50 protein-coding genes (1 of these 50 cut by a window edge) are annotated in these 57,671 nt (G+C 48.7%); 32 read left to right on the forward strand and 18 right to left on the reverse strand.

Features of this window, described 5'->3' with window-relative positions:
- From QNM19_RS09970 to sixA, 4 genes are all read right to left on the reverse strand, one after another.
- Positions 1 to 443, reverse strand: the 5' portion of a protein-coding gene (locus tag QNM19_RS09970; RefSeq protein WP_049866083.1) for an HAD family hydrolase. 220 nt of this gene lie to the left of the window's left edge; the window shows 443 of its 663 coding nt (coding positions 1-443); its start codon is at positions 441 to 443; its stop codon lies off the left edge, out of view.
- A 30-nt stretch (positions 444 to 473) separates the two neighbouring features.
- Complete coding sequence (locus QNM19_RS09975) at positions 474 to 767, reverse strand: hypothetical protein (protein ID WP_010382584.1); 294 nt, start codon at positions 765 to 767, stop codon at positions 474 to 476.
- A 132-nt stretch (positions 768 to 899) separates the two neighbouring features.
- On the reverse strand, positions 900 to 3,203 hold the full coding sequence (locus tag QNM19_RS09980) for a TonB-dependent receptor (RefSeq protein WP_049866084.1): 2,304 nt from the start codon (positions 3,201 to 3,203) through the stop codon (positions 900 to 902).
- A gap of 639 nt (positions 3,204 to 3,842) precedes the next feature.
- Complete coding sequence (gene sixA / locus QNM19_RS09985) at positions 3,843 to 4,310, reverse strand: phosphohistidine phosphatase SixA (protein WP_049866085.1); 468 nt, start codon at positions 4,308 to 4,310, stop codon at positions 3,843 to 3,845.
- Between the two features lie 211 nt (positions 4,311 to 4,521).
- On the opposite strand from sixA, the gene QNM19_RS09990 reads away from it, so the two are divergent.
- Both QNM19_RS09990 and QNM19_RS09995 read left to right on the forward strand, forming a co-directional pair.
- Positions 4,522 to 7,209 carry an insulinase family protein gene (locus QNM19_RS09990; protein ID WP_049866086.1) on the forward strand — a complete coding sequence of 896 codons (2,688 nt, stop codon included), beginning with the start codon at positions 4,522 to 4,524 and terminating at the stop codon, positions 7,207 to 7,209.
- 238 nt (positions 7,210 to 7,447) lie between these two features.
- The gene (locus QNM19_RS09995; RefSeq protein ID WP_284026647.1) at positions 7,448 to 9,688 is read left to right on the forward strand and encodes a sensor domain-containing protein; all 2,241 of its coding nucleotides are present in this window, start codon (positions 7,448 to 7,450) and stop codon (positions 9,686 to 9,688) included.
- Between the two features lie 181 nt (positions 9,689 to 9,869).
- On the opposite strand, the gene QNM19_RS10000 is transcribed toward QNM19_RS09995, so the two are convergent.
- Positions 9,870 to 10,070 carry a hypothetical protein gene (locus tag QNM19_RS10000; protein ID WP_284026648.1) on the reverse strand — a complete coding sequence of 67 codons (201 nt, stop codon included), beginning with the start codon at positions 10,068 to 10,070 and terminating at the stop codon, positions 9,870 to 9,872.
- A 788-nt stretch (positions 10,071 to 10,858) separates the two neighbouring features.
- Here QNM19_RS10000 and QNM19_RS10005 point away from each other — a divergent pair.
- The 3 genes from QNM19_RS10005 (at position 10,859) to QNM19_RS10015 (ending at position 14,320) form a co-directional block, all read left to right on the forward strand.
- Positions 10,859 to 11,251 carry an MmcQ/YjbR family DNA-binding protein gene (locus QNM19_RS10005; RefSeq protein WP_049865405.1) on the forward strand — a complete coding sequence of 131 codons (393 nt, stop codon included), beginning with the start codon at positions 10,859 to 10,861 and terminating at the stop codon, positions 11,249 to 11,251.
- Between the two features lie 142 nt (positions 11,252 to 11,393).
- Positions 11,394 to 13,229: a choice-of-anchor I family protein gene (locus QNM19_RS10010; RefSeq protein ID WP_049865404.1), complete on the forward strand. Its 1,836-nt coding sequence runs from the start codon at positions 11,394 to 11,396 to the stop codon at positions 13,227 to 13,229.
- A gap of 80 nt (positions 13,230 to 13,309) precedes the next feature.
- Complete coding sequence (locus tag QNM19_RS10015; RefSeq protein WP_049865403.1) at positions 13,310 to 14,320, forward strand: ATP-dependent 6-phosphofructokinase; 1,011 nt, start codon at positions 13,310 to 13,312, stop codon at positions 14,318 to 14,320.
- Here the strand turns inward: QNM19_RS10015 and nhaD are convergent.
- Positions 14,300 to 15,697, reverse strand: coding sequence for a sodium:proton antiporter NhaD (gene nhaD / locus QNM19_RS10020; RefSeq protein WP_156202362.1), 1,398 nt, complete (start codon positions 15,695 to 15,697; stop codon positions 14,300 to 14,302). The two genes, QNM19_RS10015 and nhaD, sit on opposite strands and share 21 nt — an antisense overlap.
- 282 nt (positions 15,698 to 15,979) lie before the next feature.
- Positions 15,980 to 16,933 carry a polyprenyl-phosphate transporter gene (locus tag QNM19_RS10025; protein WP_284026692.1) on the reverse strand — a complete coding sequence of 318 codons (954 nt, stop codon included), beginning with the start codon at positions 16,931 to 16,933 and terminating at the stop codon, positions 15,980 to 15,982.
- 122 nt (positions 16,934 to 17,055) lie between these two features.
- On the opposite strand from QNM19_RS10025, the gene QNM19_RS10030 reads away from it, so the two are divergent.
- On the forward strand, positions 17,056 to 17,916 hold the full coding sequence (locus QNM19_RS10030) for a DUF3530 family protein (protein WP_049865401.1): 861 nt from the start codon (positions 17,056 to 17,058) through the stop codon (positions 17,914 to 17,916).
- Between the two features lie 18 nt (positions 17,917 to 17,934).
- On the opposite strand, the gene djlA is transcribed toward QNM19_RS10030, so the two are convergent.
- The 3 genes from djlA to QNM19_RS10045 are packed head-to-tail and all read right to left on the reverse strand — an operon-like array spanning position 17,935 to position 20,508.
- Positions 17,935 to 18,813, reverse strand: a complete 879-nt coding sequence (djlA, locus tag QNM19_RS10035) for a co-chaperone DjlA (RefSeq protein WP_049865400.1) — start codon at positions 18,811 to 18,813, stop codon at positions 17,935 to 17,937.
- Positions 18,803 to 19,480 (reverse strand): N-acetylmuramate alpha-1-phosphate uridylyltransferase MurU, encoded by a 678-nt coding sequence (murU, locus tag QNM19_RS10040; protein WP_049865399.1) that lies wholly within the window; start codon positions 19,478 to 19,480, stop codon positions 18,803 to 18,805. The genes djlA and murU overlap by 11 nt, the downstream gene beginning before the upstream one ends.
- Positions 19,477 to 20,508, reverse strand: a complete 1,032-nt coding sequence (locus QNM19_RS10045; protein WP_284026649.1) for an aminoglycoside phosphotransferase family protein — start codon at positions 20,506 to 20,508, stop codon at positions 19,477 to 19,479. The genes murU and QNM19_RS10045 overlap by 4 nt, the downstream gene beginning before the upstream one ends.
- A 97-nt stretch (positions 20,509 to 20,605) precedes the next feature.
- Between QNM19_RS10045 and lptD the strand changes: the two genes are divergently transcribed.
- From lptD to QNM19_RS10090, 9 genes are all read left to right on the forward strand, one after another.
- Positions 20,606 to 22,888: an LPS assembly protein LptD gene (gene lptD / locus QNM19_RS10050; protein ID WP_284026650.1), complete on the forward strand. Its 2,283-nt coding sequence runs from the start codon at positions 20,606 to 20,608 to the stop codon at positions 22,886 to 22,888.
- Between the two features lie 14 nt (positions 22,889 to 22,902).
- Complete coding sequence (surA, locus tag QNM19_RS10055) at positions 22,903 to 24,189, forward strand: peptidylprolyl isomerase SurA (RefSeq protein ID WP_049865396.1); 1,287 nt, start codon at positions 22,903 to 22,905, stop codon at positions 24,187 to 24,189.
- Positions 24,190 to 24,202: 13 nt separating this feature from the next.
- Entirely contained in the window at positions 24,203 to 25,195 is a 993-nt protein-coding gene (gene pdxA / locus QNM19_RS10060) for a 4-hydroxythreonine-4-phosphate dehydrogenase PdxA (RefSeq protein WP_049865395.1), read from the forward strand.
- Positions 25,192 to 25,998 carry a 16S rRNA (adenine(1518)-N(6)/adenine(1519)-N(6))-dimethyltransferase RsmA gene (rsmA, locus tag QNM19_RS10065; protein ID WP_049865394.1) on the forward strand — a complete coding sequence of 269 codons (807 nt, stop codon included), beginning with the start codon at positions 25,192 to 25,194 and terminating at the stop codon, positions 25,996 to 25,998. The genes pdxA and rsmA overlap by 4 nt, the downstream gene beginning before the upstream one ends.
- Positions 25,982 to 26,371, forward strand: coding sequence for a Co2+/Mg2+ efflux protein ApaG (apaG, locus tag QNM19_RS10070; protein WP_010382612.1), 390 nt, complete (start codon positions 25,982 to 25,984; stop codon positions 26,369 to 26,371). The genes rsmA and apaG overlap by 17 nt, the downstream gene beginning before the upstream one ends.
- Positions 26,371 to 27,168 (forward strand): symmetrical bis(5'-nucleosyl)-tetraphosphatase, encoded by a 798-nt coding sequence (locus tag QNM19_RS10075; RefSeq protein WP_284026651.1) that lies wholly within the window; start codon positions 26,371 to 26,373, stop codon positions 27,166 to 27,168. The genes apaG and QNM19_RS10075 overlap by 1 nt, the downstream gene beginning before the upstream one ends.
- Before the next feature lie 113 nt (positions 27,169 to 27,281).
- Positions 27,282 to 29,297: a methyl-accepting chemotaxis protein gene (locus QNM19_RS10080; protein ID WP_284026652.1), complete on the forward strand. Its 2,016-nt coding sequence runs from the start codon at positions 27,282 to 27,284 to the stop codon at positions 29,295 to 29,297.
- Positions 29,298 to 29,649: 352 nt separating this feature from the next.
- The gene (locus tag QNM19_RS10085) at positions 29,650 to 30,402 is read left to right on the forward strand and encodes a hypothetical protein (protein ID WP_284026653.1); all 753 of its coding nucleotides are present in this window, start codon (positions 29,650 to 29,652) and stop codon (positions 30,400 to 30,402) included.
- A gap of 9 nt (positions 30,403 to 30,411) precedes the next feature.
- Complete coding sequence (locus QNM19_RS10090) at positions 30,412 to 31,191, forward strand: hypothetical protein (RefSeq protein ID WP_049864975.1); 780 nt, start codon at positions 30,412 to 30,414, stop codon at positions 31,189 to 31,191.
- Positions 31,192 to 31,251: 60 nt separating this feature from the next.
- On the opposite strand, the gene tkt is transcribed toward QNM19_RS10090, so the two are convergent.
- Positions 31,252 to 33,246, reverse strand: a complete 1,995-nt coding sequence (tkt, locus tag QNM19_RS10095; RefSeq protein ID WP_049864976.1) for a transketolase — start codon at positions 33,244 to 33,246, stop codon at positions 31,252 to 31,254.
- Between the two features lie 361 nt (positions 33,247 to 33,607).
- On the opposite strand from tkt, the gene metK reads away from it, so the two are divergent.
- Positions 33,608 to 34,759: a methionine adenosyltransferase gene (gene metK / locus QNM19_RS10100; protein ID WP_010382626.1), complete on the forward strand. Its 1,152-nt coding sequence runs from the start codon at positions 33,608 to 33,610 to the stop codon at positions 34,757 to 34,759.
- Between the two features lie 63 nt (positions 34,760 to 34,822).
- Here the strand turns inward: metK and QNM19_RS10105 are convergent, their stop codons facing one another.
- From QNM19_RS10105 to QNM19_RS10115, 3 genes are read right to left on the reverse strand one after another with little or no spacing between them, the layout of a single operon-like run.
- Positions 34,823 to 35,674: an HDOD domain-containing protein gene (locus QNM19_RS10105; protein WP_284026654.1), complete on the reverse strand. Its 852-nt coding sequence runs from the start codon at positions 35,672 to 35,674 to the stop codon at positions 34,823 to 34,825.
- A 56-nt stretch (positions 35,675 to 35,730) separates the two neighbouring features.
- Positions 35,731 to 36,417, reverse strand: coding sequence for an START domain-containing protein (locus QNM19_RS10110; protein WP_284026655.1), 687 nt, complete (start codon positions 36,415 to 36,417; stop codon positions 35,731 to 35,733).
- On the reverse strand, positions 36,401 to 37,918 hold the full coding sequence (locus QNM19_RS10115; protein ID WP_284026656.1) for a CYTH and CHAD domain-containing protein: 1,518 nt from the start codon (positions 37,916 to 37,918) through the stop codon (positions 36,401 to 36,403). The genes QNM19_RS10110 and QNM19_RS10115 overlap by 17 nt, the downstream gene beginning before the upstream one ends.
- Positions 37,919 to 38,204: 286 nt before the next feature.
- On the opposite strand from QNM19_RS10115, the gene QNM19_RS10120 reads away from it, so the two are divergent.
- Positions 38,205 to 38,828: a TIGR04211 family SH3 domain-containing protein gene (locus tag QNM19_RS10120; RefSeq protein ID WP_049864979.1), complete on the forward strand. Its 624-nt coding sequence runs from the start codon at positions 38,205 to 38,207 to the stop codon at positions 38,826 to 38,828.
- A gap of 42 nt (positions 38,829 to 38,870) precedes the next feature.
- Here the strand turns inward: QNM19_RS10120 and QNM19_RS10125 are convergent, their stop codons facing one another.
- Genes QNM19_RS10125 through QNM19_RS10140 form a run of 4 tightly spaced genes read right to left on the reverse strand, consistent with a single transcriptional unit; the run spans position 38,871 to position 42,714 of the window.
- A complete protein-coding gene (locus QNM19_RS10125) occupies positions 38,871 to 39,230 on the reverse strand; it encodes a type 1 glutamine amidotransferase family protein (RefSeq protein WP_049864980.1) in 360 nt (119 codons plus the stop codon).
- Between the two features lie 45 nt (positions 39,231 to 39,275).
- The gene (locus QNM19_RS10130) at positions 39,276 to 39,755 is read right to left on the reverse strand and encodes an FKBP-type peptidyl-prolyl cis-trans isomerase (RefSeq protein ID WP_049864981.1); all 480 of its coding nucleotides are present in this window, start codon (positions 39,753 to 39,755) and stop codon (positions 39,276 to 39,278) included.
- 14 nt (positions 39,756 to 39,769) lie between these two features.
- On the reverse strand, positions 39,770 to 42,202 hold the full coding sequence (locus tag QNM19_RS10135) for a Lon protease family protein (RefSeq protein ID WP_049864982.1): 2,433 nt from the start codon (positions 42,200 to 42,202) through the stop codon (positions 39,770 to 39,772).
- Positions 42,203 to 42,255: 53 nt separating this feature from the next.
- Positions 42,256 to 42,714, reverse strand: coding sequence for a zinc ribbon-containing protein (locus QNM19_RS10140; RefSeq protein WP_010382634.1), 459 nt, complete (start codon positions 42,712 to 42,714; stop codon positions 42,256 to 42,258).
- A gap of 209 nt (positions 42,715 to 42,923) precedes the next feature.
- Here QNM19_RS10140 and leuS point away from each other — a divergent pair, with 209 nt between their 5' ends.
- From leuS to QNM19_RS10215, 15 genes are all read left to right on the forward strand, one after another.
- The gene (gene leuS, locus QNM19_RS10145; protein ID WP_284026657.1) at positions 42,924 to 45,512 is read left to right on the forward strand and encodes a leucine--tRNA ligase; all 2,589 of its coding nucleotides are present in this window, start codon (positions 42,924 to 42,926) and stop codon (positions 45,510 to 45,512) included.
- On the forward strand, positions 45,512 to 46,045 hold the full coding sequence (locus tag QNM19_RS10150; protein WP_417712110.1) for an LPS-assembly lipoprotein LptE: 534 nt from the start codon (positions 45,512 to 45,514) through the stop codon (positions 46,043 to 46,045). Before leuS ends, QNM19_RS10150 begins: the two co-directional genes overlap by 1 nt.
- On the forward strand, positions 46,045 to 47,082 hold the full coding sequence (gene holA, locus QNM19_RS10155; protein WP_049864983.1) for a DNA polymerase III subunit delta: 1,038 nt from the start codon (positions 46,045 to 46,047) through the stop codon (positions 47,080 to 47,082). The genes QNM19_RS10150 and holA overlap by 1 nt, the downstream gene beginning before the upstream one ends.
- A complete protein-coding gene (nadD, locus tag QNM19_RS10160; protein ID WP_049864984.1) occupies positions 47,079 to 47,723 on the forward strand; it encodes a nicotinate-nucleotide adenylyltransferase in 645 nt (214 codons plus the stop codon). The genes holA and nadD overlap by 4 nt, the downstream gene beginning before the upstream one ends.
- 99 nt (positions 47,724 to 47,822) lie before the next feature.
- Positions 47,823 to 48,140: a ribosome silencing factor gene (gene rsfS, locus QNM19_RS10165; RefSeq protein ID WP_010382639.1), complete on the forward strand. Its 318-nt coding sequence runs from the start codon at positions 47,823 to 47,825 to the stop codon at positions 48,138 to 48,140.
- A 1-nt stretch (position 48,141) separates the two neighbouring features.
- Positions 48,142 to 48,612: a 23S rRNA (pseudouridine(1915)-N(3))-methyltransferase RlmH gene (gene rlmH / locus QNM19_RS10170; protein ID WP_049864985.1), complete on the forward strand. Its 471-nt coding sequence runs from the start codon at positions 48,142 to 48,144 to the stop codon at positions 48,610 to 48,612.
- A gap of 8 nt (positions 48,613 to 48,620) precedes the next feature.
- On the forward strand, positions 48,621 to 50,492 hold the full coding sequence (gene mrdA / locus QNM19_RS10175; RefSeq protein ID WP_284026658.1) for a penicillin-binding protein 2: 1,872 nt from the start codon (positions 48,621 to 48,623) through the stop codon (positions 50,490 to 50,492).
- On the forward strand, positions 50,489 to 51,595 hold the full coding sequence (gene rodA, locus QNM19_RS10180; RefSeq protein WP_049865199.1) for a rod shape-determining protein RodA: 1,107 nt from the start codon (positions 50,489 to 50,491) through the stop codon (positions 51,593 to 51,595). The genes mrdA and rodA overlap by 4 nt, the downstream gene beginning before the upstream one ends.
- Positions 51,595 to 52,356, forward strand: a complete 762-nt coding sequence (locus QNM19_RS10185) for a septal ring lytic transglycosylase RlpA family protein (protein WP_049865200.1) — start codon at positions 51,595 to 51,597, stop codon at positions 52,354 to 52,356. The genes rodA and QNM19_RS10185 overlap by 1 nt, the downstream gene beginning before the upstream one ends.
- Positions 52,357 to 52,409: 53 nt before the next feature.
- Positions 52,410 to 53,573, forward strand: a complete 1,164-nt coding sequence (locus tag QNM19_RS10190; RefSeq protein WP_040644641.1) for a serine hydrolase — start codon at positions 52,410 to 52,412, stop codon at positions 53,571 to 53,573.
- 140 nt (positions 53,574 to 53,713) lie between these two features.
- The gene (gene ybeD, locus QNM19_RS10195) at positions 53,714 to 53,992 is read left to right on the forward strand and encodes a DUF493 family protein YbeD (RefSeq protein ID WP_040644649.1); all 279 of its coding nucleotides are present in this window, start codon (positions 53,714 to 53,716) and stop codon (positions 53,990 to 53,992) included.
- A 14-nt stretch (positions 53,993 to 54,006) separates the two neighbouring features.
- Positions 54,007 to 54,660 (forward strand): lipoyl(octanoyl) transferase LipB, encoded by a 654-nt coding sequence (gene lipB, locus QNM19_RS10200; protein ID WP_049865198.1) that lies wholly within the window; start codon positions 54,007 to 54,009, stop codon positions 54,658 to 54,660.
- Positions 54,657 to 55,622, forward strand: coding sequence for a lipoyl synthase (gene lipA / locus QNM19_RS10205; RefSeq protein WP_010382649.1), 966 nt, complete (start codon positions 54,657 to 54,659; stop codon positions 55,620 to 55,622). Before lipB ends, lipA begins: the two co-directional genes overlap by 4 nt.
- Before the next feature lie 122 nt (positions 55,623 to 55,744).
- Positions 55,745 to 56,185 carry a hypothetical protein gene (locus QNM19_RS10210; RefSeq protein ID WP_049865197.1) on the forward strand — a complete coding sequence of 147 codons (441 nt, stop codon included), beginning with the start codon at positions 55,745 to 55,747 and terminating at the stop codon, positions 56,183 to 56,185.
- A gap of 337 nt (positions 56,186 to 56,522) precedes the next feature.
- Positions 56,523 to 57,371, forward strand: a complete 849-nt coding sequence (locus tag QNM19_RS10215) for a TolB-like translocation protein (protein WP_049865196.1) — start codon at positions 56,523 to 56,525, stop codon at positions 57,369 to 57,371.
- Positions 57,372 to 57,671 lie beyond the last annotated feature (300 nt).

Here is a 57,671-nt window from a genome sequence, read left to right on the forward strand (position 1 = left end):
GGTTCAGGATGGGGTTTTGGCTGAGTCACGTCATCTTTAGTGACAATACAATCGAAAAAATGCTGCAACCCGTAGTGATTCAACACCGGGATCGCTTCGGCGCGGGTGCTCCCCGTCACCAGTGCTAACTTACAGTGCGCTGACGCATAATTTAAGATCTCACGTGCATAAGGCATAAGCTTTGGCTGCATCGTCGCTGCGGTGTCAACAAAAAACCGGTTTTTATCGTCGCATAACGCCTGCGCTGTGCTGGACAGTTTATGACGTTCTAGGAGTATCTCAGCAGTTTTTAGCGTGGGTACGCCAGAAAATTCATCACAAAAAGCCAGCTCGCTATACTCAACACCAAACGGTGCCAGCACACGCAGCCAGCTGTGATAATGGAGCGCTTCAGAATCCACCAGCGTCCCATCAAAATCAAACAAGATTGCCTTTAAACTCATCATCGCTCCTTCTTTATAAGTAAAATGTTATCAGGCTTTGGCAGGTGGCTCTGCGTGTGCAGGTTCACCGCTGTCTTTTTCTACCAGCTCATAACCACGCGGTTTACGTACCACTTTCAAAACAGGCTTATCAAATGCCGTCTGCAAACGGGTAAAATCGGCTTTAAGATCATCAATGCTCTGACCATAAGGTGACTCACCCGTTTCAGACCAGTTGACTGCTTTGCCATTCTCATTGTACTCAACCGCATGTACCTGATACTGCTCTGGCGCATCTTTATTTGCTTCACAATAGATAACGCGATAATTCCAAAATGCGGACATAGTTTCTTCCTCTAAAATTCTGTATTTACCCGGGTACTTTACCAGTACTGGGGTCTGCTTGCATGACAGTATTAATAAAAAAACCCGTGGATGGTAACCATCCACGGGTTTTTACTTTAATTTAAGGTGAAATTAAAAGAATTTCACTTTGAACTCAGCACCCACAAAGCGCTCTTCGTTCAACATACCTGTGTTGTTGTTGAAGTCTACACCACCGATAACCACCTGTTCATCAAACAGGTTACGTACGAAGGCAGAAACTTCATAGTCGTTGTCGCCTGAGTTCCACGCGTAACCCGCACGCACACCAGCTTCAAACAGTGCTTCACCAGTGAACTCTACTGACTCATACAGGAAGAAGTCGATTTCACTGCGGTATGACAAGTCGGTGTATACAAAGAACTCACCATTTTCCAGTTCTGTGGTGTAACGCAATGTCGCGTTAGAGATCCACTCTGGCGCGTGCGGCAGGCTATTGCCATCCAAAATTGCGCGCGCTTCAGGACCATTTGGCCCGTCAACCATGTAGGTTGGATCAGTCACGGTACATTGCGCACACACTGCAACAGCAAGCGTATCGTCGTCTAGCTCGGTTTTGTTATAACTCAGGTTAAACGTCGCATTCAACTCATCCGTCAGTACCCACTCAGTATCTAACTCAAAGCCATAGCCAGTTGTTTTATCAGCGTTGATAAGACGGTTAAAGTTAGAGCCACCACCTACAGCAGTCAGCTGTTGGTCATCCATTTGGAAGTAAAACACGGTTGCGTTAACACGACCCTGGCCATCCAGAACGTCTGACTTAACACCGAATTCAATCGAGTTCGTGGTTTCTGACTCAGCAACTGTCACAACGTCACCGAACAAAATACGACCCTGAACACTCGGTGCACGGAAACCATTTGCCAAACGACCAAACAGGTTAACGTCATCAGTCAGTTTATAAGTTGCACTCAGGTCCCAGCTCACGTGGCTGTCACTTGGATTCGCACGACCTTCCAGGAAGTCAGGAGAGCCGTTCCAAGGTGTTGGGTTGTCCGTTCTTTTTGCGTAAAAATCTTTTTCGTCATCTGAGTAACGTAAGCCCAGAGTCACGTCCAGCTGCTCAGACACACTGTAATCGAAAGAACCGAACACAGCCCATGCAGATGTCTCTTGTTCCTGCACAGCGTAACCATTTTGCAGGCCATAGCTACCAGCTGCTTCATCGTAAACACCAGTGTCAAAACTGAAACTCTCGATGGTCAAATCTTCTTCAAACAGGAACAAACCAACCTGATAGTTGAAGTCACCAGAGAAGTTGCTTGAAAGGCGAAGCTCTTGCGTGTACTGGTCATGCTCTGGAATGGCGTCAGCCGTTTCAGAAGAGAATGGAATGAAGCCAGGACCCATGGTCGGTGCAAAGTTATTACCGTATCCACCATCAACGTCGGCACGCGAGTAAATCTCAGCGCTTTCCCAACCGGTGATTGAAGTAATGGTGTGCTCTTTAAGGTCCCATTCCAGCTTCAGGCTCAGACCCTGTGTGTCTACTTGTTGAGTAGCACGAGATGCAGCATCCTGATAAACCACATCGTTATCGTACAATGGGTTAATGTTGTTCGAACCTTTTTCAATCAGGTTCGCACGGAACGGGATCGGACGACCTTCCAAATCACGTACGTGGTAATTCAGCAAACCGGTGAAGTCATCACCTTCATATAAAAACTGTACACGTGCCGCTTTTTCATTGTAGCCACCCAGAGAATCTTCTTTCTCGAATCCTGGTGCTTTTACATCAATGTAGTCCGGCTTATCTTGTACCAGTAAAGATACACGTGTAGAAATTTTGTCCGTTAAACCTGTACCGGCCGCACCTTCAAAGTCAATTGAGCTGTTGCTACCGTAAGAAACCGCGGCATACCCGTCGAATTCCTGGCTTGGCTTAACGCTGTCGAACTTAACCAGACCCGCTGGCGTGTTACGACCGAACAGGGTTCCCTGAGGACCACGCAATACTTCGATGCGCTCGATATCAAATACAGGGAAGCCTTTAAGAATAGGGTTTTCCTGAACAACTTCGTCAACAACCAGAGACACCGGCTGAGACGCGTTCAGATCGAAGTCTGTGTTACCCAGACCACGAACATAAAAGCGTGGGAATGTACGTCCGAATGAAGATTCTACCGAAAGGCTCGGGATCTTCGCATTCATAAAGCGGATATCCATACCAGCTGAGCTGTATGCGTCCAAGTTATCGCCTTGCAAAGCAGACACAGAAACTGGCACTTCTTGTGCGTTTTCAACACGCTTACGCGCGGTGATTTGGATCACTTCCAGTTGATTACTTTTGGCTTGCGCTTCTTCTGCAAGCGTAGTGAATGAAGTACCTGCTACAGCAGAGAACAACGTCGCATTGATTAAAGTTGCTAACGTAGATCTTTTCATTGCTTTCATGTTTGGATTTAACCTTTTGTATGCACTCTTAAGTTCAACGGTTTTGATTTGGGCGCCGTATCACAATGGCTGGTTCGCTCAATTTTACGCGCAAATGACAAGCAGCGCGGACCTCACTAGCGAGAGTGCAAAACGACTATATGAGGCTGAACGAGACGGCCGTAATTATAGCAGCAAATTTTCAAATTGCTGCAATTATGCATATAAATTTTCCACATTTTTGTAAATATCGTGAAAGTTAGCTAAGAGTTAACAACTTTTCGCAACAAAAAGCCTCAATATAAGGACAATTGTCCTTACCAAACTCTTGCCTATATGATGGCAGGAAAAGGATTTACCGAATTGAAATACAGGTGTCATTATCTCGCTCTTATCAACAGCCTGTTCTTCACACAGCTAATCGATACACTTTAATCACGAGATCTGCACACAAGCACATTGTTTTTGGAGTGCATAGCAAAACCAACCAGCCACATGCAGTGCCGTGCATTTTATGACAAACATAAGGTAGCACCGAAAACCATCCGCCCATTGATGGTAACCGGTGTCATGAAAGCGATGCTATTGTATTAAAGCATCGTAGTGAAAAGGAGGACATTAGACCGCACCGGGCCAACTAATCCTAAAATCGTTCTCAATTCAGGTCGCTGGTGTGGCGAGCTTGACCAGTTCGCTTTTCAGCGTTTCGGGGTCATACTGGATCACCGCAACGGCAGCCGTTGCAAATATCGGCATTTCACCCGGCACCAATTGGTCAACTAAATAACTGACTATCGGCATATGCGCAACAACCAGCCAGGTGTCTAAGCTGTCATGCATACTGATTAAGGTTTCAAGGTAATCGATAGCGACAGCAGCATTACCACTGGGCACAATATCCTGGCATGTCTCTTCAAATGATACAGGGTTGCTTTGCAGGACCGCCTGAGCAGTCTGTTGCGCTCTGATATAGGGACTCACTAGTACAGCCTGTGGCGGATAATGTTCAGCTAACCATTGACCCATTTCAGCAGCCTGAGCGTGCCCGCGTGAAGTCAGTATTCTGGCCGCATCGTTGGCCTGCATAGGACCCGCTTCGCCATGGCGCATGATCAGAATTGTTTTCATAGCACTCCGAAAGTTGGCAAGAAAATTAGGAGCAAGCAGTAGCTATTGCCCCAAATTGTCCGCTATATTAAAACAAAAGCACCTAAACCTTAAGTTTAAATACAGGCTAATTCAGAGGTGACCGGCTATCACAACCGTCCTGATGGACGCTTGCCAGCAGTAGCCCGGAAACAGCAGCCACGTCTCTAACTAATATATCGGCGGCACACAATTGAAACTGAGCAATAATGATAAAAGAAATTATCGTCACCTGACACTGGACAATGGTCTAAAAGTGCTTCTTGTCGAAGATACATCAAGTAATAAGGCAGCAGCCTCGCTCGCAATTAACGTCGGCCATTTTGACGATCCGCAAAGCCGTCAGGGCATGGCACACTTTGTTGAACATATGCTGTTTCTCGGTACTCAGGGCTTTCCTGTGCGCGGTGAATTTTCTCAGTTTGTCAGTCACGCCGGTGGACAAAGTAATGCCTGGACAGGCACCGAACACAGTTGCTACTTTTTTGATTGCCGTGCAGCACTGTTTGCTGAGGCTTTGCAACGATTCAGTGAGTTCTTTTACGCGCCGCTGTTTAGTGAAGAGGCATTACAGGACGAACGTAACGCCATTGACTCAGAATTTAATCTGAAGGTCAAAGATGATAACCGCAGAATCATTCAGGTACACAAAGAAACCGTTAATCCGGCCCACCCTTTTGCCAAATTTTCAGTCGGAAATCACAACACCCTGGCCGATCACAGCGGGGATTTTAAACAAGAAATTGAAGCCTTTTTTGCCACCCATTATCAGGCACAATGGATGACACTCGTGCTGGCCGGGCCGCACCCTTTAGATGAGCTGGCTGAGCTGGCACGTCGCAACTTTGCGCCAGTAACCGGTCACAATATTCCCAAACCGGCTATTCAGGTTCCTTTATATCGTCAGCAGGACCTGGGGTTGTTGCTCCACATTGAACCACGCAAGCACATGCAAAAGCTGATTGTCAGCTTTGCTATGCCCGATGTAGAGCGACTTTATAAGTTCAAAAGCCTGAGCTTTCTGGCACACCTGTTGGGCTATGAAGGCGACGGCTCGCTCTATGCAATCTTAAAGAAAAATGGTTGGATCAACGCCCTGTCCGCAGGCGGTGGCGCAGACGGCAGTAATTTTAAAGACTTTAATATCAGTTTCGCGCTGACTGACGAGGGCATTGAATACTACGAGGATATCGTAGAAATGCTGTTCGAGTACATCAGTCTCATCCGTGAACAAATTGCTGCTTTACCTGCACTCTATGAAGACAAAAAGCGCCTGCTTGAACTGGCATTCGAAAATCAGGAACCCAGCAAACTACTCGACTGGGTTAGCGCGCTGAGCATCAATATGCACCATTACGACGACGAAGACACACTCTATGGTGACTATTGCATGAGTGCCTTCAATCATGCGCTGCATGAAGAACTTATGGAGCTGTTATCGCCGCACAACATGCGCCTGATCCTGATCCACCCCGATATTACTTGCGAGAGCGATGCCACCCGCAAGGTAGCGCAATGGTACAATACCCCCTACCAGGTAGAGCGTATCAATACGGAGTGGTTACAAACGCTCGAACACATAACAACGCCCCTGCCCGAAATGCGCTTACCTGCTGCGAACCCTTACCTGGCGTTCGAAAACCGCCTGTATGACATAGAGCCTGGGCGTAAAACGCCCACCCTGCTCACAGACAGACCTGGATTTGCCTTTTGGTTCAAACAGGATACCCGCTTTCGGGTTACCAAAGGTCACTTTTACTTAGAGATAGACTCTCTTTGTTCGGTCGAAAACCATAAGAGTATGGCCATGACCCGGCTGTTCGCTGATTTGTTTATGGACAGCGTTGCTGAGCAATTTTACGCAGCGGAGCTGGCCGGATTGAGCTATCACCTCAGCTCCCATCAGGGTGGTTTGACCTTACAAACCGCAGGTCTGTCTGCCAGCCAGCTCAAACTGGTGCTGCAACTGGTCGAAGCGCTGCTTAAACAACCGATCAGCGCCACCCGCTTTGCGGAATATAAAAAACAACTGATCCGGCACTGGAAAAACCACAACAAGAGTAAGCCGGTTAGCGAGTTGTTCAGTTTATTAGGGGCCCACTTAATGCCCTGGAACCCAACACCAGAACAACTGGCCAAAGCGCTCAAAAATATTAGCTTCAATGAGTTTTGCCTGTTTCGGGATAACTTTTTCAAGGAAATCCACATTAAGGCCTTTATGCACGGTAACTGGCAGCTGGATCATGCGCTCGATATGCAAAAACAACTGCATGCCTTATTTGCCTACAGCGAAATTCTGGACGACCTGAAAAAGCCACTCAACCTTGTCACGTCAAATCAGCACGTGCAAATCGAAAAATCCGGTGCGGAACATGCGTTCGTTGAATACATTCAAGCACCGACAAGCAGCGTGGATGACAAAGTCAAAGTCATGGCCTTTAACCAGTTAATCAGTCAGGATTACTTTGAGTCTTTGCGCACACAACAACAGCTTGGTTATCTGGTTGGTGCCGGTTATGCACCCTTTAATACCCGCGCCGGTATCGCGTTTTATGTACAGTCGTCCGGTTATGACAGCGCCACTTTGCTGCAACGCCATCACCAATACCTGGCAGATTTAATTGTCCAGCTGGATAGCTATGAGGCCACCCAATGGACACAAGTAAAAGCTGCATTGCACGCCCAAATTGCGGAAAAGGACAAGAACCTGAGGTTGCGCTCTCAACGTTTGTGGATAGCCATTGGCACTGACGATCACGCCTTTTCGATGCAGGAAAAACTCATTGCAGCACTTGAGGCGCTCACGTTTGATGACCTGAAACAGTATATCGTTAAGCTGATTTCTGAAGACTTTGCGAAAATTACGCTCAGGTGTAATTAACCCCCCCGATATATCAGTGGCGCATCTTTGCCAATGCGCACCACTGAATAAGACTTTCGCAGCTGTGTAATGATCCCCCGTCAATCTTACATTTTCATGTAACAATTGCGGCCTCAATGCGCAAAATACGTGCAGATGCACGTATCAGGTCCGAAATTAGGGATTTTTTCTGACTTTCTTTTTGACTCTGCCTGGGGCATAGATTAGATTAGCAAATGTAATTGAATCTTTAAGCCTTATGACGAAAACAACAATTATAAAAACAATTACATCTGTTTTGTTGCTTCTGGCCTGGCCGACAATAAGTGCGCCCCTGCCAGCAGGCATTATGCAAAATCATTCTTCGACACTGCTCGTTTTGGTGGGCTTTGTCACAGCCGCCACTTTGCTCTACCTGGTCATCTTAAATCGCCGAACCAAACACTCACTGAGGGCCCTCAGGCATTCAGAGCAACGCCTCAAAAGCACCGTAGAAGGCAGTGGGGACACACTTTGGGACTGGAATATCCGCAGTGGTGAGATCACTCGTATTAACGATAAGTTTATGTTGGATACAACACCTGGCACTCACCTGATCCCCAACGCCAGCCAGATACACCCCCAGGATCTTCCCCTGGTAGAAAAACAACTGAAACTCCACTTTGCAGAGAAAACCGCTTTTTTTGAAGCCACTTATCGGGTCAAAAACAGCCTGGAACAGTATCACTGGGTGCTGGACAAAGGCAAAATAATAGAAAAAGATGACAATCTCAATCCACTGAGGATGACAGGCACTATTCGCGATATTAACCACCTAAAGAGTACCGAAGAGCGCCTGAACCTGTTTGCTAAATGTGTCGAGTCTCTGACCGATGCCATTGCTATCTACGATCATACCTTCCGTCTGGTTGACCTGAATCCGAGCTATATTCGAATCTTTGGTGGTGTGCGTGAACAGTATATCAATACCGAGTTTAAGCTCCCCGGATATGATGGCCAGTTCATCAATCAAATCAAAGCCGCTTTAAGAAAAAGTGAACACTGGCAGGAAGAGCTGAAACTCTATGATCAGACTGGCACTATGCTGCCAATCGAAATTTCTATTGATGAGATTAAAAATAACCATGGCCATATTACCAATTACGTAGTGGTATTCTCCGATCTGACCGAACGCAAAAAAGCAGAATCACAACTGCACAACTTGTCAAATCGAGACCGCACTACGGGCCTGCCCAATCGAAATCTCTTCTTTACCAATCTGAAAAAGCTCGTCGATCAAAAACGCGATCACGCTTTGCTGGTCTTTGACCTCGATAACTTTAAGAAAATTAATGACTCTCTTGGCCACCAGCTGGGAGACAGCCTGCTTGCTAAGCTCGCCATGCGCCTCAATAAACTGTGTCGTCAGCAAGATACATTTTACCGTCTGGGTGGCGATGAGTTTGCTCTGGTGATGTCGGGTACAAACGACATTCACACCATTAGTAAAGCCGCGAAACAGTTTCTGGCAGTTATTGCGACGCCCTTTAAAATGGCCAACCACGAACTGGTGATCACCTCATCCGTAGGCATTGTGCTATTCCCGGAAGATGGCAGCACACCGGAGATTTTGCTGAAAAATGCAGACACGGCCATGTATCATGCTAAGCAAAAAGGCAACCACTACCTGTTCTTCAATGACTCGATGAATGAACAAGCGGTTAAGCGTCTGCAAATTGAAAACCTGATGCGGTTTGGCTTAAAAGAAGATCACTTTGTCGTTTATTATCAACCCAAAATGGACATCGCCAGTGGCGCATTGGTTGGTATGGAAGCCCTTGTCCGCTTCATCACACCGAAAAAAGGCGTGATCAGCCCGGGCTTGTTTATTCCCATCGCAGAAGAGACAGGTCAGATTGTCGAAATCGGTGAAGTGGTGCTGGACAAGGCCTGTAAAGACGTTAAACGCTGGGTTGATATGGGACTATTTAACGGCCGGGTTGCCGTTAACCTGTCTGCCCGACAGTTTAGCTTACCCGACCTCACCGCACGCATAGATCTCATCTTGCAAAAGAATCAACTTCCTTCTTATTTTCTCGAACTGGAAATTACAGAAGGCACTGTTATGGATGATCCACAAGAAGCAATTTCAATTATGCGCTCTTTAAGTTCTCGCGGGATCCACCTGGCCATGGATGATTTTGGGACCGGCTACTCCTCGCTCGCTTACCTGAAACAGTTTCCACTAAATACCCTCAAGGTAGACAAAGCATTTGTGGACGATATGAATACAGAGCGTGGCTGTAATATGGTGGACTCCATTGTCACGATCGCACATAACCTGGGTCTGCACGTTGTCGCTGAAGGCGTTGAGCAGGAGCAACAGCTGCATCAGTTACAGCGCCTGAACTGCCAGACCATTCAGGGCTATTACTACGCTAAACCGCTCTCGGCTGAAGAGTTCGAGCAATTCCTGCGTGCACAGCAGTCTGACAAGCCCACACTGCAGCTGGTAAACTAACAGCCTTAACGACCCTAAACAGCAAAACATGCCTATCTGGGCCCATTGAACCTCTCCTGACCTACTAACACGTTTTTCTTCCAAACTGATGGTTTGAGAGGCGAGCAGCTATTTTGCCCTTACATCACGTACTTTGCGCTTCCAGAGCAGGCTAAGGACATAGCGCATAGAAGCGGTTTATTTACGCACGCAAGACACAATACGGCTGCCCCACCTGTTTGAGCCAGGCAAGCCGGTAGTGCGCACGAAACAGGATCCACACCACAGGTCCAGCAAACGCAGCCAACAACACCCAGGAGCGTCGTGTGACGCCCGTACAGCGCAATTCATTAAGCATCAGCAATCCACCCAGGCACATTAAAACAGCATACAACACCAACACATCGCCTCCGTATTCGAGATCCAAACGTGAACGCAAGGTCAGACTGGGCGACACGTTAAGTAAATGGGTAACTTTTTTCCCGCGCAGTGTACATTAAGTCTAAAAAGCACGCAAAAACACTTAAATTGTTGCAAAATATTGCATTATTTAATTTAATACGTCCCCAGAAACGATTGGTTTCTCACTCAGGTACCCGTGACATCGGGCACCTGAAATCGCAAATAACTACTAACTTATTATTTTAACTAGGTATTATTTGCACTGACTTAGAAATAAGCGCAGCAAAGTGCACCGTCAGATCATGGGCCGGTCTGAACACAACTCACTTTCGCTGGCGATCCTGTTTGATTTTCCTACACTTAGGTTAAGCCGAACGGGATTGAAAGCTTATGCGTGCCAATTTGATTGCACTTTCACCGCATCTGGCGAGGTTCCTGTCTCACCCAGAAGCACGTGAATGTTTAATGAAGTGGGCATTTGTCATTTGGTCATGGTGTGGTTAGCAGTCAAAGAGCGGGAGGAGACTCCTCCTTGAGCAGATTTGAAATTGGAACTGTAAAGATAAATGGACTGGTTAACCTCTGTGCGTTTTATTACGTATTTTTCTCAGTAGGGTGAAATATACTTATATTGTTGCGCAGCTTAGATAAGGTTATTCAGTTATATTCTTATTTGGTCTTAACTGACTGATAATTTTTACTTATTCCCAATTACAGAATTCTCACAAAAGCTGCTAAAATCAGCCCCATGTTGTTTTAATTTAATTTGTTATTTCAAGGACACGGGCGATGGATCAGAAATTCGTACATGAGTATTTACAGGCTAAGCCTGGGACCTTTATCACAAAACCGTTTGCACAGGACGTGGACGTTTACAAGGTGCAGCACAAGATGTTTGCCACCTTATATGAAGGGAAAGAGGGTCAATTGGGTGAAAATGGTGAGCCGGTTTGGTGGCTTAACCTAAAATGTGATCCAGATGAAGCACTTTTGTTACGCGACAAGTACGCTGCAATTGTGCCTGGTTACCACATGAATAAACGATTATGGAACACCATCGTACTTGATGGCAGCATCCCGGAAGAAGAAATCAAACGCATGATTGATGATTCGTATCAGATTGTGGTTGATAACTTACCCAGCGCGCAACGCGCAGAGCTTGATCGCCTCACTCAGTCATAGAGTGACCGTCATCATTGGCTTCCCTCGCACCAAGTGCGAGGGCCATTTTATTTTTCCTTTTCTCAAAACCCCTCCTTTGTCATTCTGATGTCAATTATCCCTGTTTTAATGACAGCGATTTTCTCAACTTAGAATAAAGACAATGAAAAAAACACTGATCTCTTTAACGCTACTGGGCTTACTCAGTGGCTGCAGCCTGGATGGCGACGATGGACAAGCTGGTGAGCAAGGCCTGCAAGGTGAAACGGGCCAGGCGGGCACAGCGGGTGAAAAAGGCGATAAAGGAGACGCTGGCGCACAAGGTGAAACAGGCGCACAAGGCGAAACAGGCGCTCGCATGACGGGTGATCTGTCTGCACAACTAGTAGGCCGTGCCGTATTAAACGTAGCAAGCCCGGAAGGCGCTGCTGAAATCGTCGCTTATCACGCGACCAGTCAGCGTATTTTTGCACTGGACAGCTCCGGAGACAGACCGCAAATCGCCGTGATTTCAGCCGCACAACTTGATGCCGATAAGCTCAACAAAGACAACCAGGGTGTGATCACTAACACCAACCTCACTGTTACCGAAACGATTGCGGTCAGCGATGTGGTTGCCGCTGATGCAAACAGCCTGGCGATTCATGGCGACCTGCTCGCCGTTGCAATGGCGCGCGAAACTGGTGAAACCGGATTTGTGCTGGTCTATGATATTGCCGCGCAAACGCCTCAACTGCTGAAATCAGTCGAAGTAGGTTACTTGCCTGATATGGTGACATTTAACCAAGATGGCAGCAAAATTTTGGTAGCCAATGAAGGTGAACCAGCGGGCGACTATAGCGTTGACCCGCAAGGCAGTATTGCCATTATAGAGGTCAATAACGGTCAGGTTGCCGATCAGGCTACTCTGTTAGGATTTGAAGCCTTTAATGATCAACAAGCCGAGTTACAGGCCCAGGGCGTCGTGTTCGCCAACCCGACCGGGCGCACCATCAAGGGGCAAGCCATCAATACCAGTGTTGCGATGGATCTTGAACCTGAATACGTTACTGTCAGTAAAGATAATCGCTATGCCTATGTCTCATTACAAGAGAACAATGCATTGGCCATCGTTGATTTAAGTGATAACTCACTAACAATAAAGGGCCTGGGTTATAAAGACTGGGGAATGTGGACTTTGGATGCATCCGACAAAGATGGTGGCATCAATCTGCGTAGCTATCCGGGCTTGTATGGCATGTACCAACCAGACACCATCGCCAGCTATCAGTGGCAAGGCGCGAACTTCATCGTCACAGCTAACGAAGGAGACGGTCGGGAATATTTCTTCCCAGCTGCCGACGAAGCAGAGTGTACCGCGAATGGCGGACTAGACTTCGATGAGGACGATGGCTGTCTGGCATATACTGACGAGATCCGAGCTAAAGACCTGACTCTGGCAGATAACTTTGCCTATATCAACAATGACAACGACGACTTGGGTCGCCTGAAAGTGTCCACTGTAATGGGCGATCAGGACAATGATGGCCAGTATGAAAAACTCTACACTTATGGTGCACGCTCATTCTCGATCTGGGATCAACGTGGTGCCCGGGTGTTTGACTCTGGAGACGAGATCGTACGTATCACCACCGCGCTACACGGTGAACAGTTTAATAACGATGAAGACACCAACGAAGGCGATACCCGCTCAGACGCCAAAGGCGCGGAGCCTGAAGCACTCACCTTGGGCCAGATAGGTGAACGTACCTACGCCTTTGTCGGACTGGAGCGCATGGGCAGTATTTTAATCTATGATGTCACCAACCCATTCAATGTCACCTTTACCACTTACCTCATCAACCGTGGTCTGGAAGAAGGGGCTGACATTTCGGGAGATCTGGCACCTGAAGGGATGACCTTTGTAAGTGCTGAGCATAGCCCAACCAACACTCCATTGTTGATTGTTGGCAATGAAATTTCCGGCAGCATTGCCGTCTGGTCGCTGACTCAGAAGTAATACGCCCTGTCTTGTACTGTGGCTGCTCTGTGCTGTACATTAATCTAGGTGTATAGCTCAGCCACAGTACAGGGAATTGAATGACCAAAATTGCAATACTCACCAGCGGGGGCGATGCGCCCGGGATGAATGCCGCTATCCGTGCAATCGTGCACAGCGCTCAGCACAACCAGTATGATTGCATCGGTTTTTTCCATGGCTATAACGGCCTGTTAAACGATGAGTGGCAAACCCTGACACATCGGGATGTAGCCAATGTGCTGCAATTTGGCGGGACTATTTTAAAAAGTGCCCGTTGCCGCGCAATGTGCGAACCGCAAGGCCCAAAACAAGCCGTCAATACACTCAGAAAGCACCAGATTGACGCTTTGATTGTAATTGGAGGAGATGGCTCATTTAGGGGACTTGAAGCGATTAAGGCCCACTGGGAAGGTCAGGTTATTGGCCTGCCCGGGACCATAGACAATGACCTGGCTGGCACAGACAACACCATAGGTTTTGCCACCGCGGTCACGACTGCCACCCATGCCATAGATAAGATCCGCGACACCGCAAACGCTTTTGAGCGCGTGTTTATTGTCGAAGTGATGGGCAGACACAGCGGCCATATAGCCTTTCATGTCGGACTGGCGACCGGCGCTGAGGCAATTCTGTCATTCGAAAATTGTGATTCCGCAGATACCAAACAACAATTGGATCGGCTGATAAACCAGATCCAGGTGCAACAGCAATACAACCACGACAGCTTTGTGATTGTGTTAGCTGAAAACCTCTGGCCCGGCGGGCCTCAGGCCCTTAAAGCACAATTGGCTGAACAGGCCGATATAGAAAGCGCAGTGTGTGTGCTTGGTCATATCCAACGCGGTGGCAGCCCGGCACCAGAAGACCGGCTACTGGCCACAGAGTTGGGACTGGAAGCTGTCAATGCGGTAACGGACAACCGAACTGGAATTATGATAGGCAAACAGGGCACAGCATTACACGATGTGCCTCTGTCACATGCGATCAACGCCGCCAAGCCGGTCGACGCACGTTGGATTAAGGCACAACATGACGTGCTCACCGAGTACTTAGTCAAACACCGTAAATAACTCGGCGTTTAACCACAAGTGCACCAGGATACTGGCGGCGTAGCCCAAAGCTATCACAGGCGTCCATTTGAGGTGACCAAAGAAGGTATAATAGCCTCTGGCTTGTCCCATTAATGCCACGCCCGCCGCCGAGCCAATGGAAAGCAGACTGCCCCCCACCCCGGCGGTCAGCGTGATCAATAACCACTGGCCATGGGACATCTCAGGCTGCATTGACAGTACGGCAAACATCACCGGAATATTATCAACCACGGCCGAAACCACACCTAAGAACACATTGGCGGCCGTCGCAGACCAGTCACCATACAACACTTCTGACATCAGGCTCAGATATCCCAGAAAACCCAGCCCGCCGACACACATCACGATACCGTAGAAAAACAGCAAAGTATCCCACTCAGCGCGTGACACTTTCGCAAACACATCAAAAGGCACCACATTGCCCAGCGCCTTCAGACGTTCTTGATCGCCGGCCTGCTCTGCCTCAGCGCGCTTTCTGTCCAATGAATTGGGTAAAGTGGTCCGTAAAAAATAGCCAAAAAACTGCAAATACCCTAGCCCCATCATCATACCCAGAACCGGTGGCAGGTGTAACAAACTATGGCAAGAGACCGCTGTGGCAATGGTCACTAAAAACAACACCATGATACGCCGCGCACCGCGCTTAAGCTCAATGTGCTCATCACTGGCCGCAGGCTTCTTATTCTTTACGAACAAGCTCATGATCAAAGCGGGCACCAGGTAATTGGCCAGTGCCGGGAAAAACAAAGAGAAAAACTCAGCAAAATGCACGATACCGGCCTGCCACACCATCAGCGTGGTAATATCACCGAATGGGCTGAATGCCCCACCCGCGTTCGCCGCAACAACAATATTAATACAGCTGATGTTAATAAATTCTTTGTCACCCTGACCTACTTTCATGGCGACCGCACACATTAACAAGGCCGTCGTCAGATTATCCGCTATCGGCGAGATGACGAACGCCAGAAAGCCGCTGAGCCAAAACAACGTTCTGAAGTTAAACCCACGACGTACCATCCATACCCGTAAGGCATCAAATAAGCGCCGCTCTTCCATGGCATTGATATAGGTCATCGCCACCAGCAAAAATAACATCAGCTCTGAAAACTCGAGTAAATTATGCCGAAAAGCATGCTCAGTCAGCTCAGGAATATCATGCATCACATAGTAGCCGCCGATCAGCATCCAGATCAGTCCGGCCGCCACCAGCACAGGTTTGGATTTACGCATGTGAAGCTTCTCTTCTAGCATGACCAGAATATAAGCCAGTACAAAGATAGCGATACAGATCCAGCCAAGGGCGGCCGAGGTGAGATCGATGGGTGTTGCAACGTGGTTGGCCGCAGCCGACATTGCTGCCGGGTGCCAGAGCATAAAGATTAAGGCGAGCAAAACGTAAAGCGAGTTTTTCATGTGTTATCAGGTCCGAAACAGGGTTAAAACGTGGTTAACTTGAGCGCGGCTACTTGATAGCACACTTTTCGCTCCATCTGCATTCGACACAAGTCTAAGCCCACCGCCTTACTTAGAGTTGCTCTCACCCGCCAGACAACAAAAAACGGGTGTGTAACCACTGTCACACACCCGTATGATAAGATGATGAAATTTTATCAGTTGACCACAGTTCAGTGCCAACTAAGGGTCTTTACGACTGATCCGCTCAATCATCAGGATCAGGGCTAAGCCCGCCACAGCCAATAAAGCGCAACTCAGAACATAAGGTTCCTGGCCAGATAGACGAGCAAATTCTCCCGGCAACACATTGGCCTGCGTTAACGGCTTCTCTATCCCCTTGGAGTTAGTGTAGGTGGTTAACACTTGCTTCCAGGGCCATAATAAGTTCAGTGAACCAAGCAAAAACCCACATAGCAAGGCAAAGGTGACCTGCTCGAAGCGACTAAGTAACCATGACAACAGACGTGAAAATGCCATCAGACCAACCACACATCCCCCCAAGAACAAAGCGATCAACATCACCTGCATCTCATTGACCGCACTGAGTACATGGCCATACATTCCCAGTAATAATAAGATAAAGCTACCGGAAATACCGGGTAAAATCATGGCACAAATTGCGATTGCACCAGCGGCAAAATAATACCAGGTCTGTGGCACCGCTTCGGCAGGCGCCAAAGAAGTGATCACATAGGCAATGACCGCACCTGCCAGACACGCACTGATGGTTGGCAGGCCCCAGCGAGAGACTTGCTTGCCAACATGAATAAACGAGGCGATGATCAGGCCAAAAAAGAACGACCAAACAAACAGCTGATGATGCTCAAGTAAATAAGTAATAAGTTTGGCCAAAGAAGCAGCACTGGTCAGCAACCCCGCAAATAACACCACCAAAAAAGTGCCGTCTATATGTTGCCACGCAGCCTTTAAACCATTGCTTCTGAGTGTTTTAATGGCGTCCAGATTGACACTTTTAATTGCCCCAAGCAGACGGGCATAAATACCAGTAATAAACGCAATGGTACCACCAGACACACCCGGTACTACGTCGGCGGCGCCCATACCTGCCCCTTTAAAAAACAACCAGATAAAGTCACGTTTGGTGTCAGTTTTATTGCTCAAAGCACTCTCCATCGATTTCTTCGGCACGAGTTTACCGAAATTTTGTGGCGCTGCACATAGTGGCAACCAGAATGTCCTCAAGCTTTGCGGTAAATTGCCGATACAAGGGCATTAGCAAGGTAAGGTGCGCAAACATGCTTAATTATTCCCGGTTTTTTCTGACAGTCAGTCTGATGATAAGCCTGGTCGTGATAACACCGACTCAGGCCGCTGAGCACCAGAGTCCACCGAGTAAGTCCTCACAATTTGACAGCGATCTACGCTACTGGCTGAGCAGCGAAAAGCTACTAACGATTAAAGATGAAGAGCAGGAAATCTCCGTTTTATTCTCAGAATATATGGCCGCACCAAAACGTGGCATCATTGTTTTGTTGCCCGGGCTGGAGCAAAGCCAACTCTACAATAATGGCTTAAGTTACTTACATCAGGCGCTAACGGATGATGGCTACGACACATATACCTTGCCGGTACCCGACCTCACAAGCAACGGTGACCTTGCAGCGGGTATCATTGACGCCCAGCCCAATGAAGTAACAAGTTCGGCGATCCCGGTGCTCAGTGAACTGGCACTGGACAATTATAAGGCCGCTTTGATTGCCCGATTTGAAGCCCTCTACAAAACGCTGGCGCTGCGTCAGCAGGAGCACATTGCCATAGTGGCATTTGGCAACAGTGCAGGTCTGTTTGCGGAGTATCTGGCCACTTTGCCCAGCGTTCGGGTTGATGCGCTGATCACTGTGAGTGCTCAGCTGGCCAATGCACAACGAAACAGCCATTTGCCAGCCAGTTTGTCGCTGGTCGCACCAGCCCTGCTGGATGTCTTTTACACATTCGACAGCCCCCTGGTTCTAGAAACCATAGACGATCGTCGCCGCTGGGCCAGACGCAACAGCAAGCTCGATTATCGCCAAAGAGAGCTTTTTGGAGAGCAGCATCAGCCTTTACAACATCAACGACTGCGTAAAGAATTAACCGGGTTTTTGCGCCGGCTTTAGTCTGAATTAGAGGCTGGCTTAACTGCTGCGTTTTTGTTTTAGCAGTTCATACGCGGACTGAATACTCTGGCTTTTTCGCTTGGCAATTTCCATCATGTGCTCGGGCAGACCCTGAGAAACCAACTTGTCAGGATGGTGCTGTGCCATCAGTTTGCGATACGCGCGTTTGATGTCTTTGTCCGATGCGCCATCACTGAGACCCAATACCGCAAGCGCTTCGCTCCGCGATACGGCTGATGACTGAGGTTCACGTGCCGAATCACGCTGTTGTCTTTGCTGACCCCCACTCTGACGTTGCTGAGATTGCTGTGATTGCCATTGAGCACGCTGCTGACGAAAACGAAACTCAGCCTGGTAGCGCCGCAGCAAGAAATTAAATTGAGTCTGAGAAATCCCCAGATACTTACTCACTTCGCGCAGCAGTGTCTGCTCCTGCTGTGATACATGGCCATCCGAAAACGCCATCTGAATTTGAATTTCCAGAAACAACTGCAATAAGTCATAACGCCTGGCAAAAGCTTCTCTGACTTCCCGTACCGCATCTTTCACCGAAAAATCCGCTTCTTTGCCCGCTCTGAAGGCATGTTGTGCTTCGCGTCGATCATCACCCGCCAATGCCATTTCATCCATAAAGGCCGTTGCCGCGCGGATATGTACCTCGCTGACTCTGCCATTTGATTTGGCGATATGGCCCATCACAGAAAAGCAGCTGGAGAAAAACAGCGCCTGGCGTTCACTGAGATCGTCACCATTTAAAAAGCCCTGGAATCCGCCCACTTTGTCAAAATCCTGTTTCAGGCTTTTATCAAACAAGTGACCCAGATAAAACCCGAGAATAGCGCCCAGCCACTTGCCAAACATAAATCCGAAACCCGCCCCCAGCAACTTACCCCACATATATGTGCTCCACTGCGTTGTTGATCTCAACTAACCGCTCAGGCGTGCCAATATCGTGCCATTGCCCCAAATAAAGCTCCGTTGAAATGCTCCCTTGTGCCAGACCCGCTCTGAGCATAGGACCCAGAGCAACAAATTGTTCCTTCACTTGGTTAAAGAAGTTTTTGTGATACAAACCAATACCTGCAAACGTATAAGCCTGAGTAGAGGCACTCTGATGTGCCAGTGGAAAATCTCCGTCCGGATTATGAGGTGGGTTTTCTACCAATACCAGATGGGCCTCACCAGGTAACAGGTGCAAACGCACCAAGTCGTGCACAGCATAATCCGTATAAATGTCGCCGTTGATCACAATAAAGGTGTCTGCATCATCACACAACAAAGGCAAAGCCCGGACGATGCCTCCAGCTGTTTCCAGCCCCCCTTCAGGTTCATCACTGTATAGAATTGACACACCAAACGCACTGCCATCAGCGAAGTAATCACGTATTTTTTCGCCTTGCCACGCCAGGTTAATGACGATGTCGGTGATGCCTGCATCTGCCAATCGTTTTATGTGGTATTCCAGTAAGGGCTTACCAGCAACCTCAAGCAAGGGCTTTGGCATAGTCGCCGTCAGCGGCATCATGCGCTTGCCTCGCCCTGCGGCCAAAATCATTGCTTTCATTTTTGTTGTTCCAGCTTAGCCTGTACCAGGGGTATTATCTCGGATTGCAAACTGGTTGCAAGCCATTGAAATGCATCAACACACTTTGCTGTCTCATAAATGTACTGCAAAGTTGGCAGAATGTTATGTAAATAACCTGGCTTGCCATCTCGTAAATATAAACGCGCAAAGATCCCAGTCGCCTTGAGGTGGCGCTGTAACCCGGTCAGTGCCAGCTGCTGCTGATATTCCGCAAAGTGACTGTGCGGTGGCAGCAGCCCGGCTTCACGCAATACCTCAAAACTATAACGTTGCAAATGGGCCAGTTGCGCCTCAGGTAATCTGTAGTAACAATCTTTAAGCAAGGACACCACGTCATACGTTACCGGACCCTGTACCGCATCCTGATAATCTATTACTACCCACTGCTGGTTATGCCACATGAGGTTGCGACTGTGAAAATCCCGGTGCATCGTCACCTGCGTCTGTGCCAGCATATTACTGATCAGCGCCTGCTTCAGCTCAGTCCATTGTTGGCACCAGACCTTTGCAGGTTCAAAACCCAACCACTTAGTAAGTAGCCACTCACTGAATATATCCAATTCCATTTCAATGAAAGCCGCATCATAGGGCTTCATATGTGGGCTGGCTGGTAGACGAGCAATGTCAGGCAACATATCAATCAAGGATTCATAGTACCCCTGCACCTCAGACAGCTTAGCCAGCCGGTCGGCCAGATGCTCAGCGCCCAAATCTTCTAACAACACAAACCCAAGCGCACAATCCGCAGCAATAATATGTGGTACCCTAATTTTACCCTGACTAAACATCGTGTTCAGCTCAACGAATGCCGTGACGTCACCTACTTCAGGGGCCACATCAAGCAAAATAAACGACTGACCCTGGTGTATAATACGAAAATAGCGACGAAAACTGGCGTCTCCGTCAAGGGCAGTTACCTGCTCCGGTAAGGCATGATAATGATTGTGCAAAAAGGCCGCGCGGGCCTGCGCTCTTAGCGCAACCTCTGGTGACTGGCTTGGGGTCATTTTTCTTACTATTTCCTATTCTTAACTACTGTAATTAACACGCTTTTCATTTATCATGTCTGGCTTGAAAATGAATTTCGGCAAACAAGGTTGATAAATGAGCAAAGCTTGGGGCCTCTTCGTGCTTCCCCTAATCAGTACAGCGACTTTTGCTAATTCGAACATTGATGGCCTTCAGTGTAAAGACTACTTTCAGCCTAAAAACTGGCAACCCATCGCTGATTTGCCCAATGGCGCTATCGATATTCAGTCAGATAATGTTGAATTACAGGGCGTCGACAGTGCTGAATTCAGTGGCAATGTCGTGATAAGCTCCAATATCATGAGCTTATCAGCTCAAGCTGCCCTGATAGACAAACAGCAAGGGCTACTCAATGCCACTGGCCCACTCGTTTTTCAGGATAGATACACCCTGGTTAACAGTACCGGTATGTTTGCTAATCTCAAAGAGTACGAATTCAGCCTGCTCGGTGCAGATTATTGGCTGACTCAACAAAATGGCCATGGCAGCGCCGAAAAACTGCATGCCACCGCCAATCAGGTTGATTTGCTCAACTCCAGCTTTACCACATGTCCCGGAGAAACCCCATTCTGGTCAATTGAGGCCAGTAATATCGTCATGAATCGTGACAGTGGCTGGGGAGAAACGCACCATACTATCCTTAAAATCTTAGATACGCCGGTTGTCTATGTGCCCTATTTTACCTTCCCCATTGATAATCGCCGTAAATCCGGCGTGCTCACGCCGACGATTAGCAGCTCCAGTCGTCGAGGGTTAGGGATTGCAGTGCCATACTATTTAAATCTGGCACCGAATTATGACGCAACCATCACACCGCGCTACATGTCTAAAAAAGGCACTCAGCTGATTTCGGAATTTCGTTACCTGACCAAACATCATCAGGGCCAGCTGGCCGTAGAGTTTTTGGAACAGGACGATTCTGCCAAACAACTGGATGAGCGGTATTTGGTCAACTGGACACAAAACAGCTATTTTGACGAAAACTGGCGCGCCAGTGTTGACATCACCAATGTCAGTGACGATGCCTATGTTTCAGATTTAGACTCCCAATACGCCAATGAAACAGACACTCAGCTTTACCGTACCGGCCAGCTCAGCTATCTGGGAGAGGAATGGGCCGTTGACCTGAAGATCCAAAACTTCGAAGTTTTGGGTAACCATACAGAGTCCTATGCGGTATTGCCCCAGCTCACTGTCAATCACGTGACACAAAACTATCAAGGGTTTAATTGGGGGCTCACGGGCCAAATCAGCCACTTTACTAACGATGAACTAACCGTCACAGACGCAACCCGAATTCACTTCGAGCCAAGTGTGTCTTATGACTACAACGCCTATGCCTGGTCATTTGCATCTAACCTGAGCCTGATGCATACCTATTACGAGCAAGACGGAGATGAAGCGTTCTCACAATCTCAATATAAAAAGTCAGTTTCCCGTACGCTCCCTAAACTGCGCTTGCATGGTCAGCTAAACCTGGAGCGACCAACTAACTTTATTTTGCAACAAGGTACACAAACGCTGGAACCACAGATCCAGTATTTGTATACACCCAAAAAAGACCAGTCCGGTATCGCTTTGTATGACACCATCAAAATGCAGGACGACTTTTTTGGTCTGTTCCGCGAACAGCGCTTTTCTGGCGTTGACTTTATCGCACAGGCAAACCAATTTACACTGGGCGCAACGACCCGAATGTTCGACAGTAACAACAGCGAACGCTTTAACTTCAGCATGGGTCAGATCCTCTACCTGAGTGACTCGGCCAAGCCCACAGAACAATCTCTGGAAACCAATTTACTGACACAGAACAATCAGGAATTTGGCAGTAAAAACTACAACGCCTTGTTTGCAGCCGAAAGTATGCTGCACTGGCACCGTCGTTGGTACTTCTCAGCCGGTTTACAGTATGATGCCGATGAGAAAGAGCTGATCCAGTCTCACATGACGCTCGATTATCGAGGCAGCAATAAAAAGCTCGTTCAATTGAACCATCACTACGCCAGTGATGTCTCAGGATACGAAATTGATCAAATCGGTCTGTTCAGTAGTTTACCCATTAACGAGAACTGGCAGCTGGTTGCCAGCTATCATCGTGATATGACGGCAAACCGCAGCGTTGAAGTATTTGCAGGTCTGCAATACGAATCATGCTGCTGGGCAGTGCGCATAACAGGTAAACGTCAAATACAAACTGATCTTAACCAAACGATTTCGCGTGATGACGCAATTTTTGACACAAGCTTTGGTATCAATTTTGTGTTAAAAGGGTTAGGCAGCAAATCAAGATATGATGCTAGCCAGTTACTACGTTCGGGTATCTTTGGTTACCGCAGACCGTTCTTTTTAAATAATTAACAACAAAGACTCTTATGAATTTAAAAAAGCTATTATTAGTTCCAATTTTAAGTATGACGCTGGCACAACCCGTTTGGGCTGAGCGTGTCCAGCTGGACAAAGTAGTCGCAACGGTTAACGACGGTGTGGTACTGAAAAGTGAAGTGGACAAGATCCTTAATCGCGTGAAAGAACAAGCAGAGCAGCAAAACACTGAGCTGCCGTCAGATAACGTATTGCGCATCCAGGCCATTGAAAAACTCATTGATCAGGTGCTGATGGAACAAATGGCCGCGCGCATGGGCATGGAAATTTCAGATGCTCAGCTTGATCAGACCCTGGCCAGTATGGCCAAAGATCAAGGTGGCAACATTGCTGATTTACGTAATTCGATAGAAGCCACGGGCGAGAGTTTCCAGGCATATCGAGAAGAAATTCGTACTGAAATCATGGTTTCGCAAGTACAGCGCGCTGCGGTTGACCGCCGTATCTATATCAGCCCGCAGGAAATTGCCAATTTACAACAAATTTTGGCACAACAAACTGGCCAGTCGGAAGAATATGATATCGGCCACATCCTGATCAAAGTTGAAAGCAAAGCGAATCCGGAAGACATCGAAGATGCCCGTGAACGTGCTGAAAAAGTCATCGAATTTCTCAATGAGGGCCGCGAATTCAAACGTATCGCTATCGCCTCATCGAGTGGTGCTAAAGCACTGGATGGAGGTCAGCTAGGCTGGATGGGCATCAATGAAATGCCAACACTGTTTGCAGAAGCGGTAAAAGGCAAGAAAAAAGATGACATCATCGGCCCGCTGCGCTCTGGTGCCGGTTTCCATATTCTGAAAGTACAAGATATTCGCGGACGCCAGGTGGTTGAGCGGGTAGAAATGCGCTCTCGTCATATCCTGGTGAAGCCGTCTATCATCCTCAGCGAAGAAAAAGCACGAGATATGTTAGCAGGCTTTGTGACAGATCTGCGTAATGGCAATGCAGACTTTGCTGAGCTGGCTAAAGCGCATTCAGAAGATCCAGGTTCGGCGCTAAAAGGCGGTGAATATGACTGGACAGACCCGACTACTTACGTACCCGCATTTCGTGATGCCTTAATGTCACTGGAACAAAACGAAATCAGTGAGCCATTCAGAAGCACCTTCGGCTGGCACATCGTTCAGTTGCTTGATAAGCGCGTTGCTGATAAAACAGAACAAGCAAAAGCAAACCGTGCCCACCAACTTCTGTTTCGTCGTAAGTTTAAAGAAGAAAGCTTTAAGTGGATGCGTGAAATGCGCGAACAGGCGCACATAGAAGTAATCGACTAATAGAAGAGCTAAGATGAGTTTAAGAATCGCAATCACCCCCGGCGAACCGGCAGGGATAGGGCCTGATTTGGTCATCAAACTTGCACAACACGACTGGCCAGCACAGCTGGTCGCGGTTGTGGACAAAGACATCATGCTACAGCGTGCCAGGGAGCTGAATACGACCATTAAGCTCATCCCATTCGACCCTGATGCACCCGCTGTAGCTGCACCACCTGGCAGTATTTATTACCTTCAGGTAGACCGCGGTTGTGACGTCACGGCAGGAGAGCTGGACGAGCGCAACGGTCAGTACGTCTTAGATACCTTACGTATCGCCTCTGAAAAAAATATGGACGGCACATTCGATGCTGTTGTAACAGGACCCGTGCACAAAGGGATTATTAACCGTGCTGGTATTTCCTTCAGTGGTCACACTGAATATTTTGCGCAGCAGTCCAACACCCCCGATGTGGTGATGATGCTGGCCACCGAAGGGCTTCGTGTGGCGCTGGTCACAACCCATATTCCGCTGGCTTACGTGTCTAAAGCCATTACCCACGAGCGACTCACGAAAGTAGCGCATATTCTTTATCAGGACTTGCAAACCAAGTTTGGCATTGAGCAGCCAAATGTCCTGGTATGCGGGCTAAACCCACATGCTGGTGAAGGTGGTCATCTGGGCAATGAAGAAATTGATACCATAGAGCCGGTATTGGCCGAGCTCAATGCACAGGGCATGCATTTTGTTGGCCCGCTCCCCGCTGACACGCTATTTCAGGCGAAATATCTCGAAAATACCGATGCCGTATTGGCAATGTATCACGATCAGGGTTTACCTGTGTTAAAATACAAAGGATTTGGCAATTCGGTAAATATTACACTCGGATTGCCCTTCATCCGCACTTCTGTTGACCATGGCACGGCACTCGATCTCGCCGCCAGTGGCAACGCAGAAGTCGGTAGTTTCGAATTAGCGATCCGCGAAGCAATTAAGCTCGCCACCGAGAAAACACAGAGTTCATGACAGATAAAGTACATTTGGGCCACCGAGCCCGTAAACGCTTCGGCCAAAACTTCCTTAACGACAGCAACATCATCGATAAGATTGTGACGGCCATCGATCCTAAGCCCACAGACAATCTGGTAGAGATAGGTCCAGGTTTAGGTGCCATCACTGAGCCCGTGGTAGAGCTGAGTGACCAGCTAACTGTTGTGGAACTGGATCGCGACCTGGCAGAACGCCTGATCCACCACCCTTTTATGGGACCTAAGCTCACGGTACATCAGGGCGACGCTATGAAGTTTGACTTTTCTACGCTTCTGAAAGGCGACGAAAAGCTCAAGATTTTTGGTAACCTGCCCTATAACGTCTCTACGCCACTGCTGTTTCATTTATTTGAATTTGCAGATCAGGTTGAGCACATGCATTTCATGCTACAAAAAGAGGTGGTAAACCGTATGGTTGCGGGACCAGGCAGTAAAGCCTATGGTCGCCTGAGTGTCATGACACAATACTATTGCCATGCCATTCCAGTGATCCAGGTTCCTCCTACGTGCTTTAAACCAGCACCCAAAGTTGACTCTGCGGTTGTGAGATTGATCCCTAAAGATGCGCAACAACGCAGTGCTAAGAGTACCAAAGTGCTTAATACTGTATGTCTTGAAGCTTTTAACCAAAGACGTAAAACATTGCGCAACAGTTTATCGAACCTGATGACTGCCGAGCAACTGAGTAACCTTGGGATCGACCCGGGTTTACGTGCTGAAAATATTTCCCTTTCGCAATTTATTGAGATAGCAAACTGGATCTATGACAACAAAGAGTGAGATCGGCTCACCGATCAAAGTATCTGTAGAAGCCTTCTATGTTGAAGGCCAATCTCAGCCAGAAAAAGACAAATATGTCTTTGCCTATACCATAACCATTAAAAATCACAGCTTGTGCAATGCCAAGCTGGAAAGCCGCTATTGGCTGATCACCGACGCCAACGGTAAAGAAACCGAAGTCGAAGGTGATGGTGTCGTTGGTGAGCAACCGACTATTCGTCCGGGAGAAAGCTACCAATACACCAGCGGTGCAGTGTTAGATACGCCAGTTGGCACAATGGAAGGCTACTATGTGATGCGCAATGAATTTGGCACTGAATTTCGCGCTCCAATCCAGGTATTCAGACTGAGCCGTCCGGATATCCTGCACTAATGGCCAACTATGTGGTCGGCGATCTGCAAGGCTGCTTTACACCGCTAAAGCAGCTGCTGCAGGAAGTTGCCTTCAACCCAGCCCGTGACCACCTTTATCTGGTAGGCGATATTGTAGCCCGGGGTCCGGATTCACTCGGCTGTCTCGACTTTGTGTTTCGCCATCAGGATTGCGTCACTATCACCCTCGGCAATCACGACTTGCACCTTATCTGCAATGTATTGCTTGGCAAAACGCCCAACCCTAAAGATAAACTCGACGCCCTATACCAGCACCCGCAATTACCAGATTACCTGACCTTTTTGCGCCGTCAGCCATTGTGCGTGTATCTTGATAACTATCGCACCTTTATTTCTCATGCCGGTATCCACCCTGATTGGGAGATTGAACAAGCCCTACTATTGGGTCGCTGGGCTCAACAAAAATATCAGGACGATGAGGCGAGCCAGTTTCTACCCGCTATGTACGGTAAAGAGCCTCGCCTGCTACTTGATACAGACGAGCAAAGCCGGTTTAATACCATAGTCAATGTATTTACCCGGATGCGCTTCCTGACTTCGCAGTGGCATCTCGATTTTGACAATAAAGGCACGCTCGATGATGCCGGCGAATTACGTCCCTGGTTTACGCATCCGCGCTTCCAAAATGACACCACTCGTTACCTTTTTGGGCACTGGGCAGCCTTGCAAGGGATCACAAAAGTCCCCAATGTCACTGCTTTAGATACAGGGTGTGTGTGGGGAGGACCGATGACCCTGCTTGATTTAGACGCAAATGAGCAAATTTCGAGCAATTAACTGTTTCTCAGCCGATTTTACTGAATTTTGAATTCACATCTGCTATAAAATACTTAACTATCGCGCAATAAATCCGATAAGCATTCATTCAGCTTTAATTTGATGGTACCCGTATGAATTTGACTGTAAGCCAACGTATCTGGGGTGGTTTTATAATAATCACTCTACTCCTGTTGATGATCGGAGGAAACTCGCTGCTAAGGATCGCCAATATAGATAATTCCACAAGACTGGTTAATTCGCTTTCATTGCCCGCTCTGGACAGCAGTGCTGCGTTACAAATTGAGTTCACTCAGATGAGTAAGCTCGCCCAGGGGAGTTACTTTACGCAATCACCCGACGAACTGAACTCACTCAAGGCAAAATTCAATGAACGTCAGCAGGCGTTCAATAAAACCTTTTCTGAGTTAGGTGCTGTGGTTGATCAAGACCCAGGTCTGGCACAGAGCAAACGCCAGGTCGAATCAAGCTTCAACCAATTTTCGACCTCTGTGCAGGACTTGTTGAGTAACAAGGCCCGTGAGCTCATGTTGGTAAAGACACTTAAGCAACAACTTGAAGACACAGAAATGGCCGCCGAAGATGCCACCACAGTGGTGCTGGATATTCTTGATTTAGACGGCTTGCAGGATACTGACAGTCGCGCCTATCAGGCAGCAACAAAATTAGAAAACCTGTTTAGTTCTGCGGTGACAACCAGTACAGATATGATGACCATCAAAGAGCGCAACACGCTGGACATCGTTGATAAGGAACAGGCCTATGTATTGGAAGAGCTGGAACGCAATATGTCTTTAATGACGGCTACAGTGGCGCAGCTCGACAGCACATTGGTAGACGACTTACAACAATACTATGATGACCTGTTAACGCAGCTAAAGGGTTCTGATAGCATTTCCGGCAATGTGGGTCAGCTAATCGCGGCACGACAAACAACTCGTACAGAGTTAGACACCGCAGAAGCGACCACCAATACCGCCCTGAAACAGCTTGGTGAACTGGTTGCACAGTCAAAGCAACTGGCGTTTGATATTCAGGATGAAGTACGCGCAGACGTCACCTCTGCAAATATGTGGACCTGGGTAGGTATGATCATGGCTGCCTTGTTAGCGATTGCGATCGCTTACCTGACTGTCAGTCGTATTACTAAGCCATTGTCTGAAGTTAACCGCGTCTTAAATATCGTCGCTCGTGGCGACATGACCCAGACACTGGATGACTCAGCAAAAGATGAATTTGGTGAACTGGCGCGCAGCTGTAACAGCCTCATAGCCAGCTTACGAGAGTTGATCACCGGTATCGTGTCACGTTCAACTCAGCTTGCTGCTGCTTCGGAAGAGACCTCAGCCATTACCATTGAGTCCAGCCAGGCAATTAAGAGCCAGCAGTCTCAGGTTGAACAGGCCGCGACGGCAACCACTGAGATGAGCAGCACAGCCCATGGCGTGAGCAACAGTGCCCATCAGGCATTGCAGGAAATCAAGAATGCCGATAAAGAGGCCGAGCGCGTTAAGGGCATTTCTCAGGATAACAAACACACCATTGAACAGCTGGCTCATGAAGTCGAAGCGGTGTCTGAAGTAATCAACAAGCTACATCAGGACAGTTCAGCGATTGGTGGCATCCTGGATGTAATTCGCGGTATTGCGGAACAAACTAACTTGCTTGCCCTGAATGCCGCCATCGAAGCAGCTCGTGCTGGTGAACAAGGTCGTGGATTTGCGGTTGTTGCTGACGAAGTGCGCTCCCTGGCCAGCAAAACACAGGAGTCGACTCAAGAGATCCAGGCGATGATCGAGTCGTTGCAAAGTGGTGCAGAAGAGGCCGTCAGCGCGATGTCGAAAGGTCAGCAACAAGCTGAATCTTGTGTCCACCAAAGCGATGTGGCCAATGAGGCACTGAATTCAATCACGGACGCTGTGTCTCGTGCACATGACGTGAGTGAAGAAATTGCCAACGCGGCCAATGAACAGCAACAAGTCTCTCAGGAGATCAGTGAACGTCTTGAGTCCATTGTGACCATCGCCGAACAAACGGCTGAAGGCGCGAACCAGACATCGATTTCGAGCTCAGAAGTGGCTAAGCTAGCCGAAGAGCTCAGACTGTCTGTTGACCAGTTCAGAGTCTGATTACCAGAGATAACCAATGCCAAAGGCCCGCTCAACGAGCGGGCCTTGCTTTTTACCCCAGACAATATTTTGCTCCCAAACATACCCACCCCGTGATGCTTTTATACCTATCAGTGTAATAATGCGGATTGTTATAAATCATAATCCCACGAAAAATACTGTGATAATGGTTATTCAACCGCCATGGTACTCGTTAGCCTGTTCGTAGCAACCGCCCAGCTTTAATGCTTAAGATTAATAAATCTTTGTTATGCAAGCCCACGCTACTGTCGTATCCATCGCCGAGCTTAAAAGTTGTAATTTAAGGGACAATCCTGCACACTAACGCGGTTTTTAATGGAGTAAAAAAATAATGAAAAAAACACTCTCTCTTATTGCTTTATCGGGTTTGCTTGGTGGCTGCTACTCCAGTCCTGAATCTCTAAACAGCATGGCGCGCTTTGATAGCCCGGAAGTGAATAAAGCCCCATTTAAGCTTAGTATGTCGCTAGGCACCGATACCTCCAATGTAGTTGCGTTGAAAACAAACGATGAAGCGACTGAAGATTCACATTTACGCGCTGCTGCAGAACTGTCTTTGGGTCACGGCTTCGAGTTGGGCTGGGCAGCCGGGGGAGAAGGCAAGTATAGCCTGAAATACCAGTTCTACGGCAAAGGCCGGGAACAGGCCAGTAGCGGCGATATCTCTCTTGCAATGAGTATTGGTTATGTCAGTGGCGATGACTCCGGGGTAGAAGCAGGCAACTATGTCGGCCTTCAGGAGTATAATAAGTCCCATTGGGAATTTGATAAAAACGCCATCGATGTGGCACTGATCAGTGGCTATCGATTCACCCCCGACCTCTTATTATATGGCAGCGTGTTTTATCAGGATGGCGAGATTGATGGTCGCTATTACATCAAAGACCCTAGTCTTTGCACAACCGGGTGCAAAACGGATCCCATCCACAGTGATGGTAAAAACTATGGCGTCAGTGTCGCACTGGAATATGCTTTCACACGCAACGTATTTGGTACCCTTGAAGCAACCTTACACCAGGCCGACTGGTTTGACAGAACCAAGTCTGAATCTTCTGCAAACTTGAATGTGGGCTATCGATTTTAATAACACAGTATGAAAAAAATAACATCCTCATTTGCGCTCATTGCCAGCGCGTTACTAAGTGCCTGTTCCACACCACCGGCAGTACATTCTCATCTGGCGCGCTTTGATGCGCCAGAGGTTGCTAATACACCATTTATTATCAACTATAAGCTTGGAACAAACAAAACCAATGTGATCCCCAGAGACACAGGTGAACCAATTCATGACGAAGAAGATCTATACCTTGGGGCTGATATCTCACTAAGTCACGGATTTGAGTTTAATGCTGAAGTCAGCCCATCGTCTCCGACATTCGGTTATGGCCTGAAATATCAGTTGTCAGGGGAATCGCGCGAAGAGGCCAAACCTGGCAATGTCTCTCATGCGATTTCAGTGGCTTACCATGCCTCGGGGAATGGCGAAGGAAACGATGACCAGGGCAACCATTACTCACAGAGTTTAACCCTCTACGATATTGCCTGGATCAGTGGATATCGACTGACGCCACAATGGCTGCTGTATGGCAGCTTATTCTACCAACACGGTAACCTGGCAGTCAGTTACAACCCAGATGACCATCGCAGTCACTGTCAGCAGAACTGCCTGAGCGGTACCCTGTACGAACAAACCAGCAGTAATTATGGGCTGAGCCTGAGTACAGAGTATCAGCCATTTCAGTATGTCTTTGTGACGCTCGAAGGCACTTATCTACATGCCGACTGGTACAACCGGGACGAAAGCGAACTGGCGCTCAACGCCGCAGTAACCATTCAATTTACCCCTGAAGATGTATTAAAGGGACTTTTTTAAGCCATACAAAAAAGCCGTTTAAGTCTCCTTAAACGGCTTTTTCAATGCTAGCGTTTGAGCTTAGTTGAACAAGGCATTTGCCTTAGCAACCACATTCTCAACCGTAAAGCCAAAGTGCTTGAAAAGCTCAGCCGCAGGTGCTGACTCACCAAAAGTGCTCATGCCTACTACAGCGCCATTCAGGCCTACATACTTATACCAGTAGTCTTCAATACCCGCTTCAATCGCAACACGACGTGTCACGGCCGCTGGCAATACTGACTCTTTGTACTCAGCAGATTGTGCATCGAACGCATCGGTAGATGGCATAGATACAACACGTACACGCTTACCACTGTCGCGAAGCTGAGCAGCCGCTTCTACAGCCAGCTGAACTTCAGAACCTGTTGCAATCAGGATAAGCTCTGGCTCACCGTCACAGCTCAGCACGTAACCACCTTGCTTAATAGCTGCTACCTGCTCGTCACTACGCGCCTGTTGCTCAAGCCCCTGACGGGTAAATACCAGTGACGTAGGACCATCTTTACGTTCAATCGCCTGCTGCCAGGCAACCGCAGATTCAACCTGGTCACACGGACGCCAGTTAACCAGGTTTGGTGTCATGCGCATGCTTGCAAGCTGCTCTACCGGCTGGTGTGTCGGGCCATCTTCACCCAGACCGATTGAATCGTGGGTGTAAACAAAAATACTGGGTTGCTTCATCAATGCAGCCATACGTACCGCGTTACGCGCGTATTCCATAAACATCAGGAAGGTCGCACCGTAAGGAATGAAGCCTTTGTGCAGTGCAATACCATTCATGATGGCTGACATGCCGAATTCACGTACACCATAGAAAATGTAGTTACCTGACGCATCGTCAGCGGTCAGACCTTTAGAGCCTTCCCATAACGTCAGGTTTGAACCTGCCAGATCCGCAGAGCCACCCATAAATTCAGGTAGCAATGGACCAAACGCGTTCAATGCATTTTGTGACGCTTTACGAGTTGCCGGATTGGCTGGGTTCGCCTGTAACTGTGCGATGTACTCTGCACTTTTCTGTGCCCAGTCAGCAGGTAACTCACCTTTGGTACGACGTTCAAACTCTGCCGCCAGTTCAGGGTAATGCATCTGGTACTCAGTGAATTTAACCAGCCATTCGCTCTGAATTTGTTGACCGTGCGCCGCAGCATCCCACTTTGCGTAAACAGACTCAGGAATGTCAAACGCTTCGTGCTCCCAACCCAGGAATTCGCGAGCCGCTTTGATCTCGTCATCCCCCAGAGGGGCACCGTGACAATCATGGCTACCCGACTTGTTTGGTGAGCCGTAACCAATGACTGTCTTACAGCAGATCAAAGTTGGCTTATCTGATTCAGCACGTGCTGCTTCGATAGCAGCAGTGATCGCCTCGCTGTCATGACCGTCTACATCCGCAATCACATGCCAGCCATATGCTTCGAAACGCTTTGGTGTATCGTCGCTAAACCAGCCTTCTACTTCACCGTCAATAGAGATGCCGTTGTCATCCCAAAATGCGATGAGCTTGCCCAAGCCCAGAGTACCAGCCAAAGAACACGCTTCGTGCGAAATACCTTCCATCAAACAGCCATCGCCTAAAAAGGCATACGTGTAGTGATTCACGATGTCGTATTCATCACGGTTAAACTGTGCTGCCAGTGCTTTTTCGGCAATCGCCATACCTACCGCATTGGTGATGCCCTGGCCCAGTGGTCCAGTCGTGGTTTCGATACCTGGAGCATAACCATACTCAGGGTGGCCAGGTGTTTTGGAATGCATTTGGCGGAAGTTTTTCAGTTCATCGATCGACAGATCATAACCAGACAAATGCAACAGAGAATAAATGAGCATGGAGCCATGGCCATTTGATAATACAAAGCGGTCACGATCGACCCAATCTGGGTTATTTGGGTTGTGCTTTAAATAATCGCGCCACAATACCTCTGCGATATCGGCCATACCCATAGGGGCACCCGGGTGACCGGATTTGGCCTTTTGAACTGCGTCCATGGACAGAACGCGTATGGCATTTGCAAGTTCTTTGCGAGATGGCATGAAGTCTCCTACTTTTTTTGTCATTTGAGTGGCAAATCTGTACCTAATATACCCGTGTGGCGACGTTGTCACGTTTACCTTTATGTGTGGCAATTCAATGCATGACACGCCGAAATGCAGGTAACTCGATTATAAAATTGGTCCCCATTCTTACCTATTAGGGTAACCACTGCAATTAAAAATCAATGAAATCTTAGCGTCATTGGGGACTTTTTTACTGCGTTTTTCGCAAAGGTTTAAAATTAGACGTCTAGGCGTAAAAAAGCTATGCAGCCGTGCGCGTTTTCGATAATATATCGCTCTGATTTTTTCGCGCTATTCCTGTTGTTTGTGAAGCGCAATATTTGTGAGCATAAATACAATGGCAAAACATTTATTTACTTCTGAATCTGTTTCTGAGGGTCATCCGGATAAAATCGCCGATCAGATCTCTGATGCGGTACTAGATGCTATCCTTGAGCAAGATCCAAAAGCACGTGTTGCGTGTGAAACTTACGTAAAAACCGGCATGGTGATGGTCGGTGGTGAAATCACCACTAGCGCCTGGGTTGATATTGAAGAATTAACGCGTAAAACGGTACGCGAAATTGGCTACACTCATTCAGATATGGGTTTTGACGCCGACTCGTGTGCAATTCTGAACACCATTGGTAAACAATCACCTGATATCAACCAGGGTGTTGACCGTACTCGTCCTGAAGAGCAAGGCGCGGGCGACCAGGGCCTCATGTTTGGTTATGCCTGTAACGAAACTGACGTACTAATGCCGGCACCAATCACTTACTCACACCGTCTGGTTCAACGTCAGGCACAGGTGCGTAAAGATGGTACTCTGCCTTGGTTGCGTCCAGACGCTAAGTCACAGGTAACATTTGCCTATGAAAACGGCAAAGCAGTGGGCATTGACGCGGTTGTTCTGTCAACGCAGCACTGTGATTCAGTTTCTCAGGATGATCTGGTTGAAGCTGTGATGGAAACCATCATCAAGCCAGTACTACCCGCTGAGCTTATCACTGAAGCAACTAAGTTCTTCATCAACCCAACTGGCCGTTTCGTTATCGGTGGTCCAATGGGTGACTGTGGTCTGACTGGCCGTAAAATCATCGTAGATACATACGGTGGTATGGCACGTCACGGTGGTGGTGCATTCTCAGGTAAAGATCCATCAAAAGTTGACCGTTCAGCCGCTTACGCAGCACGTTATGTTGCTAAGAACATTGTCGCAGCAGGCCTTGCAGACAAATGTGAAATCCAGGTGTCTTACGCAATTGGTGTTGCTGAGCCAACATCTATCAGTGTTGAAACCTTCGGCACAGGTAAACTAGAAGAAGCACGTCTGATCGAATTGATCCGCGACCACTTCGACCTGCGTCCTTATGGCCTGATCACTATGCTGGACCTTGAACGTCCAATCTATCAGCCAACTGCGGCGTACGGTCACTTCGGCCGTAATGAATTCCCGTGGGAAGCAACAGACAAAGCAGAAGCGCTTAAAGCAGCTGCTGGTCTATAATTGTAAACTCAGATTTACAGATAAGGCGCCTTAGGGCGCCTTTTGTTTTGCAATTCTAAATAATTAATTCCCAGAGATCAGAAACTCTTCAATATCTTCTTTAATATCCACATAATCATCATCATGAATATTTAAGACAATCATTATCTTATCTTTAAATGCATGCCAGTCGGCACAATTGCGAAAATACTTACCTTCGAACGCGAGGTTTTCTGCCAGTTTAAGAATGGCAAAGGCCTGTTGTTCGCTCTCATCACGCTCTTCTTCCAGGTACTGCGGATCATGATGGCGTAAGATAATCTGACACATAGATTTGGGAATATTCCAGGAGCTCGCGAGATAGTAACCCACCACTGCGTGATTGGTCGGATACAGCTCCTCCTCATAGTTCGCCAGAGTATATTCGGGCCGCTGAATAGCGCGTGTCATAACCTCTTTGTAGTTGTCATAACGCATCGCCATGGCCGGTATGCCGGCATCATGAAACAAACCGAGTAACTGTAAGTTCTCAATGGGGACGTTCGCGCGCACCCGTTTACCAATTAGCATCGCTATCTGAGAAATATCAATGGCATTGTCCCAGAAGCGCTCTAAGGAAATACAACACAGGCTTTGGTCAAATGCTTCTTTCAATAAGTACCCGGTAACAATCTGTGTGATGCTATTGAGGCCCAGAAACATCACAGCCTGTTTAATGTCAGACACCGTCCTGGACATCCCATAGGCCGGAGAATTAATCACTTTTAGCACCGCTGCCGAGGTTGCGACATCTTGTGAAATGATATTCGCAACGCGATTTAATTCAGGCTCTTCACTATTGAGCTCATTCTGAATGTGTTCCAGAACCTCAGGCTTTGCAGGCAGATTAAAACCGGAGCGTAACTCCGCCAGCGTTTTTTCATCGATATTAAGCATAACAGCAAACAAGTCAGACTAGTTTGATTTTAGTGTAGACGATGATTGAGTGATGATCATTCGAACGGGCAGGTATTTGCAGGCGTAATGGCCCAGGCTTCAGCGTTGTGTATCGGTGCCTGCAACAAAGCATGCAGTGCGTTAAAAGACATGCGTGTATTGCGCAGTGCCACTTTATCGACAAACCACTGCGGCGCATCGCCCTGAATATCTGCCGAGATCTGATAGTCTATCTCAACGGCATTGTCTTGTTCCGTCAGAACCCATTGCACTATGACAGGTTGAATGCGGGTCATTCCTGGCTCAGCCGGGTACTCGGGGACTGAGCGTATCGCCAACACGTAGCTGTTGGGGGACTTTTGCAATAAACAGGCATGCGTCACCATATCCCGCTTGCGCAGTGGCCAGGGCAAATCAAAGTGAGTCAAAACCAACGTCTGATTTGGCGCAGGACGAGACAAAATTGTGACCGCGCTGACGTGCTTAACCCACTGGGAAACGCGGGTGGTATCGTGTAGCAGGTTGATCACCGATTTTGCACTGACGCCCAGCCATTTTCCGGTGACACGGATCCTCAAAGGGTGATCGGGTGGCTTCTGATAGTTGATTGAAAACAAAGAAGAGTGATACCAGGACTGCCAGTGTGCCTGGCTCTGTGCACTGTGGCCAGAAGCCGCAAAGCAGACCAGCCACAGCAGCATGCCGTAACATGCCAGGCGAAGTGTATTACCAGTAGGGTTCACTGTTTAATGAAGCCTGACGGCTTTGCTCCATCGCACTGACCAGGAAATCGGCCTTTTGTTGTAGCCACACCAGGATATCCTGCAATGCCTCATTGGGCTGGCCTTCACACAACTTGCGAAGATAAAACAGCGTTTCTAACTCATAAATACCATAGACAATATCAACCCACGGGGCTCTGAACGCCTGACGGGTTTCTTTGTCGTATAATTTCCCCAGACAGTGACCACTTAGCAGCATGTTTTCCAGCGGCTGACGGCACTCCAGGTACTCTTTCACTATCATTGCCCGATCAGCCGGGTAAAGCGTCGTTAACTTGTTCCAATCATGGTCGTAGGCGCGCTTGGCCAAGGTCTCGACCGGACTTTGGGCAGCCGTGATAGCGTTCTGGTCCCAGTTTTTACGCCACGATTTATCCAGCAACCAGCGAGTCAGTGCCAAAATCAAACGATTGTACCGGGAACAGTGGAACAGATCTTCTATGTCTGTTACGGTTGGCTGTACATCTTTCATATCGGCAATGACCTGAGCCAGCTCAGGGGCATTGGAGATCCGCTTGTAATAAGCATGTCGCTTTGAAGTATAAGTTTTCAGGTGAATCGCATTTTCCACCCAACCGAGCTCTGACAATAGCCACTTCAGTTCTTTGCGCAACGATTCTGTTGATGACTTATCAACAAATTCCTCAAACAACCAGAATGCATGGCGGATCAGACTGACGCCATCAATGACGCGCTTCAGCGTTTTGAGACTCGGCGCATCCAGGTAGCACTGCTCGTGCTTCTGAACAAACTGAATACCATGGTTTACGGTTGCGACTAGTGCTTGCTCTTGTGAGCAGCCACGAGGCAACTTAATCACCCCCAGGGTTTTATTTGCCTTGAGCGGTTTATCATCGGCGATACGATAGCCCCTTGCCGCCTTGGAGTATAATCCGAGTCTGAGCCCAATATGCTGTAACAAATGATCGGCCAGCAGAAATAAATCATCTCTGTCGCCGTCAATCAATTCAATTTCAAGCTCAGAGATAGGCTCAACAGCCCCTTGAGCACTGATCTCACCTTTGTCCAGTACCACCTCAATCTCACTACCAGCTTCAGTTTCAATCAGCCAGGTGCGGCGAATAAAATTGGTACTAAAGATCGGAAACAAGTTACTGGCGATTGATTCCAGCTGCACACCCATAGGCCAAATGTTGCTGTCAAAAGCATGAATATCAGGTCGACTGCCCTGAATGGGTAGATTGTATTCTGGACGCTGATGCAACCCACCAACCACTTCTCCCGCAAGCTTAATCGTCTGCTCGCAGTCGTCATCGTTGCAGCGAGTGCGTAAACCTATGTCTAATGCACGTAACTCCCGGCTGGGGGTATCGAAGTAGGCATTTTTCAGATTTTTAGCGGGCTTGTTGCTGACTTTTTTAGCAAACTGGGTAATAAGGGCTGGGATCAGCGGAACTTCATTGTCTGAAACCAAAAATTTCAGTTCTATCTCAGTGTCCATCAGGAGTGTGATTTACCTATGTAATTTTCGAACCTCCAAAATATACAAAGGGTCCGCACTTTGCAAACCTTTTAGTAATTATTAGCGCATTATCACCACCGATCCCAACCGGTTTCGTCAATTACACGTGTAAACCTGTACATCTATCTTCACCATAAACCCCTCACAAGGGACCTAAAAACCAACGGCTCACTATTTTCCAGCAATACCTGCCCCTTGCCTTTGCGCCGGGAAATCCCTACTATTTTGTTAACTTTATAACGATATCAATATTTAAGGCCTGCAAATGCTGAAAAATATCGCTTTGCCGCTGCTGCTGTCTGTGCTCTCATTGAGCGCAATGGCGGAGCAAACCGAGCTGCAAAATGACCCCACAGAGGCGCAGTCAGCAACTGACAATAATGGCTATATTGTCGACGATTTATACTTATTCATGCACACCGGACCGGGCAAGAATTATCGCATTTTGGGCTCTGTTGAAGCCGGAAGCCCAATCACCATCCTCAATGCAGAGCAAGACAACTTTATTCAGATCAGAGATGACAAAGCACGCGAAGGGTGGGTAGAAAGCCAATTCGTCACATCCGAGCCGGGATTGCGCCAACGACTCGACAGTGCCAACCTGGCACTCAGCGATAGCAGCAATGAACTCAATACATTGCAAAGCCAAATTCCACAACTGGAGCAAGCTAATCTGCAGCTACAACAAGATAATGAGGCGCTGAAAAACAACATCGCTGAATTAGAGCAGGCACTTGAAGCTCAGGTAGAGGCAAGTAAAAACAAAGCACAAACAGAACAACATATGCTATTGAGCTATGGTGGCGGTATTGCCATTGCGGGCATTCTGATTGGCGTGATATTAACCCTGGTATTGTCGCGACGTAAGCGCTACGACGGCTGGGCGTAAAACAGTAAAAAATGCGTGAGCCGCTGCGGCCCACGCATTTTTTTATTTATGAATTTTAATGGCACCTAGTACACATGCCCATCCACCATTATTCACATAAACGCGTACAGGTTTATTGGCAGCTACCGCTGTCAGCGACAGTGATAACAAAGAACTGACACCCAGCTCACTCGCTGATTTGCCATTTATTTTGGTTTGCGTAGATATACTAGCCACCTTTCGAGCTCTTCCATCATCCGTGGAGGTACACAAATTAGCCGGTGTTTCAATATAAAAGCCACCATCATACGTTGAAGTAACCTTAGATATTGTGGTGTCTATTGTACTGTCCCATGCCATCGCAGCGGGTTGGCTCAAAAGCCCACTAAATAATGCGAATGTGCACACTTTTAAAGCTTTCATCTTAAAGTCCCTATTTATTATAGTACTTAATAAAGGGACATTTTATTATTCAATTGCAAGCAACTCAACTTCAAAAATCAACAGTGACCCTGGTGCTATTTTCCCGGCTGCTCTGTCACCATAACCAAGGTCAGGCCCGATGAAGAAACGGTACTTATCGCCCACCGTCATGAGCTGAACACCTTCTGTCCAGCCTGCTATCACCTGATTCAGACCAAAGCTAATTGACTCTCCGCGCACCACTGAGCTGTCAAACACGGAACCATCCAGTAAAGTGCCATGATAATGCACAGTCACTTTATCTGTCGGGCCCGGATGAACGTCCCCGTCCCCTTTGCTCATTACTTCATATTGCAGGCCTGACTGAGTGGTTGTGATCCCCGACTTTTGGCCGTTTTGCGCCAAAAACTCAGCGGCTTCTATACGATTACCTGCCGCCGCCTGTTTTTGCTGTTTACCGTTTTTAAAAATGAGCCATCCCAGCACGACGATGACCAGGACAAGAACAATATTAGTTGTTGACATAGTGACTACCTAAATTATGAATGATCTTTTTCTTGTTCAGTTGACGGGTCGCTCTCAGCGTCTTTATCATCGCCGTTAACCACATCGGCAATTTGCACAAGGCGGGCCAATGCCAATGCATTGATACTTTGCTCCGGATACTGGCCATTCACCAGCGCTCCCGCTTCTCGTTGCATCAGCAAAGACAGCGCCTCGTCGACTGTCGCGACCGCGAAAATATGGAACCGGCCTTGCTGTGCCGCGGCCAGCACTTCGTCATCCAGTACCAGGTTGATCAGGTTGGAACGCGGAATGATCACCCCCTGACGCCCGGTCAGACCGCGCATTTTACACAGCTTAAAGAAGCCTTCGATCTTTTCATTTACCCCGCCAACGGCTTGCACCTCACCATGCTGGTTAATCGACCCCGTCAGGGCAAGAGACTGATCGATAGGCAGCTGAGTAATGGCAGACAGTAAGCCACATAGCTCGGCCAGAGACGCACTGTCGCCGTCAATAAAGCCATAACTTTGTTCAATGGCAATGTTAGCACTGAGTGTCAGGCTAAAGCTCTGCGCATACTTGTTACCCAGGTAACCGGTCAACAACATCACCCCTTTAGAGTGAATAGACTTACCCAGCTCCGCTTCACGCTCAACATCTATCACCCCATCAGCGCCTGCATACACAGTTGCAGTAATGCGTGCTGGTGTACCAAAAGCCGTATCACCAATGTGCAGCACCGTCAGGCCGTTCACTTTACCCACGGCTTCACCATCTGTGGCGATGAGCGTGTGACCCTCTTCAATGTCGCTGAGCATGTTCTCACTCAGCTGGCCGGTGCGATACTGTTTGCCGACAATAGCTTCATCAATATGTGGCGCATCGATTTCGCTAAGCCCGTCCTGTTTTGCGTAATAGCTTGCCTCTGCCACCAGCTCCAGCACGTCCGCAAACCGCGCCGACAGCTTGTTCTGATGCTCAGCCTGACGATAACTAAACTTCAATAAACGCGCCAGCGCCTCACCAGTTAACGCGCACTTCAGAGTCTGTTCACAGTACTCCTGCACCTTAGTGACAAACTGATATTGTAGTCGGTCACTGTCCGGCAGATAGTAATCAAAATCGGCCAGTACCCGGAACAATTCACCAAATTCTTCATCGTACTCACCAATGGTGTAATACAAATCACGCGAGCCCAGCAGGATGATCTTCACATCCAGCGGGATAAGCTGAGGTTTCAGGGTAAAGCTGCTCCCCACCGAGCTGTCCTGATAGGGCAAATCATTTTTAATCTGGTGCGTTTTTAAAGACAGTTTAAGTCCATCCCAGACCTGCGCATTGGCCAGCACTTTGTCAGCGTCCATGATCAGGTAACCGCCGTTGGCCCGGTGCAACGCACCCGGCTGAATAGAGCGATAACTGGTGATCAAAGTACCATGAGCATTGGCATACTCAATTTTGCCAAAAATGTTGCCAAAGGTCGGGTTGGGCTCATATACCACAGGCGCGGCCTGCCCTTCTTTAAACTCCACCAGAATATTAGGTGCGAAGAAGTCGCTCAGCATGCCCTTGGCGTCAAAATCGTCTTTGCTCTCTTCTGACGAGCTGTCGTCATCGAGCCAGTCGAGCACGGCATCGACAATTTCTACCCGTAAGTCTTTGAGGTAGCGGATCACGCCAATGTGGCTGGCATACTTGTGCTCCAGTGCCTTCAGCAGAGGCTTGGTCGCTAACTCAATGGTGGTTTTCTTTAGCTCTCGGAGCTTTTCTGACGATTCCCGCTTCCAGCGAGGTAGTTCAATAAGGGCTTCAATCAGACAATCTTCAAGCTTTTCAATGGCATCAAAAAAGTGCTCCTGAACCGCCTCTTCCAGTGCCATGAACTCAGCATCATCAAGCGCTTTGCCATCCACCACAGGGGCAAAACTCACCACCCCTTTTTCTTCCATCATCGCGACGCTTTTCTTTGCGGCCAGTTCTTCTACCGCACTCAGGGCCGCGTTGTATTTGTTGTCAAAGTCCCTGTCGAGCGACTTTTTCTTGCGCTGATAACCTGGGTTATCAAATGCTGCCGGAAACGTATCCACAACTTCATCAAGGAAAGAATCAATGTCGTCAGCCAGTACCTTGCTTTCACCTGCCTGCATAAACAAGGCAATGGGCTCTCTGTGGTCGTCGTAATTATTGACATACAACCACTCTTTGGGGGTCGGGCGAGTTTTACAATGTGCTTCGAGTTTATCCTTCACCATAGTGAATCGACCCGTCGCCGCTTCGCCCATGACAAACACGTTGTAGCCGGGCAACTCCATACCCAGAGCAAAATCCAGCGCACTTTGCGCCCGATTCTGACCGATAAAAGGTAAAGGATCCGGATAGGGGTTTTGCATGCACGTGGAGATGTGTGGCAAAGACACACTGGGAGCCAGCTGTTCGCTGCTCAAAGGCTTAATGGTTTTCGTCATTCCTAACTTCTTTCTCTTGGCCGGCCGCACGACATCCGCGCGCAGGGCTGTGATTAAGGGGTAAGTGCCTTACGAGCAAACTCACCGTGCCCACATTCGCTGCACGACGGAATTTCCAACGCATAATAGACATTCGTTTTATGGCCGCAATTTTTACACACTAATTGCCCCAATGCTATCCATTCCCCTTGTTTGTAAATGCCATCGTGTTGAAAGTCCTGCACTAATGCCTGCCATTCGAGCTGAGTGCGATCTTCCAATTGGGCCAATTCATACATTACGCTGGCTTTAAGCTCTTCCCAGGCCACATCATCGTAATGGTCTTTGTGTTCACTCAGATGCGCCAGGTCACGCTTGAGAAAATAACGATAATCCGCCAGCTTGTCTTTTGACAGCTGCTTAACCGCCTCCTGGGCATCCATAAACTCCCTGAGCAATTTTTTTAGCTCGTGCTCTTTGACGTCTTTCAGCCATAATGAAAAGTCATCCAGCCAGCGCTTGTAATCCGCCATGTTTGCCTCCCGACTCACGCTATTTCGCAGCCTGTTTTCAGTGTCTACTAGTCAGTATAGTTCAGCTAACGTCACAGTCCTGAAACAAATCATCATCACTGCACCAATTTGCGCTCATAAATCCGCTTTGAAGCGCTGTGATCAGCGCGTTTTTTCGGGTATGCTATCGGCAATTTTCTAATTAGTTTGCAAGAAGTCTGGAAACGTCAATGCAAGAGCAATACAACCCGCAAGAAATCGAACCTAAAGTTCAGTCCCATTGGGAACAAAATAACAGCTTCAAAGTTGTTGAAGACGAATCAAAAGAAAAATACTACTGTCTGTCCATGTTCCCTTACCCAAGTGGTCGTCTCCACATGGGTCACGTTCGTAACTACACCATCGGTGATGTGGTCTCACGTTTCCAACGACTCCAGGGCAAAAATGTGATGCAACCTATGGGTTGGGACGCATTCGGCCTGCCTGCGGAAAATGCCGCCATCAAGAACAACACGGCACCAGCTAAGTGGACTTACGAGAACATTGATTACATGCGTAATCAATTAAAGCTGCTTGGCTTCGGTTATGACTGGGATCGCGAAATCGCTACCTGTCACCCTGATTACTACAAGTGGGAACAATGGTTCTTCACAAAACTGTACGAAAAGGGCTTAGTTTACAAAAAAATGTCAACTGTAAACTGGGATCCGGTTGACCAGACAGTACTGGCCAACGAGCAGGTTATCGATGGTCGCGGCTGGCGTTCAGGTGCCATCGTTGAGCAAAAAGAAATTCCACAGTGGTTTATTAAAATCACCGACTACGCGCAGGAACTACTGGACGATCTGGACCAGCTTGAACACTGGCCTGAGCAGGTAAAAACCATGCAGCGCAACTGGATCGGTCGCTCAGAAGGTCTGGAAATTGACTTTAAACGCGCCGACAACGACGAGCAATTCACTGTTTACACCACACGCCCAGATACCTTTATGGGCGTGACTTACGTTGCTGTGGCTGCCGGACACCCGATTGCCCAGGAAGCAGCGCAAAACAACGCTGATATCGCCGCGTTTGTTGAAGAATGCAAAAATACCAAAGTTGCTGAAGCCGACATGGCCACCATGGATAAAAAAGGCATCGCGACCGGTTTCTACGCTATCCACCCGCTCACCGGTAAGCAAGTGCCTATCTGGGTTGCTAACTTTGTTCTGATGGATTACGGCTCAGGTGCCGTGATGGCCGTACCAGGTCACGATCAGCGCGACTACGAATTTGCCAGCGCCTACGGCCTGGAAATCAAACAAGTCATTGCCCCGGCTGCCGACAGCGACCTACAAGCGGATTTAAGTGAAGCCGCGTTTACCGAAAAAGGCGTGTTGATCAACTCTGGTGAGCTCGATGGTCTGAGCTTTGAAGAAGCCTTCAATGCCATTGCCGACAAACTAGAAGGTATGAATGCGGGTAAGCGCAAAGTGAACTTCCGTCTGCGCGACTGGGGTGTAAGCCGTCAGCGTTACTGGGGTTCACCAATCCCAATGCTGAACAAAGCTGATGGCAGCGAACTGGCTGCCAGTGAAGACATGCTGCCAGTGCGTCTGCCAGAAGACGTAGTGATGGACGGGGTGACTTCACCGATTAAATCAGACCCTGAATGGGCCAAGGCAACCGTTAATGGTGAGCAGGTATTCCACGAAACGGATACCTTTGACACCTTTATGGAGTCATCCTGGTACTACGCGCGCTACTGTAGTCCTCGTTACGACGAAGGCATGCTGGAGCCCGGCGCTGCTAACTACTGGCTGCCGGTAAACCAATACATTGGCGGTATTGAGCACGCGATCCTGCACCTGTTGTATGCGCGCTTCTTCCACAAACTATTGCGTGATTTTGGTCTGGTGAATTCAAGTGAGCCATTCGAGCGTCTGCTGTGTCAGGGCATGGTATTGGCTGAAACTTACTACCGCAAAGATGAAAAAGGCGGAGACATCTGGATTTCTCCAACCGACGTAGAAACCGAGACCGACGACAAAGGCCGTATCACTAAAGCCTGGCATAAAGACGATGGTGAGCCGGTATTCTCTGCGGGCATGAGCAAGATGTCGAAGTCAAAGAACAATGGTATCGACCCGCAAATCGTTATCAAGCAATACGGTGCCGATACCGTACGCTTGTTTATGATGTTCACGGCACCACCAGAGCAGACGCTGGAATGGTCTGACTCAGGTGTAGAAGGTGCACATCGCTTCTTGCGCCGGGTCTGGAAATTTGCCGTAGACGTAAAAGCTGCAGGCACTGCTGAGCTGGATCTGAATGCACTGAGCAGTGCGCAAAAGACATTACGTCGTGAGATCCACAAAGCAATTGCTAAAGTTACGGATGATGTTGAGCGCCGTCAGACTTTCAACACCGCCATCGCTGCCATCATGGAGCTGTCAAATAAGCTGGCCAAAGCGCCACTAAAAGACGCCCAGGACATTGCACTGGCCAACGAAGCACTGGAAGCCATGATCATCATGCTGGCCCCTATCACACCTCACCTGTCACACGAGCTGTGGGAACGACTTGGTAAGCAAGGCGACATTCTGGATGCACGCTGGCCTCAGGTTGACGCCGCAGCCCTGGTAGAAGACGAGAAGCTGATCGTGGTACAAGTCAATGGTAAACTGCGTACTAAGCTGACAGTGGCGGCAGACGCAACCCAGGAACAAATTGAAGCACTGGCATTTGCCGATGAAAACGTGCTGAAGTTTACCGAGGGTAAAACCATACGTAAGAAAATCTACGTACCAGGTAAACTGTTCAATGTGGTAGCCAACTAATGGCTGCCCTGCTGAATACCCCTTTATTCAGTATGACAAGGCGCTGGCAGGGTTTCCTGCTGGCGTTGTTTGCCTGTGTGGCGCTGTCAGGATGTGGCTTTGCGCTTAAGAAAGCCTCCTACCTGCCTGATGACCTCAGGGTGCTGTACCTGAGCGGCGCCGATAGTAAGTCCGCGCTTTACTCAAACCTGAAACAGGCACTGAGACGCGCCCAGGTTGAGCTGTTGCCCTCCCCTAAACTGGCTAATGGCGAGGATGCCGTGGAACTACACCTGTATCGTGACTCGCTTGAACGCCAGACACTGAGCCTGTTCAAAAACGGTCAGGTGGCGCAATATGAGCTGGCCTATAGCGTTCGCTATCGCCTCACGCGCCCTGGGTTCGAACCTGTCGAACAGGAATTTGAACTGTACCGCAACTATCAGGATGATCCTGACAATGCCCTGGGTAAAGCACAGGAGCGTGATATCATCCTCAGCGAGTTACGTGAACTTGCCAGTCGTCGTATTATTCGCGAATTATCTCAACTCTGATGCGTTGTTATGCCAATCAATTAGCAGGCCAGCTTAAACAGGGCCTGCATCCGTTTTATCTGATCTTTGGTGAAGAACCTTTCCAGGAAGCCCAGTGCGTTACCTCCGTGCGCCAGGTCGCTAAACGCCAGGGGTTTGATGAAGTGATAAAATTCAGCCTGCTGCCCGGCTTTGACTGGCAGGAGCTGGTCAATCAGTACAACAGTATGTCGCTGTTCAGCGCCCAGACACTGATTGAATTCGATCTTAATCAGCAGAAACCACCCACCCAGGCCGTGGCCATCTTAAAAGAGCTGGCAGCAAACCCGAATCCGGATGTGATTTTAATCCTCAAAGGAGCTAAGGCCTCGCAGGATATTCAGCGCAGCGCCTGGTTTAAAGCGCTGGATAAGCAAGGTTTGTTTGTCCCCTGTTATGCCCTCACCGGCTACCATTTGCAACGCTGGCTCGACGATGAGTGCAAACGGCTCAAACTGAACCTCAACAATGATGCCAAACGCAGCCTGCTGCAGGCGACTGAAGGCAACCTGCTGGCAACCCATCAGGAGCTGGAAAAGCTATCTCTGCTGTATAAAAACGCGCCTATCGATCAGGAAAAGCTGCTTAGCGGCCTGCTCAATCAGGCTAAGTTTGACATCTTTGACTTAAACGAAGGGCTATTGCGTGGCAACCCACGTACTTTAATTAAAGTGTTGAATAAACTGGCACATGATAATGTTGAGCCCGCCAGCATTGCCTGGACGCTACACAACCAGGCTCAGCTGTTGCTCAACCTTAAACACTTAATACAAGCGGGCACACCGACGCCGGATGCGTTCAAAAAACACAATGTGTGGAAAAATCAGCAGCAGAGCACCCAGCAAGCCCTGGATCGACTGAATACCTCGCAGCTCGAACAGTTACTCGTGCTGCTGGCCGAATTCGATTCCGCTTATAAACGCAACATTCTGGTTGCGCCGTACCAGGCGTTGGCACACATTGCACTGAGCTTTTGCCAGTCCCTGCCTTTTTCTCTGCCTTACGAGGAACTGGCATGATAGCAGTGTTCGGCGGTACCTTTGATCCGGTGCATCTGGGTCATATCAACATGGCCACACAGTGCATGGCAGCACTCAAACTGTCCGAGCTGCGGTTTATCCCCAATGCTGTACCGGTGCACAAACAAGGCCCAGCCATCACTACCGAAGACAGGCTGGCCATGTTACAGCTGGCCACCGCGCATGACTCCAGATTCACCATCGACCAAAGAGAACTCGAACGGGATACCCCCTCGTATTCGTTGCTCACACTGGAAGAACTCAAAGCTGAGCATCCTGATCAGGCCCTGGTGTTTTTAATGGGCATGGACTCGTTTAATAGCCTGGACAAATGGTATCGCTGGCAGGATATCGTGTCGTTATGTCATATTGTGGTGTATCAGCGCCCGGGCGATGCCTTCGCCCCGTCAGCGGCGTTACAGACTTACCTAAAACAAGCACACTGTACTGAGCCTGAGCATCTCAGCACACAGCCCGGTGGCCTGTGTTATTTTTTGCCCGGTCAACCATTTGAGGCTGCGTCCAGTACCATCAGAAATGCGATAAAACAGCGTCAAGCTGTTGAACCTTGGCTGAATAATACAGTCCTAGAGTATATTCAGGCACATCAATTGTACCTAAGCAGTAGCGACAACACTTAACCCGGACAGCAGTGGATAGACAACCTCAGTCACAGACTTGAGTTTCCCCCTGCTAACCGTGTTACAATTGCCGCTTATTTGTAGCAAAGAGACAGAGATTTGGATTCAAAACAATTACTAGATTTTGCACTAGACAAAGTCGACGACATGAAAGCCCGCGATATCGTTCACCTCGATGTAAGAAATACCTCTTCCGTCACCGATTACATGGTTATCTGCTCTGGTAACTCCAAGCGCCATGTGCAGTCGATTGCCGACCATGTGGCCAAAGAAGCCCGTCATGCTGGTGAAACCCCGTTAGGCCATGAAGGTCAGGATACAGGTGAATGGGTACTGGTTGATTTGGGCGATGTAATTGTTCACGTCATGCAAGACCAGACACGTGACTTCTATGACCTAGAGAAGCTCTGGGGTTAATGTGAAGATCCAGCTAATCGCAGTCGGTACAAAAATGCCTGGTTGGGTAGAGACTGGCTTCAAAGAATATCAGCGGCGTTTCCCCAAGGATATGCCGCTGGAGCTTATCGAAATTTCTGCGGGAAAACGCGGCAAAAACGCCGACATCAAGCGTATTTTGCAACAAGAAGGTGAAAAAACCTTGGCAGCCATTCCCAAAGGTAATCGTATCGTGACGCTGGAAGTAACGGGTAAGCCCTGGGACACACACCAGCTCGCCAGCAATATGGAAAAGTGGCAACTTGATGGCCGCGATGTCAGTTTGTTAATTGGCGGACCAGAAGGCTTAGCGCCGGAATGTATCGCCGCCGCAGAGCAAAAATGGTCACTGTCCAACCTGACACTGCCTCACCCACTGGTGCGCATTGTGGTAGCAGAAAGCCTCTATCGAGGCTGGAGTTTGAATAACAACCATCCTTACCACAGGGAATAATCGCCATTATGCTCAATCACAGGCCGACGATCCGCGATCACAGCGCAGAAGCAAACCTGTTTGCGCGTCGCGCCTTTATTGGCTTTGTCTTCGTGGTTACTCTGATAGGTATGCTGCTACACAACGTGTATAAGTTACAGGTCACGGAGCACGAAACCTACCAGACCCGCTCCAACGATAACCGCATCAAAGTCATTCCGGTCGCGCCAAACCGAGGACTGATCTACGACCGCAACGGCATCATTCTGGCCGAAAACCGCCCGGTTTATAACCTGGAAGTCATCCCAGAAGACGTGGACGATCTCGAAATCGCGCTCACACAGGTACGTAAGCTTATCGACATCAGCGACCAGCAGGTCGAAGAATTTCGTAAAGACATTCGCCATAATCGTCGCTTTAAAAGCCAGATCCTGAAAGGCCGTCTGAACGAACAAGAAGTGGCCACGTTTTCCGTAAATCAGCACAAATTTCCCGGCTTCAGCATTGAGGCCCGACTGGCACGCTATTACCCTTATGGCGATACCCTCACCCACGCGCTGGGGTATGTCGCCAAACTGAATAAAAAAGAACTCGCCGAGCTGGAGTCAGAAGGCAATGCCAGCAACTATCGCGCAACCCGGGATATCGGCAAACTGGGCATTGAGAAATTTTATGAATCTCGTCTGCACGGTGTGGTCGGCTCACAACGCGTCGAAGTCAACAATCGCGGCCGTATCATTCGTACCCTGGGCGTGGAGCCACCACAACCCGGTGACGATCTAATCCTGACCATGGATATTGGCCTGCAGCAAATCGCCCAAAAAGAACTCGAAGGTGTGCGTGGCGCCATTGTTGTGCTTGACCCCAAAGATGGCGGCGTACTGGCCATGTACTCTAACCCCAGCTATGACCCTAACTTATTTGTCCACGGGATCAGCAGTAAAAAATATCGTGAATTACTCAACCCCGACAGGCCCCTGATCAACCGAGTCACGCAGGGTCGCTATGCACCGGCATCGACAGTTAAACCACATTTAGCCGTTCTCGCTCTGGAAGAAGGGCTGGTCACAGAACAAACTAAACTCTGGGATCCTGGATTTTTTCAGATCCCCAATGTCGACCATCGCTGGCGTGACTGGAAACGCTGGGGACATGGTCACGTTGACGTCTATAAAGCCATCGAAGAATCGTGTGATACCTATTTTTATCATACTGCTTACCAGCTTGGGATCACCAAGATCAGTAACTTTATGAGCCAATTTGGCTTTGGTGATTTATCTGGCATAGATATCCATGAAGAGACCTCTGCCATTATGCCCACCACTGACTGGAAGCGTCAGCGTTTCAGGGAAAACTGGTGGCCAGGCGACACCATTTCGGTTGGTATCGGTCAGGGCTACTGGACCGCGACCCCAATCCAAATCGCCAACGCAGTATCTATTTTGGTTAACAAGGGGGCACACAGACCGCCGCATTTGGCACAGGTTGCCCGTCATGACAATGAAGTTACCCAAATGTACATCGATGAGAAACCTCCCGTGGTGTTAGAGAACCCGGATCACTGGCGTATTGCCCTGGAGGCGATGCACAACACAGTATACAAAACCACAGGCACGGCGCACAAAGCATTCAAGGGCGCAACCTACGATCCAGCCGGTAAAACCGGCACTGCGCAAATCGTCAGTATCGCACAGGGCGAAGAATACGATGCTGAGAAGTTACAGGAAAGACACCGGGACAACGCCATTTATACAGGCTTTGCCCCTTACAACGACCCACGTATTGTGGTGGCCATTGTGGTCGAAAACCAGGGCGGTGGTTCAGCCATTGCAGCCCCGATTGCCCGGCGTCTGATGGACTATTATTTTGCCACCTATCCCAGTGACACGGAGGGACAATGAGCCCGTTGAATCAACAACGTACTATCTGGCAACGGTTGCATATCGACCTGCCGCTGCTGCTCGCCATGCTGGCGATGATGCTCGGCAGTATCACCATAGTCTACAGTGCCAGCGGCCAGGACATGGACATGGTGGTGCGCCACAGCAAGCGTATGTTTGCTGCCTTTGCTGCTATGCTCATTGTCGCACAACTATCTCCCAACACTTTAAAAAGGCTGGTGTTTCCCATGTATACCATCGGCCTGCTGATGCTCATTGCGGTGTTGTTTGTCGGGGTCAGTAGTAAAGGTGCGCAGCGCTGGCTGGATCTGGGCATTACCCGCTTTCAGCCGTCCGAAATCATGAAAGTCGCTGTGCCTATGATGGTTGCCTGGTATATTGGCCGCCACCATATGCCGCCGCGCTTTATCCATATTATTGTTGGCTTTGCCATGGTGCTGGTGCCGACTTTGCTGATCAAAGAGCAGCCCGACCTGGGCACCTCAATCCTGATCGCCAGCTCGGGGATTTTTGTGCTGTTTCTCGGCGGACTCAGCTGGAAGCTGATAGGTTCAGGTGTTCTGCTGGCCATTCCGGGCGGGTTTGCCCTGTGGCATTTTGGTATGCATGCTTATCAAAAGCAGCGAGTGCTGACCTTTTTGGACCCTGAAAGTGACCCGCTGGGCTCAGGCTATCACATCATACAGTCTAAAATTGCCATTGGCTCAGGCGGCATTGAGGGTAAGGGCTGGCTGCAAGGTACACAGTCCCAGCTGGAGTTTCTGCCCGAGCGTCATACTGACTTCATTTTTTCCGTGTTAAGTGAAGAATTCGGGCTGACGGGTGTGGTGATTTTACTCTCCCTGTACCTGTTTATTATTGGCCGCGGATTGTACGTTGCCGTGAATGCGCAAGATGCCTTTAGTAAACTACTGGCCGGCGCACTGACACTGACCTTTTTCGTATATATTTTTGTTAATATCGGCATGGTTTCGGGCCTGCTTCCTGTCGTCGGGGTGCCATTGCCACTGATCAGTTACGGCGGCACCTCCATGGTGACCCTGATGGCCGGGTTTGGCATTATCATGTCGATAGCCACAGATAAGAGGATGTTATTGAAGTGATCAAGAGGACGTTTAAACAAGCCGCACTATTGGGTTTTGTTGTTGTATTAAGCGCCTGTAGCAGTCGCTATCATGTGAAACAGGACAAAGCCCCCGTGCGTGCGCCTACCGAGCTGGAAATGCAAGATGCGCTGGTGACCGACGAAGCCAAAAGTGTCAGCGCAGGTCGCCCCTACGAGGTTTTGGGCAAGCACTACACGCCTATGTCGGATGAAAAAGGCTATCAGGCCGAAGGCACCGCATCTTGGTACGGAAGGAAATTTCATGGCTACTACACTTCGAATGGTGAAGTATTCAATATGTTCGATATGACAGCCGCGCACAAAACGCTGCCGTTACCAAGCTTTGTGCGGGTCACCAATATTGAAAATGGTAAAAGCGCGGTGGTACGTGTCAATGACCGTGGACCTTTTCACGAGGACCGCCTGATTGACTTATCCTATGCTGCCGCCTATAAACTGGGCTTTCATCATCAGGGTACAGCACAGGTTAAGATTGAGGCCATTACCATAGCGCGCGATACGCCCAGGCTAACCTATGTGCAGGTGGCCGCTGCCAGCAACATCGAAAATGTACAGGCGCTGGCAAGTACTTTGTCGCAGCAATTTAAGCTCGACACGCCCATTGCCTTTGAGGACAACTTATACAAGCTAAGATTAGGCCCGATCACCGACGATAACACGGCGCAGCAGCTCTTAGAGACATTGCGCCAGGGGGAATTTAATCGCGCCTTCTTGCTTTACACAGAACATGAACTTTAAAATGTTCAGTAATGACTTTAAACATGCCGATCAACAACCAAAAAGCGAGCATAATGACAGTTTTCAAACCTAAATTTATTAAACACTTAGTGGGTGCCGTGTGTTCGTTCACCCTGTTTTCGGCCAGCGCGCAGATCTTACCGTCGCCGCCTCAGGTCAGTGCTAAGGGCTATTTCCTGGTCGACTTTACCACAGGTAAGGTCATTGCCGAGGGTAACCCGGATACCAAACTGGCACCAGCCAGTCTGACCAAAATGATGACCAGCTATGTGATTGGTACTGAACTATTGGCAGGTAATATCTCCAACGATGATATGGTTACCGTAAGTGAAAAAGCGTGGGCAAAGAACTTCCCGGAATCTTCTAAGATGTTCATCGAAGTGGGTAAACAGGTCAGCGTTAAAGATTTGAACTATGGCGTAATCATCCAATCGGGTAACGATGCCTGTGTGGCGATGGCCGAACATATCGCGGGCAGTGAAAGTGCCTTCACCGATCTGATGAACGCCCATGCCGAAAAACTGGGGATGAGCAATTCGCACTTTGCCAATAGTCATGGTCTGGACAGCACGGAGCAGTTCACCACTCCACGAGATATGGCAACCCTGGGTGCCGCACTGATCCGTGACGTGCCGGAAGAGTACGCCATCTACAAAGAGAAATCGTTCACCTTTAATGGTATCAAGCAATACAACCGTAACTCGCTACTGTGGGATGCCAGCCTGGACGTCGACGGGATTAAAACCGGTCACACCTCAGAAGCCGGCTACAGCCTGGTGACTTCTGCGACCAAAGGCGACATGCGCCTGATCGCCGTTGTCATGGGTACAGCCAGCGAACGTGCCCGTAAGGTCGAGAGTAAAAAGCTCCTGAACTATGGTTTCCGTTTCTTCGAAACCATCACGCCTTATAAAGCAGGTGACAGCTTTGCCGACCAGCGTATCTGGATGGGTAACAAAGAAACCGTTTCTCTGGGTATTGCCCAGGATACACCGATCACCATTCCACGTGGTCAGCGTAAAAACCTCAAAGCCCACTTCGAGCTGGACAAAACCCTCGAAGCGCCACTAGCGAAAGGCAGCAAGGTCGGTACTTTATTCTTGCAACTGGAAGGGGAAGACATCGCTCAGTACCCACTGGTTACACTTGAAGAAGTGGAAGAAGGCAGCTTCTTCAGTAAGATTTACGACTACTTACGTTTACAGATCATGCAATAACCCCGGTTTTAGTGGGTTTATAATCCAGGACGCCTCCCACCGGAGGCGTTTTTTTTTGCCGCAAAAATGCTAGAATGCCCGCCAAGATATGTAGTGTGCCAGGGTCTGTTCAGACCCAGCCAAGTAGTGAGGATACCATTGTGGTAACACCTGTAAAAAATACTAAGTTTGACGAGTACTTAGAGTTCCCTTGCCCGTTTACCTTCAAGATCATGGGTCTAGCAAACGTCAACCTGACCGATCAGGTTGTGGCAAAGATGCAAACTTTGGCACCCGGTGACTATGCGCCAAAAACCAAGCCTAGCAGCAAAGGTAACTACGAATCCGTCACGTTAGTTGCCACTGTCACGTCAAAAGAGCACATTGAGCAAATCTATACCGAGATAGGCTCGCTGCCAGACGTCAGATACGTGCTATAAGGCGCAAATGAGATATGAGCAACCGCAGTATCATAGTTCGTCAACTGGGCCGTCAGGCTTATGAGCCTATCTGGCAGAAAATGCAGTCGTTTACCGACACCCGTGATGATAACAGCCCGGATGAGATCTGGCTGGTTGAGCACGAGCCGGTATTTACTCAGGGCCAGGCTGGCAAAGCCGAGCACCTGTTAGCACCCGGTGACATTCCTGTCGTCAAGGTAGATCGGGGTGGTCAGGTAACCTACCATGGCCCGGGCCAGCAGATGATGTATGTGCTGTTTAATCTGCGCCGGCTAAAAATTGGTGTACGCGAGCTGGTGACCTGGCTTGAAGAAACCATCATAGACATGCTTCAGGAACACGGCATTGAGGCCTATGCCAAGCCGGATGCACCGGGCGTCTATGTCAATGATGCCAAAATCGCATCGTTAGGACTGCGAGTCCGTCGGGGTTGCTCGTTTCATGGTCTGGCGCTAAACGTCAACATGGATATGAGTCCATTTTTACGCATCAACCCGTGCGGCTATGCCGGCATGGAAATGGTGCAAACCAGTCAACTTAATGGCCCTGCTACGCTTATCGAAGCGGGCAATGGCCTGGTAGAACATATGCTCAAGCGCCTCGCGGCCGAGCAGGTTATACACACCCAGGGGTTTGAAAACGAATGAGTAAACCAGTGAAAATTGAGCCAGGGGTAAAGCTCCGCGACGCAGAAAAAATGGCGTTGATCCCGGTTAAAGTAATGCCGACCGAGCGTGATGAAATGCTCCGTAAACCGGACTGGCTGAAGATCCGTCTGCCTAAATCCAGCGAGCGTATCGATGGCATTAAACAGGCAATGCGTAAACATGGCCTGCACTCCGTCTGTGAAGAAGCCTCGTGCCCTAACCTGTCTGAGTGTTTTAACCATGGTACTGCCACCTTTATGATCTTGGGTGCCATCTGTACCCGTCGTTGTCCATTCTGTGACGTCGCACATGGTCGCCCGCTGAAGCCAGATGCCGCAGAGCCGGAAAAACTGGCGCTGACTATCAAAGACATGAAGTTGAAATACGTGGTGATCACCTCGGTTGACCGTGATGATTTGCGTGACGGCGGTGCACAGCACTTTGCAGACTGTATTCGTGAAATCCGCAAACACAACCCGGGTATTACCATTGAGATCCTGGTACCGGATTTCCGCGGCCGGATGGACCGCGCACTGGAGATCCTAACCGAAACGCCGCCGGATGTGTTTAACCACAACCTGGAAACCGCACCACGCCTGTACAAAATGGCGCGCCCGGGTGCTGACTACAAATGGTCACTGGAACTGTTGCGTCGCTTTAAAGAAGCGCACCCGGAAGTCAAAACCAAGTCTGGCCTGATGGTCGGTCTGGGCGAAGAAATGCCAGAAATCGAAGAAGTACTACGCGACCTGCGTGAGCACAACGTCGACATGCTGACCGTTGGTCAATACCTGGCACCATCTAAGCACCACCTGCCGGTCAAGCGCTATGTACCACCCGCAGAGTTTGATGCGCTGAAAGAATACGCCGACGAAATTGGCTTCAGCCACGCAGCCTGTGGTCCGTTCGTTCGCTCCAGCTATCACGCAGATCAGCAAGCTGCGGGTAAAGAGGTAAAGTAGCAACACCTCACACAGTAAAAAACGCGACCAGGGTGTCGCGTTTTTTATGCCTGCCTCATTAAGATTTATCTCTGGCTCTTGGACCAGCTCCACACCCCATACTCGACGATTTTAAAACAATCATGACCGGTGAAGCCCTGAATGAGTTTTTGCGTTTGTTTTCGCACCCGGATAAAGCACAACGTATCAAAACAGTGTCAACGTTTGCGGCAGTGCAAATCAAGTACACGCATAATGAACAAAGTGGTTACCCTAAAAAAAGAAACCAATTCATGGCAGATAAAAGTTTAACGCCTCACTTCCCTACGGTCCGAAACGCACTTGCCGAAGCGCTCATCGCCACAACCAGGGAGGGTATCCCTACGCGTATTCCTTATACGCCGGCGTGGTTGACCGGACAGGGCCAGGAGATCATTGAATTATTTAGCTGGTCTGTGCAGCATCACCCGGACCATGACGTCAGGCGCTCGTCAATTTATTACATATCAATCCTAGAAGGCGAAGAAGAGGTTGCTGCTTTAGTTTTGTACAGCCGCACCCATAATCCTGTGTACAGTGTTTGAGAACTGGCGCTGGAGCTGCGCTTCAAAAGACTCATCGGAGAAATTTAACTGATCTAGCCACTTGATTAATTATGTGATTGATCAGCATGCGTTATTAAAGCCATATTTATCACCACCAACCATCAAATAAAAATTATTTTATTATTTTTCAATGTCTTGAACAATATTATGGAGTTCACATCTGTAAGCTTTCCGGCCATAGCCCAAAACATTGCTCAGCCAGCATTAAATCAACAAAAAGTCAGTGCAAAATCAGGCACTACACAACAAACGCGTTACTGTAGAGACCACTTTATCATATTCCAACCAAATAAAATCAGAAACATAAGGACCCTCAATGCACTCTGTTAATCAATTATTGCCGTTATTGCTTGCAGTATTCACAGCCAGCTACAGTAGCAACGCACACGAAGACACGCCTCTATTCAAAGGTCCTTACCTCGGTCAGCCCTCTCCGGGGCTGATGCCTAAAGCATTTGCACCTGGCGTGATTGCAACAGAAGAGCACCTTGAAAGTGAAGTCTTGTTTTTACCCAATATGACAGAACTTTCATTTACCCGCTCTGGTGGCAAGTATGGCCAGAGTACACTGCTGGCAATGCAATACGCGAATGACAGCTGGTACTGGAAGACTATCCCTGCTGGTGAAGCGAGCACCTATCAGTCTCGATATAGCCCACCCGTTTCAGAGCTCAGAGAGATAGCACCGCTCAAAGATATTCCCATCATTGGCTACACCCGCTCAGCTGCCGATACCATTTACTTTTACGTATTAGATTTTGACGATGGCAGCGGGCATTTGAGCTATTCACGCCGGGTTGACGGCAAGTATGAAACGCCGATAAAAATGAGCAAAGCAATAAACAAAGGCAAGTACATCGCCCACCCCTTTGTAGCGCCAGACGAATCATACCTTATGTGGGATGCGGAACAAGACGGCGAAGATACACCCGACATCTACATTAGCTTCCGGCAGCCAGATGGCAGCTGGGGAGAAGCGATTGATATGGGCAACAAGATCAACACACCGCTCTACGAACAACGTCCCAAAGTAACGCCGGATGGCAGATATCTGTTCTTCTGGCGCGGAGATGTTAAAACAAGAGAAGACGGCAGCCGCTATGTTGTTGGCAGCCCCTATTGGGTGGATGCTCAGATCATTGAACAACTCAGACCAAAGTTATAATTACTATCTGTACCATCTATCATAAATTGAACTGGACCCATGCATCATTTTTTAACCTGTTAGTATCGGCTCCTGGCGCATATACCATGTTAACCTGAATTCGTCACCTCGCGTATAGCGAGGTGCAAGCAGGCACGATGAACTTTATTATGGTGCACCGTTCAGTCTACTCAAACCTTAATAAAAACCTAACCAACTAATAAGTATAAATAAAATATAATTACACCTTGTTGTTCGGCTGGCAAACCGATTGAGTAGCTCTATGTTTATACCCGGAATCACCAAAAAACCACCGCTGTT

This window comes from Pseudoalteromonas ardens (assembly GCF_030125445.1).
Taxonomy (GTDB): domain Bacteria; phylum Pseudomonadota; class Gammaproteobacteria; order Enterobacterales; family Alteromonadaceae; genus Pseudoalteromonas; species Pseudoalteromonas ardens.

Coding starts and splice junctions, on each gene's coding strand:
- QNM19_RS09975 (WP_010382584.1), bottom strand. CDS start 767: ATGTCCGCATTTTGGAATTATCGCGTTATCTATTGTGAAGCAAATAAA.
- QNM19_RS09980 (WP_049866084.1), bottom strand. CDS start 3,203: ATGAAAGCAATGAAAAGATCTACGTTAGCAACTTTAATCAATGCGACG.
- sixA (WP_049866085.1), bottom strand. CDS start 4,310: ATGAAAACAATTCTGATCATGCGCCATGGCGAAGCGGGTCCTATGCAG.
- QNM19_RS09995 (WP_284026647.1), top strand. CDS start 7,448: ATGACGAAAACAACAATTATAAAAACAATTACATCTGTTTTGTTGCTT.
- QNM19_RS10005 (WP_049865405.1), top strand. CDS start 10,859: ATGGATCAGAAATTCGTACATGAGTATTTACAGGCTAAGCCTGGGACC.
- QNM19_RS10010 (WP_049865404.1), top strand. CDS start 11,394: ATGAAAAAAACACTGATCTCTTTAACGCTACTGGGCTTACTCAGTGGC.
- QNM19_RS10015 (WP_049865403.1), top strand. CDS start 13,310: ATGACCAAAATTGCAATACTCACCAGCGGGGGCGATGCGCCCGGGATG.
- nhaD (WP_156202362.1), bottom strand. CDS start 15,697: ATGTCGGCTGCGGCCAACCACGTTGCAACACCCATCGATCTCACCTCG.
- QNM19_RS10025 (WP_284026692.1), bottom strand. CDS start 16,933: ATGGAGAGTGCTTTGAGCAATAAAACTGACACCAAACGTGACTTTATC.
- QNM19_RS10030 (WP_049865401.1), top strand. CDS start 17,056: ATGCTTAATTATTCCCGGTTTTTTCTGACAGTCAGTCTGATGATAAGC.
- djlA (WP_049865400.1), bottom strand. CDS start 18,813: ATGTGGGGTAAGTTGCTGGGGGCGGGTTTCGGATTTATGTTTGGCAAG.
- murU (WP_049865399.1), bottom strand. CDS start 19,480: ATGAAAGCAATGATTTTGGCCGCAGGGCGAGGCAAGCGCATGATGCCG.
- QNM19_RS10045 (WP_284026649.1), bottom strand. CDS start 20,508: ATGACCCCAAGCCAGTCACCAGAGGTTGCGCTAAGAGCGCAGGCCCGC.
- lptD (WP_284026650.1), top strand. CDS start 20,606: ATGAGCAAAGCTTGGGGCCTCTTCGTGCTTCCCCTAATCAGTACAGCG.
- surA (WP_049865396.1), top strand. CDS start 22,903: ATGAATTTAAAAAAGCTATTATTAGTTCCAATTTTAAGTATGACGCTG.
- pdxA (WP_049865395.1), top strand. CDS start 24,203: ATGAGTTTAAGAATCGCAATCACCCCCGGCGAACCGGCAGGGATAGGG.
- rsmA (WP_049865394.1), top strand. CDS start 25,192: ATGACAGATAAAGTACATTTGGGCCACCGAGCCCGTAAACGCTTCGGC.
- apaG (WP_010382612.1), top strand. CDS start 25,982: ATGACAACAAAGAGTGAGATCGGCTCACCGATCAAAGTATCTGTAGAA.
- QNM19_RS10075 (WP_284026651.1), top strand. CDS start 26,371: ATGGCCAACTATGTGGTCGGCGATCTGCAAGGCTGCTTTACACCGCTA.
- QNM19_RS10080 (WP_284026652.1), top strand. CDS start 27,282: ATGAATTTGACTGTAAGCCAACGTATCTGGGGTGGTTTTATAATAATC.
- QNM19_RS10085 (WP_284026653.1), top strand. CDS start 29,650: ATGAAAAAAACACTCTCTCTTATTGCTTTATCGGGTTTGCTTGGTGGC.
- QNM19_RS10090 (WP_049864975.1), top strand. CDS start 30,412: ATGAAAAAAATAACATCCTCATTTGCGCTCATTGCCAGCGCGTTACTA.
- tkt (WP_049864976.1), bottom strand. CDS start 33,246: ATGCCATCTCGCAAAGAACTTGCAAATGCCATACGCGTTCTGTCCATG.
- metK (WP_010382626.1), top strand. CDS start 33,608: ATGGCAAAACATTTATTTACTTCTGAATCTGTTTCTGAGGGTCATCCG.
- QNM19_RS10105 (WP_284026654.1), bottom strand. CDS start 35,674: ATGCTTAATATCGATGAAAAAACGCTGGCGGAGTTACGCTCCGGTTTT.
- QNM19_RS10115 (WP_284026656.1), bottom strand. CDS start 37,918: ATGGACACTGAGATAGAACTGAAATTTTTGGTTTCAGACAATGAAGTT.
- QNM19_RS10120 (WP_049864979.1), top strand. CDS start 38,205: ATGCTGAAAAATATCGCTTTGCCGCTGCTGCTGTCTGTGCTCTCATTG.
- QNM19_RS10125 (WP_049864980.1), bottom strand. CDS start 39,230: ATGAAAGCTTTAAAAGTGTGCACATTCGCATTATTTAGTGGGCTTTTG.
- QNM19_RS10130 (WP_049864981.1), bottom strand. CDS start 39,755: ATGTCAACAACTAATATTGTTCTTGTCCTGGTCATCGTCGTGCTGGGA.
- QNM19_RS10135 (WP_049864982.1), bottom strand. CDS start 42,202: ATGACGAAAACCATTAAGCCTTTGAGCAGCGAACAGCTGGCTCCCAGT.
- QNM19_RS10140 (WP_010382634.1), bottom strand. CDS start 42,714: ATGGCGGATTACAAGCGCTGGCTGGATGACTTTTCATTATGGCTGAAA.
- leuS (WP_284026657.1), top strand. CDS start 42,924: ATGCAAGAGCAATACAACCCGCAAGAAATCGAACCTAAAGTTCAGTCC.
- QNM19_RS10150 (WP_417712110.1), top strand. CDS start 45,512: ATGGCTGCCCTGCTGAATACCCCTTTATTCAGTATGACAAGGCGCTGG.
- holA (WP_049864983.1), top strand. CDS start 46,045: ATGCGTTGTTATGCCAATCAATTAGCAGGCCAGCTTAAACAGGGCCTG.
- nadD (WP_049864984.1), top strand. CDS start 47,079: ATGATAGCAGTGTTCGGCGGTACCTTTGATCCGGTGCATCTGGGTCAT.
- mrdA (WP_284026658.1), top strand. CDS start 48,621: ATGCTCAATCACAGGCCGACGATCCGCGATCACAGCGCAGAAGCAAAC.
- rodA (WP_049865199.1), top strand. CDS start 50,489: ATGAGCCCGTTGAATCAACAACGTACTATCTGGCAACGGTTGCATATC.
- QNM19_RS10190 (WP_040644641.1), top strand. CDS start 52,410: ATGACAGTTTTCAAACCTAAATTTATTAAACACTTAGTGGGTGCCGTG.
- lipB (WP_049865198.1), top strand. CDS start 54,007: ATGAGCAACCGCAGTATCATAGTTCGTCAACTGGGCCGTCAGGCTTAT.
- lipA (WP_010382649.1), top strand. CDS start 54,657: ATGAGTAAACCAGTGAAAATTGAGCCAGGGGTAAAGCTCCGCGACGCA.
- QNM19_RS10210 (WP_049865197.1), top strand. CDS start 55,745: ATGACCGGTGAAGCCCTGAATGAGTTTTTGCGTTTGTTTTCGCACCCG.
- QNM19_RS10215 (WP_049865196.1), top strand. CDS start 56,523: ATGCACTCTGTTAATCAATTATTGCCGTTATTGCTTGCAGTATTCACA.